The organism is Actinosynnema sp. NPDC020468, assembly GCF_040642015.1.
In the GTDB taxonomy this organism is placed as follows: domain Bacteria; phylum Actinomycetota; class Actinomycetes; order Mycobacteriales; family Pseudonocardiaceae; genus Actinosynnema.
Genome location: NZ_JBFAEO010000034.1, coordinates 1 through 57,671, shown reverse-complemented (window position 1 = coordinate 57,671; position 57,671 = coordinate 1). Strand labels below are relative to the sequence as shown.

Genomic DNA, 57,671 nt, shown 5'->3' with positions numbered 1-57,671 from the left:
CGCGGGTGCTCGGCTACTCGGACAACCAGACCCGCGGCGATTCCAGCCGGCACGAGACGATCCTCGGCCGCGGCGTGCCCGCCCGGTACACCGAGATGCTGCGCCGGCACGGCGTCTTCGAGCGCCTGTACGCCACCGACGAGCCGGTGTCGGTCGACCTCACCATGCTGCCGGACCTCGACGTGCCGCGGATCGCGATCCGGATCGCGCGCGGCCAGTACGTGGTCGGCTCGATCTGGGTGGCCACCGCGACGCCGGTCGCCGAGGTCGACGTGTCCGTGCTGCGCGCCGCGGCGGTGCGCGCGGGCGAGTTGATCGACAGCGGCACCCAGGACCAGGACCGGCGGCGGCGGTCGGTCGCGGCGCTGGTCGGCGACGACGAGACCGAGGCGGCGCGCAGCGCGCGGGAACTCGACCTCGACGGCGACCCGGTCCAGCTGCTGGTGGTGGAACTGGTGCGACCGGTGGGCGGCGGGCCGGAGCTGTCCTCCCGCGACATCGACAAGTACGCCGACGTGCTGCACCTGCAACTCGCCGGGGTGAGCAGCCGGGCCATCGCGGCCGCCGTCGGCAGCCAGGTGGTGGGCGTGCTGCCGGTAGACGCGGTCGACGCCGGCCCGCGCCGCGCGCTGGCCGCCGCCGAGCGGTTCGCGCGCACCCCGAACGCCGGCGCGCCGGTGCACGTCGTGGTGGTCTCGGCGGGTCGGGGTGCCGCCGGAGTGCGGACGGCGTGGGCGGACGCGGCCAAGGCGCACGCGGTGCTGGCGCGCAACCCGAGCACCGCGACGAGCACCGCCGTGCTGCGCTACGAGGACGCCTACTTCGACATCCTGCTCCAGGACGTCGCGGGCTCGTTCACGGGCGGTGGACCGGCGATCTCCACGCCGGTGTCCCGATTGCTGGCCCACGACGACGAGCACCACACCGACTTCGCCCAGTCGCTCGTCGTGTACCTGCGCGAGTTCGGCTCGGTGCACGACGCGGCCAGGGCGCTGCACGTCCACGCGAACACGCTGCGGTACCGGTTGCGCCGGCTGTCCGACCTGTGCGGCATCGACCTGGCCGACCACGACGCGCGGTTCAAGGCGATGCTCGAACTGCGCATCCGGGGTCTGCTGGGTTAGGCCGGTCGTCCGATCCCACCAACCTCCGGTCGGGTTTCCGTCTGCCGGACCGAAGACGGTCTCCGCGTCCGCCCCGCAGGATGGGGACCATGACGGATCTCCTCGCGAACGCCGACCCGGTGCCGCTCGCGCAGGCCGACGACGACGCGCGTGCCGCCGAGGCCAGGGCGGGCGTCGTCGTCCGGCGCCTGGACGCGCTGGACGACCTGCACGCCGTCCACGCGCTGTACCGGTCGATCTGGCGACCGGACGACGAGCACGCCGCGATCACGGTGGAAGTCCTGCGCGCGCTGACCAAGGCGGGCAACCACGTGGCCGGCGCCTACGCGGGCGACGACCTCGTCGGCATGACGGTGGCGCTCAACGGGACCCCGGACAGCGGGCACGTGCACAGCCACATCGCGGGCGTCGCGCCGTCCGGCCAGGGCCGCGGCATCGGGCTCGCGCTCAAGCTGCGCCAACGGGTCTGGGGCCTGGAGCACGGCGTCCGGTCGATCGGCTGGACGTTCGACCCGCTCGTGCGCCGCAACGCCCACTTCAACCTGGCGAAGCTGGGCGCGCTGCCCGTCGAGTACCTGACCGACTTCTACGGCCCGATGTCCGACGGCATCAACGGCGAGGACGCCACCGACCGGCTGCTGGTCTCGTGGCGGCTGGACCGGCCGCTGCCCGCGCCGGGCGCCGCGCCCGAGCCCGACGGCCGGCCGGCGCTGGTGCACCACCCCGAGGGCGACGTGCCGCTGGTGACCGAGTCGACCGCCGCGCGGGTGGCCGTGCCGACGCCCGCCGACATCGAGGCGCTGCGCGGCGCCTCGCCGGTGGCCGCGTCCGCGTGGCGGCTCGCGGTCCGCTCGACCCTGGCGCACGAGCTGGCCGCGGGCTCCGCCGTCGTCGGCTTCGACCGCGCGGGCCACTACCTGATTTCCCGGAAGGACAACGCATGAGGCTCGAAGGCGTCGAACTGATCACCGTCACGCTGCCGCTGGTGTCGCCGTTCCGCACGTCGTTCGGCACCCAGACCGAGCGGGAGATCCTGCTGGTGCGCGCGGTGACCGACGTCGGCGAGGGCTGGGGCGAGTGCGCGACGCTGCTCGACCCGCTGTACTCCTCGGAGTACCTGGCGGGCGTGCTGGACGTGTCGCGCCGCTACCTGGTGCCGGCGCTGCGCGACCTGGCGGGCGTGGAGGCGCACCGGGTCGCGCCGACGCTGCGCCGGTTCCAGGGGCACCGGATGGCCAAGGGCGCGCTGGAGATGGCCGTGCTGGACGCCGAACTCCGGCACCGGGGTGTGTCCTTCGGCCGGGAACTGGGCGCGGTGGCCGACAGCGTCGCGTGCGGCGTCTCGGTCGGGATCATGGACAGCGTGCCGCAGCTGCTGGACGCGGTGGCCGACTACGTCGACCAGGGCTACGCGCGGATCAAGCTCAAGATCGAGCCGGGCTGGGACGTCGAGCCGGTCCGCGCGGTGCGCGAGCGCTTCGGCGACGACCTGCTGCTCCAGGTGGACGCGAACACCGCCTACGGCCTCAAGGACGCGCCGCACCTGGCGCGGCTGGACCCGTTCGGTCTGCTGCTGATCGAGCAGCCGCTGCCGGAGGAGGACGTGCGGGGCCACGCCGAGCTCCAACGCCGGATCACGACGCCCGTGTGCCTGGACGAGTCGATCGTGTCCGCCCGGTCCGCGGCCGACGCGATCAGCCTCGGCGCGTGCCAGGTGGTCAACATCAAGCCCGGTCGGGTCGGCGGCTACCTGGAGGCCCGCCGGGTGCACGACGTGTGCGCCGCGCACGACATCCCGGTGTGGTGCGGCGGGATGCTGGAATCGGGGATCGGCCGGGCGGCGAACCTCGCGCTGGCCGCGCTGCCGAACTTCACCCTGCCCGGCGACACGTCCGCCTCCGACCGCTACTACCGCACCGACCTGACCACGCCGTTCACCCTCGACGGCGGCCGCATGGCGGTGCCGACCGGCCCGGGCCTCGGCGTCGAGCCGATCCCGGAGCTGCTCACCGAACTCGCGACCCACCGGGAGTGGATCGCGGTCTAAAACCCCCGGGGCGGGGGGAGCGGGGCGGCACCTGCCACACGCGGTGCCGCCCCATCGCCTCTCAGGCTCCCGGGTCCCAGGCGATGAGCTGCTCGAACACCACCGGGTCGCCGCCGAGTTCGAGCTCGTCCACCGGGACCCGCGAGTAGAACGCCTGGACCAGCTGGGAGGCCGTGCCCCGCAGGGACGCGTCGGACTCGACCTCGTCGGACTCCTCGACGCGGGTGATCCGCGCGCCGTCGGCGGACAGCGCCACCCGCCAGGACCGGCCCTCGGTCGCGGCGTAGTGGATGATCGCGGGCTTGTGCGGCCACGGGCTCGTCGTCGCGACGCAGGTGACCAGGAACTCCTCGACGCCGTCCAGCGCGACCTCCACCGGGAGCGGCCGGGGCGCGCCCTGGGCGAGCTGGGCGTCGTAGGTGTGCACAGCGATCTCCTGGACCTGGTGCCGGGCAACGGCTCCGGCGGTCGGCGGCGACTGCGAGTCGCCCCAGCCGACCCAGCACACGTGGTCCGGACCCACCTCGCGCAACGCGTCCAGCAACCGTCGGGCCGACTCGGTCCACCAGGCCACCAGCTCCGCGCGGTCCCGGGGCAGGGCGGGCGCGTCCTTCGGCTCGACCTTGGCCGGGGGAGCGACCTCCGGACCGGCGGCGACGATCGTGGCCCAGCGCCGCCGTCCGTCGCCCAGGTGCCGCACCAGGTCCAGCAGCGTCCACGCGGGGCAGCTGGGCACCCGCGCGTCCAGGTCGGGCGCGGCGAGGATCTCGGCGCCGAAGGCGGTGGCGCGTTCGTCGATCAGCCGCAGCAGGTCGGGAAACCCCAGGGTGTTGTGCACGGCGCGTGTCTACCACCCGGAACCGGTGGCGGCACAGCGAATTCGGCCCCGGTCGACCCCGCGCGGTCCGCGGCCGAATCGGCCGGTGGACCGGGAAACCGGCTCGCGGGCACCGGAAACGTGCGAATCGGGCTCGGCACGGCCGGCGCACCGGAGTGCCGCGCGGATGTGGGAGCCCCGGTGTGCGGGGGAGGGCCGCCGGGTGGCAACCCTCCCTCCACTGAGGACACTTGTACCGCGGTGCTCAGGCGGTCGGCGCGGAGACCTTGCGGAACAGGCGGTACATGTACAGGTACTCGTCCTCGCCGTCGACCACGCGGGTGAACTCGGTGTCCGCGCCGTTGATCACCGAGACGAACCGGCCCCGACCCGCCGGTCGCACCGGCGTCGGCGGCTCGACCAGCTCGTCCTCGCCGCCGAGGGGCGATTTCCGGGCCATCTTGGCGGACACGCCGCCCTCGTCGTCGCGGAACAGGGTGTACCGCGCCAGGACCGTCTCGTAGACGCCGAGCATCTCGTCCAGCACGGCCGGTTCCGCGTCCCGGTCGACCAGCGGGGTCGGGTACCGCAGGCCCAGCTCCTCGCCCACGAGCGCGAGCAGCTCCTCGACCAGGCCCGCGCCGTCGTCGGAGTTCGTCAGCACGCACACCGCGATGCCCAGCTCGGGGAACGCGTGCAGCTTGGCGTGCTGGCCGATGGTGTGCCCGCCGTGCTGCGCCGCGCGCACCGGACCGTCCGGGCCCGCCCAGTCGGTGAGGATCCAGCCCAGTCCCCACGCGTTGTCCACAGTGGACCGTGCGGTCAGGTCGACCTGGGGCGTGCGCATGGCCCGCGCCGACTCCGCCGACAGCAGCCGCTCGCCGGTCGGCGTCACGCCGTCCCGCAGGTGCGCGGCGGCGAACCGCAGCAGCGCGTCCGCCGAGCCGGTGATCAACCCCGCCGGGCCCACCGAGCGCGGCAGCGTCCAGACCGGCGCGGGCGCGACGGGCCGCTCCGGGTCGGACCGGTCGGGCAGGTGGCCGACGGCGGCGCGGAACAGCAGCGCCTGCGCGGGCCTGGTGACCGCGTGCCGGGTGCCGAGCTTGCCGACGACGTGGGTGGCGACCGCCTCGTCCCACGTCGTGCCGCGCAACACCTCGACGATCCGGCCCGCCAGCACGAAACCCGCGTTGCAGTAGCTCAGCGGGCCGTCCGGCCGGGTGGTGCTGCCGGCCTCGGCCAGCGCCTCGACGTACTTCGCCACGCAGTCGTCGCCGTCGCCGGTGTCGGTGAAGACGTCGCCGTCGATGCCGCTGGTGTGGGTGAGCAGCTGCCGCACGGTGATCGCCTCGGCGTGCCCGGCCTCGGCCAGCGCGAACTCCGGCAGCACGTCCACCACCCTGGTGTCCAGGGTCAGCCTGCCCTCGTCCACCAGTTGCATGACCAGCGTCGTGGTCCACACCTTGGAGATCGAGCCGTACTGGAACAGCGCGTCGGCGGTGACCTCGACGCCGGTGTCCAGGCTGGTCAGGCCCGAGGCCAGCACGCGGACCTCCACGCCGCCCTCGTCGTCCAGCGCCAGCACGCCCACCTGGCAGCCGGGCACCCGGTGCCGCGCCACCGCCGCGTCCAGCCGCTCCTGCCACGCGGCGGTGGCGAGCAGTCCGGCGGGCAACCCCTGTCGGTCGTTCACGCCTGCACTCCCTTTCACTGGTCAGGACTTCCGCCGCGCCGACCACGGCTCCGGCCGGAGCGGGCGGCGCGCGGTGAGGCCCCGGTGGTAGAGGTTGACATCGGTCCGGCCGACCGGCGAGCGCTCGGCCGACGCGACCCGCTTCCCGGCGCGCGGCCGGGGTCGGAGGCGAGGACGAGCCCCGGCGCGGCGTCGACGGTCGCGTCACCGGTGACGGGCGAGGTCCTCGGGGTGGCGGAGGGGAGGGTCATCGCACGTGCTCCTTGAGCCAGTCGAGCAGCCGGCGGCGGTAGTCCAGCCGCTGCGACGGCGGGCCGGTGAGCACGAACAGGTGGGAGGCCCCGGGGTAGAGCACGAGCCGGGTGATCACCTGCGCCTCGCGCAGCCCGGTGAACCACTGCTCGGCCTGGTTGACCGGGCACCGCTGGTCGTCCAGGCCGTGCAGCACCAGCGTGGGCGCGGTGACGTCGTGCACCCGCGCGATCGGGGACGCGGCGTGCAGCGCGGCCAGGTCGGTGGCCGCGCCCTGGCCCATCTCCAGCGCGGAGAAGTAGTGCGCGAGGTCGCTGCTGCCCGACACGCCGGCCAGGTCGGTCACCACGCCGCCCGCGACCGCGGCCGCGAACACGCCGGGGTGGCGCGAGGTGAGGTGGCACGTCGCGTAGCCGCCGTAGCTGTAGCCGGTGACCGCGACCGCGGCCCGGTCCACCAGACCCTCGTCGACCAGGGCGGCCACCGGTTCCAGGAAGTCCCGCGCGTCGGCGCTGCCCCAGCCGCCGACGAGACCGGTGTAGAACTCCTCGCCGTAGCCGTCGCTGCCGCGCGGGTCGAGCAGCAGCACGGACCAGCCGCGCGCGGCCAGGTCGTGGTGGTAGAAGAAGTTCGCGTCGGCCAGCGGCGCCCACGCGTTGTGCGGCCCGCCGTGGATGTCGAGCAGCAGCGGCGTGCGGCCGGTCGTCCCGCACGGGCGCAGCAGCCAGCCGTGCACCGTGGCGCCGTCGGAGATCTCGAAGGCGCGCGGTTCCCAACCGGTCGGCGCGGGACCGGTGGCGAGCGCCGTCCGGTGCGCCTCGGTTCCGGTCGGGTCGAGCACCAGCACCTCGGCGAACGCGTCCACGGCGGCGCGCACCACCACCAGGTGTCCTGAGTGGACGGACACGGCCAGCCCGTCGACGCTCTCGGTCGGCGTGCCGTACCGGTGCCGCGCGGGCGCGCCGGGTGTCGCCCAGTCGACCGAGTACAGGTGGGACATGCCCCGGTCGCGGATCGCGAAGTACAGGGTGCGGCCGTCCGGCGCGAGCCGCGGCAGCGCGCCCGGGTACGCGCCGCCGGACCCGACCAGCACGTTGCGGTCCAGCTCGGGCGCGAGCCGGCGCGCCGGGCCGCCGTCGAGGTCGACCAGCCACAGGGTCGTGTGCCCGATCGCGACGTCCGGCCGGCCGGTGACGACGAGCTTCGCGCCGTCGGGGGTGAACAGCAGCGCCGAGCCCAGGCCGAAGAACCCGGTGTGCACGCGGGTGCGCGTGTGCGGCGCGGCCACGTCGACCACCTCGACCGCGCCGGTGAAGTCGGTGTCCCAGCGGTCGTCGTGCCACGTCGTGTACGCGATCCGGGCGCCGTCGGGCGACCAGGCGACGCCGTCCAGCGCGGGCAGTCCGCCGACGACCACGGTGACCTCGCCGGACCCGACGTCCAGCACCGACAGGTCCAGGACCAGGTCGCCGAACCGGCCGACGCCGTCGGCCTTGTGGAACGCGGTGTTCACCACCAGCGGCGCGGTCGGGTCGGGCACCGCGCCGAGCGTGACGAGCGCGAGCCGCGTGCCGTCGGGCGAGAAGGTCGCGCTCAGCACGCCCAGCGGGAACCGGTCCGCCGGGGTGACCTGGACGGGGTCGCCGCCGTGCGCCGGGATCCGCCACACGTGCGCCGCGCGCAGGAACGACACCGAGCCGTCGGGGAGGAAGCCCGGCGCGGAGTCGGCCGGTCCGGCGGTGAGCCGGGTGGTGCCGTCGGCGGTGGTCGACCACAGCCCGGTGACCGCGCGGTCGGTGTCGCGGTCGAACGTGGTCAGCGCGAAGACGACGCGGGATCCGTCGGGGGAGATCGCCGGCTGGGACGGCACGCGGGCCGACCACAGGTCGTCGATCGTGAACGGGTGTGTCATGGGCGTGTTCCTCGGGGGGCTCTCGCGGGGGTGGACGGGGGTGTGCCCCTCCGCGGCGCGGCGGGGAGAGGTGCCCGCGCGGCCGGGCGGTCCGGCACCCGGTCGACCGGTCCGATCGCGCGCGCGACCGCCGGCGGCACGGAGGAGTCCGGGCCGGACCGACCGGCCACCGGCGCCACCGCGACGAAGCCGCCGACCGCGGCGGAGACGGCGTCGAACGCCCGCTCGCGGCCGCCGCGGACCGGTTCGGCGGCGAGCGTCCCGGGCGGCACGCCGACCACCGGGATCACCGCGACGGCGAACAGCGCCGGGGTGGCGGGCATCCACCACCCCGGCGCGTCGGCCACCGTCGTCTCGATCGGCATGCGGCAATCCTGGGCGTGCGACCCGGATCACTGCGTCGGGCGAACCCACGGAACTCGGTGGCTTCGTTGGTCCGATCCGACAACAGCCGGCCACCCGTTCGGCGGGCGGTGGTCACCCGACGCGGGCGAACAACCGTCCCGCGTACAGGTACTCGCGGCCCTCGTGCACCAGGTGGGCGAACTCGCGGACCGCGCCCGCCCGGTCGAACGCGAACCGGTTCGCCGCGAGCGGGGTGACCGCGCCCGTCATCGGGGCGGCGCCCGCGATCACCGTCTTCTCGGCCAGGCTGATCGTGAGCCCGCCCTCCGGCGTCCGGTCGAGCACGCAGCGCAGCGCCGGCGTCTCGTAGACACCCGCCAACGCGGACAGGTCGGCCTCCGCGGCGTCCGGCCCGGCGGTGGGCTTCGGCGGGGTCAACCCGAACTCGGCGGCGATCTCGGCCTCCAGCTCGTCGGCCAGCGCGGTGCCGCGGTCGGAGTTGGTCAGCACGCACAGCGCGAGGCCGAGGCCGGGGAACGAGTGCGACTCGGCGATCTGGCCGATCGTGCCGCCGTTGTGGTGCACGGCGGTGTCCGCGCCCCAGTCCGACCGCATCCAGCCCAGGCCCCAGCCGGAGGTCGTGGTGGACAGCGCGGACAGGTCGACGTGCTCGCGGCGCATGAGCAGCGCGGACTCCTCGGACAGCACCCGCTCGCCGGTGAGCCCCACGCCGCCGCGCAGGTGGGCGGCCAGGAACGCCAGCAGGTCGGCGGAATCGCCCACCGCGATGCCGGCCGGTCCGATCGAGCGCGGCAGGTGCCACCGGGTGGTCGCGGTCGCCACGCCGGTGTCCGGGTCGGTGTGGTGGCCGACGGCCGCGCGGTGCAGCGGCGCGTCCCGGAACCGGGTGATCACGTGGGTCAGGCCGAGCGGGCGCAGCAGGCGTTCGGCGAGCACGTCGTCCCACACCTGCCCGCGCAGGACCTCGACGATCCGGCCGGCGACCACGAAACCGGAGTTGGCGTAGCTGAACGGGCCGCCGGGCTCGGTGATCGACACCGCGCCGGCCAGCGCGTCGACGTACTTCGCGACGCAGTCGTCGCCGTCGCCGGTGTCGGTGAAGACGTCGCCGTCGATGCCCGCGGTGTGGGTGAGCAGGTGGCGCACGGTGATCCGCTCCGCGTGCCCCGGCACGGCCGTGGCGAACCCGGGCAGCACCTCGGTCACCGGGGTGTCCAGGGTCAGCAGGCCGTCGTCCACCAGTTGCAGCACGAGGGTGGTCGTCCACACCTTGGTGATCGACCCGTAGTGGAACACCGTCCGGGGCGTCACCGGCACGCCGGTCGAGGTGCTCGTGACCCCGCTCCCCAGGACCCGCACGTCGGCGTCGTCGCCGTCCAGCGCCAGCAGTCCCACCTGGACACCCGGCACGCCGTGCTTCGCGGCCAGGGCGTCGATCCGGTGCTGCCAGTCGGGTCCGGTGAGCAGGTCGGCGGGTGCGACGGTCATGGTGGGTTCCTCCTGGGGTCGGCGGGTGCGCACCGTCGAGTCTCGGCGGCGCGACCGCGGTCCGGCATCGGGGGATCGCACCAAATCCGTCGGCCGTACTGGGAGCGCGGCACGAGGCGCCGGGGTTCATCGGTTCCGACCAACCCGACCGGCGGGCCTTGTCGGATGGCACGAGGCGGGGGCCGCGCCGCGCGTGGTGGACTGCGGCCCATGGTGCTGCTGCGTGGAGGCCGGGTGATCGACCCGGGAACGGGTCTGGACGCCGTCGCGGACGTGCTCGTGCGGGACGGGAAGGTGGCGGCCGTCGGGCCGGACCTGTCCCACCCGGACGCGCCGGTGGTGGACGTGACGGGGCTCGTGGTGGGCCCGGGGTTCGTCGACCTGCACAGCCACGTGCACGGCGTCGCCGGTCACCGGTTGCAGGCGTTCGACGGGGTGACCACCGCGCTGGACCTCGAGTCCGGGCTGACGCCGGTGGAACGCGGCTACGCCGAGGCCGCCGCGCAGGGGCGTCCGCTGAACTACGGGTTCTCCGCGTCCTGGGGCGCGGCGCGGGCGGCGGTGCTCGCCGGCGTCGAGCCGGACGCGGACTTCTACTCCGGGCTCCGGGTGCTGGACGACCCGCGGTGGCAACGCTCGTCCACGCCGCGGGAGCTGGACACCTGGCTCGCCCTGCTGGAGCGGGAGATCGGCGCGGGCGCGCTGGGCATCGGCGTGTTGCTGGGCTACGCGCCGCGCACCGACCCGGCCGAGTTCCTCGCGATGGCCGCGCTGTCGGCGCGCGCGAACTCCCCGATGTACACCCACGTGCGGCAGCTGGTCGAGGCGAACCCGGCCACCCCGATCGACGGTTCGGCCGAACTGGTCCGCGCCGCGGCGGAAACCGGCGCCGCGATGCACCACTGCCACGTGAACAGCACGTCGCTGCGGCACGTGGACCGGGTGCTCGGCATGCTCGCGAAGTCCCGTGAGGACGGTGTGCGGGTCAGCGTCGAGTGCTACCCGTACGGCGCGGGCAGCACGGGCGTCGGCGCGTTCTTCCTGGAACCCGAACTCCTGCCCGCGTCCGGGATCGGCCCGACCGACATCGTCATGGTCGGCACCGGCGAACGCGTCGCCGACGAGGCCCGCCTGCGCCACCTGCGCGCCACCGACCCGGGCGCCCTGTGCCTCGTGTCCTTCCTGGACGAGGCGAACCCGGCCGACGAGGCCCTCCTGACCCGCTCCCTGGCGTTCCCGGACGCGATCGTGGCGAGCGACGCGATGCCCCTGGAGTGGCCGGACGGCTCCCACGACAGCCGCGAGTGGCCCCTGCCCCCACACGGCCGCACGCACCCGCGCACGGCCGGCACCTTCGCGAAGTCGTTGCGCCGCATGGTCCGCGAAACGGGAACCTGGACCTGGCCCGAGGCGTTCCGCCGCTGCGCGTACCTCCCGGCCCGGGTCCTGGACCAGGTGGCGCCCGCCGCGACGGCGAAGGGCCACCTGGGCGTGGGCGCGGACGCCGACCTCGTCGTCCTCGACCCGACCACCGTCTCCGACACCGCCACCTACCAGGACCCGACCCGCCCCTCGGTGGGGGTCCACCACCTCCTGGTCGCCGGCACCTTCGTGATCCGCGACCGCGAACTGCGCCAGGACGCCTACCCGGGCCGCCCCCTGCGCGGCGAACCCGCCTGACCCACCACCGGACTCGCGGTGCTGTTCCCACCCGAGGGCCGGTGGCCGCGCTCGCGCCGAACCCCGGCCACCTGAAGCAGGTGGCCGGGGTTCGGGAGGACCGGTCCGCGCTAGACGTCCCAGGCGTGGCCGAACGCGAGCAGCTCGGCGGAGTGCTCCACGCGGTCGACCCAATCCCGCGGCCACGCGGACAGGCCGTGCGCGGCGCCGGCGAACGCTCCCGCCAGGCACGCGATGGAGTCCGAGTCGCCGGACGTGGTCGCGGCTCGGCGCACGGCGGCCACCGGCTCGTCCGGGAACAGCAGGAAGCAGTGCAGCGCGGTCGCGAGGGCCTCCTCGGCGATCCAGCCCGCGCCGGTCGCCAGGCACGGGTCGGTGGCGCGGTCGGCGGGCACCGTCGCCACCACCTCCAGCGCGTGCGCGCACTCGTCCCACCCCCGCGCGATGAACTCCGCCGGGTCGGTCACCCCCGGACGCGCCCACAGCTCGCCCAGCCACTCCTCGCGGTAGGTGGTCCGCTGCTCCGCGCACCGCGCCCGCAACGCCTCCAGCAGGTCACCCGGCCGCATGCCGCGGGCCAACCACAGCGCGGCGAACGCGGTCAGCTCGCTGGCCGCCAACGCGGTCGGGTGGCCGTGGGTGATCGCGGACTGGAGTTGGGCGAGGCCCGCGCGGCGGTCGTCGGACAACCCCGGCACGAGGCCGACCGGCAGGACGCGCATGTTCGCGCCGCAGCCCTTGGACGACGCGCCGGTCGCCTGCGGCCACGGCAGGCCCGCGGCCAGCCGCTCGCACGCGTTCAGACAGGTCATGCCCGGCGCGCGGTTGTTGTCCGGCGCGGCCCACCAGGTGATGAAGTGCCTGCTCAGCGCGTCCACCACGGCCGGGACCGGCGCGTCCGGCGGCAGTTCGGCCAGTGCCCGCGCCACGGCCAGCGTCATCTGGGTGTCGTCGGTGATCAACGCCGGGTCGCCCTCGAGGTCGCCCGGTCCGCCCGGACCCCAGCGCCGCTCGATCTCCGCCACGGTCAGGAACTCGGTGGGCGCGCCCAGCGCGTCACCGCAGGCCAGCCCGATCAACGCACCGCTCGCTCGCGTCACCCGGACAGCCTAGGCGGTCGGCTCGGTCGGGCGGTGCTTGCGGTCGCGGACGAAGACGACCGCGGGCTTGCCCTCGTCGGAGCGCCGCCGGTCGAGGTCGAACCGGGTGGTGGCCTCGATCAGGTTGCTCAGCTTGGTGTGCCCGTAGCTGCGCGGGTCGAAGTCGGGGTGCTGGTTGGTGATGATGTGGCCGACGTGCGCGAGCGACGCCCAGCCGTCGTCGTCGGACGCGGCCTCGACCGCGTCGCGCAGCAGGTCGTTCAGGCCGACGTGCTCCTCCAGCGGCGGCCGGGTGGCGGGCTGCGGCGGGTGCACCTCGGTCGGCACGGGCGCGAGGTTGTCCAGGTAGACGAACTTGTCGCAGGCGGACACGAACGGCGCGGGGGTTTTGCGCTCGCCGAAGCCGTAGACGGTCAGGCCGGACTCGCGCAGCCGCGCGGCGAGCCGGGTGAAGTCGCTGTCGCTGGACACGATGCAGAACCCGTCGAGCCGGTCGGTGTAGAGCAGGTCCATCGCGTCGATGACCATCGCGGCGTCGGTGGCGTTCTTGCCGGTGGTGTAGGCGAACTGCTGGATGGGCTGGATCGACCGCGCGAGCAGCTGTTCCTTCCACCCCTTGAGGTTCTGCCCCGTCCAGTCCCCGTAGGCGCGCTTCACGTGCGCCGTGCCGTACTTCGCCACCTCGGCCAGCAACGCCTGCGCGATGCCGGGCCTGGTGTTGTCCGCGTCGATCAGCACCGCGAGCTTGGCACTGCCACCAGCCATCGTCTCCACCCCTCCAGTACCCCGGCCGGAGGTGGCGCGAGGCCCGTCCGAGCCTAGGCGGCGGGACGGCGGGTCCGCGAGTGCGTCAGTCCCGATCGAGCAGTTCCGCGAGCAGTGCTCGCACCCGCCGGTCGACGTCGTCGCGGATCTCCCGCACCGCCGCCAGGTCGCGACCGGCCGGGTCGGCGAGGTCCCAGTCCAGGTAGCGCTTGCCGGGGAACACCGGGCAGGTGTCGCCGCAACCCATGGTGATCACCACCTCCGCCGCCTCGACGTCCTCTGTGGACAGTCGGACCGGTACTTGCTCAGTGATGTCCAGCCCGAGTTCGGTCATCGCCCGCGCGGCCACCGGGTTGACCTGCCCGGCGGGCTCCGACCCGGCCGAGCGCACCGCGACCCGGCCGAGGGCGTAGTGCCGCAGCAGCGCCGCGGCCATCTGGGAGCGTCCGGCGTTGTGCACGCAGACGAACAGCACTTCGGGTGTCATGGTCGCTCCCGGGTTCGGGGGTGCAGGACGTGGATCAGCACGACGGCCAGTGCCGCGCCGAGGAGTTGCGCCGGCACGTACAGCAGGGCCGAGGCCGGCGACAACCCGGCGAAGGTGTCGCTGAACAGCCGGCCGACGGTGATCGCGGGGTTGGCGAAGCTCGTGGAGCTGGTGAAGAAGTAGGCCGAGCCGATGTACGCGGCCACCGCGCCCGGCACCAGCGCCGCCCGGTCGGACCTGGTCAGCGCGAAGACCACCAGCAGCAGCCCGGCGGTGGCCACCACCTCGGACAGGCCGTGCGCGACGGTGGCCCGCCCGGTGGTGGCGAGGCCGACCGGTGGCAGCTCGAACAGCACGTTCGCCACCACCGCGCCCGCGACGCACCCGGAGGTTTGCGCCGCCGCGTAGGAAAACGCCTCACGCCAGGGGATTCCGCCGAACCAGGCGTCCACAAGGGACACCACCGGGTTCAGGTGCGCGCCGCTGACCGGGCCGAACACCAGGATGATCGCGTACAGCCCGGCACCGGTCGCGACGGCGTTCTCCAGCAGTCGCAGGCCGGCGTCGCCGGGGGAGAGGCGTTGCGCGGCGATGCCCGAGCCGATCACCACCGCCGCGAGCAGCAGGCCGCCCAGGAACTCGGCCAGGAGTCGGCGGCTCATCGCACGGCGGGCGCGAGGCGGTCGACCCGGGCGGCCAGGTCGGCGAACGCGAGGTCGAAGGCCGCGCGGGTGCCGGTCGCGGCGGGGTCCGGCACCGACCAGTGCAGGCGGTCGCCGGGAGGCAGGTCCTCGTGGGCGCTGTCGCACACCGCCACGACCAGGTCGGCCGGCTCCAGCACGTCCGCCACCCGGCTGGTGCCCGCCCGGCCCAGCGAGAGCCCGTGCGCCCGCGCGGTGGTCACGGCCAGCGGGTGCACGCGCGGCGCCGGGTCGGTGCCCGCGCTCGCCGCCGGGACCCGGCTGCGCCGCTTCCACAGCGCGGCGGCCAACTGCGACCGGGCCGAGTTCCGGCTGCACACGAACACCACGCGCGGCGCGTGCCGGGCCGCGGTCGGCACCAGCCCGGCGAGCCCGGCCGGGCGCAGCCTGAGGTAGGTGCGCCGGTGGTCGCCCTCCGATCGCGACCGCTCGACCACGCCCACCCGCTCCAGCGCTTTCACGTGGTGCGCCACCAGGTTCCCGGCCAACCCGAGCGCCTCGCCCACCTCGCCCGGTGACGCGTCGCCGAGCAGCAGCAGTTCCACCAGGGCCAGCCGCGTGGGCTCGCCGAGGGCGGCGTGCAGCCGGGCGCGGGCCACCAGGTCGGGATTCCGGTCAACAGACATTGACTCAATGATGGTTGAGGTACTGCGCGGAAGTCAAACCGCGGTCAGGTGCGTTCGGCCAACTCGCCGAACGGGGTCGCGAAACCGTCCCGCGCCGTGCGCAGCGCCTCGTGCCGGCGGCGGGCCAGGCCGGCGACCGCGAGCACCAGGTACACCCCCGACAGCACGAGGGTCGCGATCCGGTTGCCGTCGGCGGACAGCGTCACGCTCGCTGTGAACTGGGCCGCGAACAGCGCGAACAGCACCACCGCCGCCCGCGCGGACAACCCGAGCGCGGCCAGCAGGCTGACCGCGAACAGCGACTGCGCGGCCGTCAGCAGCAGCTCCAGCCGCTGGTGGCCGTCCAGCGGCAACCCGGCGGAGGTGCCGGCGGACAGCGCGAACACCACCGGCAGCGAGCCGACCAGCAGCGTCCACTGGTTGACCTTGCTGGACAGCAGCGTGCCGAGGGCGTCCGAGGCGCGCAGCCGGGCCGCGTACAGGCAGGCCACGATCAGCTCGGGCGCCTCGCTGGCCAGCGGGGCGACCCACTGCACCAGCAGGAACTCCTCGACTCCCAGGCTGCTCCCGGTGTCCACCAGGTTCGACGCGAAGTGCTCGGCACTGGCCAGGATCACCAGCCCGGCGAACGCGAACAGCCCGAGCACCACCCGCCCGCGCCGCCGCTGCCCGCCGACCCACGCCGACACGCCGTGCAGGTCCGGCTCCTCGACCGGGGCCTTGGCCAGCCGCCACACGTACGCGACGAAGACGGCCGCGAACACCGCCGCGTCCACCAGCGTCAGCGACGTCCGCAGCGGCAGGGTGAGCGAGTACAGCGTGGCCGCGCCCAGGAACACCACCTCGGCGGACATCACCGGCGCCAGCGTCACCCGGCCCGCACCGGCCGACGTGCTCGACGTGCTCGACGGGTTCGACGCGCGGCGGCGGCGCACCGCGAGGCCCGCGACGAGCACCACCAGTGGCCAGCCGAGGCCGACCAGGACCCGGTTCGCGCCGGTCATGTTCGCGAGCGCCAGCGAGCACGGGTCGGGTTGGCCGGGATCGGACGCGCACGTGCCCTTGGCGGCGTACTCCTGACCGGCCTCGAAGGTGAACACCAGGTCGACCGCGTACTCCGGCAGCACCGCGACCATCGCCAGCACCGCGATGGCGAGCCCCGCGCTGACGTCCACCTGCGCCGCCTCGGCCGCCCAGGACAGCAGGAACGCCGCCGCGACGATCGCGATCCCGAACACCGCGGCGGCGACCGGCGCGGGCAGGTCCGGGTGGGGCAGCCCGAGGTAGTCGGCCGCGCCGAGCAGCACGCCGGGCAGCGCCACCGCGCCGGTGAGCGGCAGTCGGACGGGGAACGCGCGAGTCGTCATGGAATCGGGTGTTCCCGACGAACCGGGCGATCAATCCGCGACCCGGCGCCCGTTCGCCCGGTGGTGGACCGGCCGGCGGCCGCCGACACCGCCCGGACCGCGGTCACGGCGGTCACCTCCCGTTCGGGTCGGGACCGCTGTCGCGCCGGGGTTCGGGCGGCCGTGTGGGCGGTGGTCGGGTTCCGCGTCGCCCGGGCCGGGGTCACGATGATCACCTCCCGTTCGGGTCGGGACCACTGTCGCACCGGGGTCCGGGCGCCCGCGTGGGCGACGGCGGTCGGGTTCGGCCTCGATCGGGTGAAGACCGCGGTCGGGGTTCAGCAGTCCGGGGTGCTGCGGAACGAGCAGTCGTCGGGCTGGTTCGCCAGGACGTGCGCGTTGGTCAGCACGATCGACGGCGGGGTGTCGATGTAGTAGCTCGCGCCGACGCCGCCGCCCCTGCCGCGCAGACCCGGGGTCCCCGGTCGGCCGCCGGCGCTGCGGACCTGACCACCGGTGGCCCCGGCGCCGGTCCGGTTCTGCCGGATCGTGGTGCCGTCGACGGTCAGCCTGCGCTTCTTGTCCACGTGGACGCCGCCGCCCTTGCCGCCGTCGCCGCCCGAGCCGCCGTTGCCGTAGGTCAGGTAGTCGGCGTTGCCCCTGCCGCTGTCCGCGCCGGCCGCGCCGTCGCCCGTGGTGTTGTCCGACAGGGTTCCGCCGGACACCGTCACGACCTCCGCGCCACCGCCCTTCACCAGCGCGAGCCCGGCGCCCCGACCGCCGTCACCACCGGGCGCGCCGCTGCCCGCCTGCCCGTTCGGCGTGCCGCCGTCGCCGCCGCGTCCGCCCCGACCGCCGGCACCGGTGCGGTTGCGCCCCGCGTCGCTCGCCGACAGCGCGGTCGGGGTGGAGGCGAACGCCCACCCGCCGCCGTCGCCGCCGTTGCCGCCGGTGTGGACGAACTTGTTGCCCTCGGGTCCGCCCGCACCGCCGGTCAGGCCGTCGCCGCCCCGACCGCCGTTCCCGGCCGGCCCACCGGCGCCGGTCGTGTTGTCGAAAGCGCCGGTGCGGGTCGCGGTCAGCGCGGCCGCGCTGAACACGCCGCCACCCGCGCCGCCGTCGCCGCCCGCGCCGGGTTGACCGCCGTCACCGCCCGCGCCGGTCGGCTTGTCGGCACCTCGGGCACCGTTGCCGCCCGCGCCGCCCCCGCCGGTGTGGTTGTCCCGCACGACGCTGTCCACCAACTCGACGGTGCCGGTGACCGCGAGCCCGCCGCCCACACCGCCGGTGCCGCCGTTCCCGCCCTCCGCGCCGTGCCCGGAGGAGGTCGCCCCGACACCGTCGCCGCCGCGTCCACCGTCGCCGGCGGAGTTGCCGCGCACCACCGACCGGCGCACCCGCAGCACGGCCTCGCCGGAGGTGGCCACCCCGCCGCCGGAGCCGCCCCACCCGCCGGTTTCCCCGGTGTCACCGGGGTTTCCGGGCGCACCGGGCGCGCCGGAGCCGGCCCGGTTGCCGCTCACCTCGACGCGGTCGAGCACGAGGGTGCCCGCGTTCAGGACGCCGCCACCGTCCTCGCCGCTGCCGCCGTGCTCGACGGCGTCGCGGGTGTGCCCGCCGCTGATCGTGAGGCCGGTCAACCCGAGGGCTCCGCCGGCGGCCACCTCGAGCACCCGGAACCGCGGCGCGCGGCGGTCCCGCCCGATCGTCGTGCCCTGGCCGACCAGCTCGACGTCGCCGGTGATCACGGGCAACCCGTTGGCGCCCAGGGGTGTGGTGAGCGAATACCCGCATTTCGGCGCGAGCAGCAGCCGCACGCGCGCCTTGGCCGCGTTCGCCGCCGTGATCGCCTTGACCAGGGCGGGTGTGTCGCAGGGGACCTGCTCCTGCGCGTGCGCGGCGGGCGCCACCACCACGCCGACGCCCAGCGCGAGCACCCCGATGACCAGTCCGTCGACCTGCCTGCGCATGCGCGCTCCCCTCGGTTCGCCGTGCGGATGTCCTCCACCCTCGACCATCCGAGCCGGTCGCGGGACCCCCGAAACGGCCGAATTCCATTGAGACGCAAGCAAAAGCGCGAATTCCAACTGGACGTCGTCAGGACGCCGGAGTGGACAGGGCGGCGAGAAGTCGACGGATCGTCGGGTTCCGGTACAGCTCGCGCAACGGCACGCGCGGCAGGTCGGCGGCCTTCATCGCCGCGCCGATCCGCACCGCGACCAGCGAGTTGCCGCCCAGCTCGAAGAAATCGTCGTCCAGGTCGACGGCCGTGCCCAGCACGCCGGACCAGATGGACCGCAGCCGGGTCGCCAGGTCGTCGCCCTCGACGGGCGCGGCCGGAGCGGTCGGCGCGGGCAGGCGGGCGAGGTCGAGCTTTCCGTTGGGGGTCAACGGGAGTTCGGCCAGCGCGGTGACGGTGGCGGGCACCAGGTGTTCGGGCAGGACGGTCACCAGCCGGTTCCGAATCGCGCGCGGGTCGCACGACGCCGGCATCACGTAGGCGGCCAACCGGGCGGTGGCGGGGTCGTCCGGGTCGTCCTGGCGCAGCACCACGGCCGCGGCGCGCACCGCGTCGTCCTCCAGCAGCACGGCCCGGATCTCGTCCGGCTCGATCCGGAACCCGCGCAGCTTCACCTGGTCGTCGACCCGACCCCAGTGCTCCACCTCGCCGTCCGGTCGCAGCCGACCCCGGTCGCCGCTGCGGTACACCACCCCGGTGTCGGTGTGCGGGAACCGCTCGGCGGTCAGCTCCGGCCGGTGCAGGTACCCTTGCGCCACACCGACTCCGCCCACCACGAGCTCGCCCGACACGCCCGGTGGCACGAGCTCGCCCGCCTCGTCCACCACCCGCACCTCCCAGCCGGGCAGCGGTCGGCCGACCGAGCGGGTCGCCGCGAGGGCGTGCGCCCGGGTCACGGTCAGCGCGGTCACGTGCACGGTCGTCTCGGTGATGCCGAAGAGGTTGACCGGGCGGGACCCGGGGTGCCGGTCGAGCCACGGCAGCAGCAGCCGCGCGTCCAGCCGCTCACCGCCGAACACGACCAGCCGCGCGGTCACCCCGGAGTGGTCGACGTCGAGCAGCTGGGTGAACGCGGACGGGGTGTGGCTCAGCACCGAAACCCGTTGTGACACCAGGAGATCCCGGAACCGCTCGGGTTCGCGGGACACCTCGTGCGGCACCACGACCAGCCGGCCGCCGGTCAGCAGGCACCCCCAGATCTCCCACACCGAGAAGTCGAAGGACCCCGAGTGGAACCACGTCCACACGTCGTCGCCGCCCAGCCCGTACTCGTCGCGGGTCGCGTCCAGCAGTGCGATCACGCAGCGGTGCGGCACCACGACGCCCTTGGGCCGACCCGTCGAGCCCGAGGTGTAGATGACGTACGCCGCGTCGTCCGGCGCGGGTGGCGGCCAGGAAGCGGTGCCGGACAACGGTGTCACGCCGTCCTCGGCGGTCACCAGCGCGGCCGGCCCGGCGTCGGCGGCGAGGAAGGCCAGCCGTTCGGCCGGGTAGGCCGGGTCCAGCGGCACGTACACCGCGCCCGCCTTCAGCACGGCCAGCGCGGTCACCACGAACTCCGCCGACCGCGGCAGGCACACCCCGACCCGGTCGCCGCCGACCGCCCCGCGCGCCCGCAACCCGGCGGCCAGCGCGGTCGACCGCGCGTCGAGCTGCGCGTAGGTCAGCGACTCGTCCCCGTCGGTCAGCGCGACGGCGTCCGGCCGGGCCGCGACGACCCGGGCGAACACCCCGGTCACCGTGTCCGGCGGGGTGTCCGGCGCGGGCGTGCGGCCGAGCGCGAGCACCCGGGACCGCTCGGCGGCGTCCCACGGGTCGGAGTCCGGTCGTTCGTGCGCCCGCGCGAGGTGCCGGGTGATCTGCGCGGCGATGGCGTCGGACACGTGCGACCGCGCGTGGTCGCACCGCAGCCGGACCCCGTCGGCGTCGCGGAACACCGAGAACGTCAACGGGAACACCGGCGCGGTGCACGGCGTGTAGCTCCCCGGCAGCCCGACCCCGGTCCACAGCAGCCCGCCGACACCGTCCGGCAGGTCGGGGGAGTAGCGGCGCAGCGTGGTCTCCCACGCCCGCCGCCAACTCGCGCGCGAGCCGAGGTCGACCGCCGGCACCACGTGCACGCCGAAACCGACGCCCTCCGGCAGCCCCCAGTCCACAGTGGACCACGGTCCACCGAGCGGGAGATCCCGCGGCACCACGGGAAGCCCGGCCGCGATCCGGGCCAACGCCTCGGCGTCGTACCGGGACCGGGACGCGACGACCACGAGGTCGACCACGCCGTCGGCGTAGCGCAGCAGCACGCGCCGGAAGTCCGCCGTCGGGTGCGCGAGTTCGGCGGCGCGCCGCCGCTCCGCCCGGGGGTCGTCGGACGCCGCCGGCACGTCGGCGACCCAGCACCCGTCGACGGCCTCCGGCGACCGGATCAGCAGGGTGTGGCACAGCTGCGGCATCGCGGCCTCCGTCCTCATCGGGCGCTGAACCCGCCGTCCACGGTCAGCACCGACCCGGTCACCCGCCGGGACTCGTCGGCCGCCAGGTACACCACCGCCGCGGCCACGTCGGCGGGTTCCACGAGCGCGTTCATCGGCTGGGCCTCGGTGAACGCGCCCTCGTGCTCCTCGTGCGGCACCTCCAGCGAGCGGGCGATCTCGGCGAGCATCCGGCCCTCGGTGAGCCGGTCGTCGCGCACCGAACCCGGGCACACCGCGTTGACCCGCACCTTCATCGGCGCGAAGTCCAGCGCGGCCGCCTTCGTCAGCCCGACGAGCCCGTGCTTCGCGGCCACGTAGCCCGCGAAGTGCCGGTACCCCACCAGACCCGCCGTGGAGGAGATGTTCACGATGCTGCCCGACCGCCGCGCGCACATCGCGCCGCCGACCGCGCGGATCACCCGCCACGCGCCGGACAGGTCCACGTCGAGCATCAGCGACCACTCGTCCTCGTCGATGCCGTGCACGGGTTTCCCGGACGGCGCGGCGATGCCCGCGTTGTTGACCGCCACGTCGACCCGGCCGAACCGCTCCTCGGCGAGGGCCACCGCGGCGCGCACCGACCCTTCGTCCCGCACGTCCGCCACCGCCGTCAGCACGGCCGCGCCGGTCTCCCGGCACAGCGCCGCGGTGTGCTCGAGCTGACCGGGCGTGCCGAGCGGGTACGGCACACCGGGCACGTCCGCGCACACGTCCAGCAGCACCAGGTCCGCACCCTGCTCCGCGCACGCCACCGCGGTCACCCGGCCGAGCCCGCGCGCCGCGCCGGTCACCAGCACCACCTTGTCCCGCAAGCGCATCACAGCACCGTCGACGCGATCAGCCGCACCAGCGCCGGCCCCGTGTCGGTCAGGTACATGTGCCCGCCGGGCAGTTCCACGAGTTCGACGCCCGCGCCCGCGACCGCCGACCAGCCCGCCGCGTCGGCCGGGCTCACCAACTCGTCGTCCTCGCCGCGCAGCACGGTGATCGGCACGTCCAGCGGCTCGACGCCCTCGGGCGCGTAGTCCTCGTGCATCCGCACGTCCGCGCGCAACGCGGGCAGCACCATCTCGCGCATCTCGGGGTCCCGCAACGCCTCGTGCCGGTACCCGGCGAACTCCGCCACCCGCGCCAGGAACTCGTCGTCGGACAACCCGGTCGCGCGCCGCTCCCGACCCCGGTGCGGCTCGGGCGAGCCGCTGACGAACAACCCGACCACCTCGAGGTCCGCGGTGAGCCGCCGGGCCAGCTCGTAGGCCAGCACCGCGCCCAGGCTGTGCCCGAACAACGCGACCCGCGCGCCGGGCTCCAGCGCGCCGCGCAGGTCGGCGGCCAACGCGGTGGTCGCGGTGGGCACGTCGGTGAACGGCTCCTCGTCGATCAGCTCCTCCCGGCCGGGCAGCTGGAGCGGTCGCACGTCGAGCGCGCCGCGCGCGTACCCCTTCCACGGCCGGAAGAACGACGCGCCCGCGCCGGCGAACGGCAGGCACACCAACGTCACGTCCATCCTCGTCCTCTCCTCGCGGTGCTCATCGACTGGTCCGGACCCGGTAGCGCCAGGTCGACAGGACGGCGAACACGGGCAGCAGCACGGCCGCGCACAGCAGCGCGTGCGCCACCGGGTGTTCGGCGGTCCAGCCGTGCTGCGGCGGGAACCCGGCTGGCGCGGCGTTGCCGAACAACGCGCGCAGGGCGTTGGCGAGCGCGGTGACCGGGTTCCACCGGGCCAGGAACGCGAGCGGGCCGGGCAGCGAGGTGGTGGACACGAAACCCGACGACACGAACGTGACCGGGAACAGCCACAGCAGGCCGAGGCTGCCCGCCACCTGCACGTTGGGCGTGATCAGCGCGACGAGCACGCCGATCCACGACACGGTGAACGCGTACAGCAGCACCAGCAGGTAACCCGCGAGGACCGGCAGCACGCCGGTGTGCGGGCGCCACCCCAGCAGCAGACCGCAAACCGTCGTGACCGCGACGCTCGCCAGGCACGTGGTGAGGTCCGAGGTGGTCCGACCGAGCAGCAGCGACACCCGGGCGATCGGCAGCGCGCGGAACCGGTCGACCACGCCCTCCTGGAGGTCGCGGGCCAACCCGATGGTGGTGAACGACGCGGTGAACACGACCGCCTGCGTCATCAGCCCGGCGACCAGGTACTCCCGGTACGCCGGTCCGCCGAGGCTGCCGCCGAACACGTAGCCGATCAGCGCGGCGAACAGCACCGGCTCCAGCAGGCTGGAGGCGAGCGCGGTCGGCGTGCGGCGAAGGTGCAGCAGGTTGCGCCAGGTCAGGTCGGCGCTCTGGCGCAGCACCCGGCCGGGCGCGGTCATCCGGGCCTCCGGCGCGGTCCGGCGGTCAACCCCAGGAACACGTCGTCCAGCGTGGCCCGGCGCAACCCGATCTCCAGCACCTCCACGCCCGCCGCGGTGAGGTTCGCCAGCACCCGGCCCACCGCCGCCTGCCCGTCGGTGACCGCGACCTCGACCCGCCGGGCCCGCCGGTCGACTCGGGGTTCCGCACCCGTCGCCGACGCCGCGGCCCGGGTCGCGGGCTCCACGTGGTGGTCCTCGGCGACGCAGAGCACCACCCGGCTCGTCCCGGCGGCGGCCTTCAACTCGTCCGCGGTGCCGGTCGCGACGACCTCTCCCCGGTCCACCACGGTGATCCGGTCGGCGAGCCGGTCGGCCTCCTCCAGGTACTGGGTCGTCAGCAGCACCGTGGTGCCGCGCGCGGTCAGGTCGGCGACCGCGTCCCAGGTGTCGAGACGGCTCTCCGGGTCCAGCCCGGTGGTCGGCTCGTCCAGCACGACCAGCCGCGGCCCGCCGACGAGCGCCGCCGCCAGGTCGAGCCGGCGGCGCATGCCACCGGAGTAGCCGCCCGCCGGTCGGCGCGCCGCGTCGGTGAGCCGGAACCGGTCCAGCAGGTCGTCGGCGACGATCCGGGCCTCGCGCCGGCCGGCGCCCCGGAGCCGGGCGACGAGCAGCAGGTTCTCCCGGCCGGTGAGCAGGCCGTCGACCATCGAGTTCTGTCCGGTCAGACCGACCGCGGCGCGCACTTCGCCGGGCTCTTCGAGCACATTCCACCCGGCCACCCGGACGCTGCCCGAATCCGGTCGGAGCAACGTGGTGAGAATCCGCACCAACGTGGTCTTACCGGCTCCGTTCGGGCCGAGCAGCGCACACACCCGACCCCGTTCGATCTCCAGGTCTACTCCGTTCAGCGCCGTGATTCCGGCGAACGCCTTGCGCAATTCGCGGACGACGACCACCGGTTCCGCCACGCCCGCCTCCGTCACTCGCCCGGTTCCCCGAGGACGTTCACCCGAAGTTTTCAGTCCTGACGCCTGGCGTCCGCTTCGCCCGTCCTCCGGTCGGCGCAAGCCGCTGACCACCGGCAATGTAGCAGCGGGAGGGCAGGGGCCGGTGGTGTCCCGGATGCCCGATTTCCTCGGTGAATGTGCTCGTAGAACGTGCGCAAGCCAGTTCCCGTGGCTCACCGAAGGCGAATATGTGATCTGCGTCACCCTCGTTGTGCGCTACTCGTGGAGGTACCGTCCGAGTCGGCAGGGAGGTGATCGAACCGTGGTTGCCGCGGCCCTTGAAAGTGCTTTGTGGACTGTTTTCCGGGAACGCCTTTCCGAAGTTCCGGTCAATCCGGCCGTAACGTTCACGACCGACTCGGACGATTCGCCGACCGATGTTTCCCTGAGCTATCCGGAACTCGACCTCCGGTCCGCGCGCACCGCCGCGTGGCTGCGTGGACGGCTCGCGCCGGGCGACCGCGCGCTGGTGCTCTGCCCGACCGCGCCGGAGTTCGCCACGGCGTTCCTCGGCTGCCTGCGCGCCGGTGTCGTCGCGGTGCCCGTGCCGCCGCCCGGCCGGTTCCGGCACGAGCGCCGCCGGGTCACCGGCATCGCCCGGGACGCCGGTGTCCGGGCGCTGCTGACCGACGTGGCCACCGGACCCGCCGTCGCGGCGTGGGCGGCCGAGGAGGGGGTGTCGGCGCCGCGGCACGAGGTCGACGGCCCCGGTCCCGAACCCGGCTCGGACCGCCTCGCGGACGTGCCCGCGCTGCTCCAGTACACCTCCGGCTCCACCGGGCGGCCCAAGGGCGTGGTGGTGACGCAGGCGAACCTGCTGTCCAATGTGGACGCCATCGTGGCGGCGCACGGGATGGGCCGGCACGACCGGTTCGGCGGCTGGATCCCGTTGCACCACGACATGGGCCTGATCGGGCTGCTGCTGCCCGGGATCCTGCGCGGCGCGGGGTACGTCCAGCTGAGCCCGGTGGCGTTCCTGCGCCGGCCGCACCGGTGGCTGCGCCTGCTCGACCGGTACGACCTGCACGCGAGCGCGTCACCGGACTTCGGCTTCGACCTGTGCGCGCGCCGGGTCACCGACGAGCAGCTCACCGACCTCGACCTGTCCCGCGTCCGCGGCGTGGTGAACGGCGCCGAGCCGGTGCGCGCGTCGACCGTCGAGCGGTTCACCGCCCGCTTCGCCCCCGCCGGGTTCCGCGCGGAGGCGATGGTGCCCTCCTACGGCCTGGCCGAGGCGACCCTGATGGCGACCTGCACCCCCGGCCGCCCACCGCGCCGCGTCCCGTTCGACCCCGCGGCCCTGGAACGCGGCGAGCTGCGCCCGGCCGACGGGTCCCGCGAGCTGGTGGGGTGCGGCGCGCGGCGGTCCGGCGAGCTGCTGATCGTCGACCCGACCTCCGGCGCGGAGCGCGAACCCGGCCGGATCGGCGAGATCTGGCTGCGCGGACCGGGTGTCGCGGCCGGCTACTGGCGGGACGAGGTCGCCACGGCCGCGGTGTTCGGCGCGCACACGGTCGACGGCCGCGGGCCGTACCTGCGCACCGGCGACCTGGGCGGTGTGCTCGACGGCGACCTGTTCGTCACGGGGCGGCGCAAGGACGTCCTGGTGCTGCGCGGTCGCACGCTGCACCCGCAGGACGTGGAGGACGAACTGCGCGAGGCGCACCCGGAGCTGGCCGGACTGCACGGCGCGGTGTTCGCGGTGGACGGGGTGGCGGACCTGGTCGTGGTGCACGAGATCCGCGGCCACTGGGGCGCCGAGCGGTTCGCCGCCGTGGCGGCCGGCATCAGGCACACCGTCTCGCGCGAGTTCGGCGTGGTCGCGGGCGTGGTCGCACTGGTCCGGCCGGGCGCGGTCCTTCGCACCACCAGCGGCAAGGTCGAGCGCGCCGCGACCAGGGCCGGGTACCTCGCCGACGAGTTGGACACCCTGCTGCACAGCGCGGCGGTGCCGAGATGACGGCCTCCGCCGTGCCGGCGGGGAGTTCCGAGAGCACGGTGCCCGCGTTACCGAGCGGTGCCGCGATGATCGCTTCGCCGATGCCGCCTCGGCGGCGGGCGGGCGGCGGCGTCCGGTTGGCCGCGTTGCTTTGCGGTGTCGAGAAGATCGCTTCGCCGGCGTCGCCTCGGCGGTGGAACAGGTGCGGTGCCGGAGCGGTTGCGCTGCCGGTCGTTCCCGGGATGATCGCCCGGTCGACGCCGCCTCGGCGGCGCGTGGGCAGCGGTGTCGCCATGGCGTCCCTTCCCGCGTCGTCGGGCGCGGTGGTGGCGTGATGATCAGCCTGGCCGCGGTGGAGCGCGCGTTCGAGGACGACCCCGGCGCGTGGTCGCCCGAGGTGCTCGCCGAGGCCGACGAGCGCGAGGAGTTCCCGGTCGGCGCGGTCGAGGCGTTGGACGCGCTCGGGGTGGCGGCGCACTACGTGCTCGGGCCGGACTGCGACTTCCCCCGCTCGGCCGCGGTGCTGCGCGCCGTGGCACGGCGGGACCTCACGGTCGCCATCGCGCACGGCAAGACGTTCCTCGGTTCCGCGCCGGTGTGGGTGGCGGGCTCCGCCGCGCAGGTCGACGGCTTGGCCGAGCGGGTGCGCGGCGGCGCGTCGGTGTGCTTGGCGCTGAGCGAACCCGAGCACGGCGCGGACCTGCTCGCCGGTGAGGTGACCGCGACGCCGGTCGGGCGCGGGTGGTCCCTCGACGGCGAGAAGTGGCCGATCAACAACGGTACCCGGGGCGACCTCGCGACCGTGCTCGCCCGGACCGACCCGGCGGGCGGCGGACGCGGGTTCGGGGTGTTCCTGGTCGACCGGGCGGGGCTGGCCGACGGCGCGTGGCGGTGCCTGCCCAAGGCGCGGACGCACGGCATCCGGGGCGCGGACATCAGCGGGTTCGCGCTGCGCGACGCGGTCGTGGGGCCGGAGGCGCTGGTCGGCGGGGCGGGCGACGGGGTCGCGGTGGTGCTGAAAGCCTTGCAGATCACCAGGATCGCCTGCACCTCGCTGTCACTGGGCGCGGCCGACCACGCGCTCCGGCTGGCCGTGCGGTTCGTGGCGGGTCGACGGCTCTACGGCCGCACCCTCGCCGACCTGCCGCACGCCCGTCGCACCCTGGGCCGGGTTGTCGCGCGGGTGCTCGCGGCCGAGGCGGTGGCGCTGGTCGCGACCCGGTCGGTGCACGCCTCGCCCGACGAACTCGGCGTCGTCTCGGCGGTGGCCAAGGCGTTCGTGCCGACCACCGTGCAGGACGCGCTGGGCCTGCTGGCCGAACTCCTCGGGTCGCGCGGTTTCCTGGTCGAGCCCGACGGTTTCGCGAAGGTGGAGCGCGACCACCGGGTGGTCGGGATCTTCGACGGCAGCACGGTGGTGAACCGGACCCTCCTGCTCACCCAGCTGCCCCGGCTCGGCCGGCTGCTCGCCCGCCGCCGGTACGACGCCGACGGGGTGCGCGCCGCCGTCGCGGGCGACCTGCCGCCGTTCGACCGCGACCGGCTGACCCTGGTGTCCGCCACCGGGTGCGCCGTCGTGCAGAGCCTGCCGGACGCGGTCGACCGGGTCCGCGCCCACCCGCTCGCCCCGGAGGGTCTGCTCGCGCTGACCGGCCCCCTGCTCGCCGAGGCCGACGCCGTGCGCGACGAGGCGATCGCCTTCACCCCGACCGTCGGCGGGCTCCCCGCCGCCGCCTACCGCCTCGCCGAGCGCTACGAGAACCTGTTCGCCGCCGCCGCGTGCCTGCACCGCTGGCTGGCCCACGTCGACCACGCCGATGGTCCACTGTGGACGGACGCGCGCTGGGTCCGCGGCTGCCTGGCCCACCTGCTCGACCGCCCCGACGACGCGGTGTCCGACGCGCTGGCCCGCGCCGTCCTCGACCACCCGGGCGCGCTGTCGGACGTGACCCGGTGACCGCGCCGGCCCGGGCCGACGCGCTGGCGCGCCTGCTCGGCGCACCGCCGGACGCCGCGGTCCTGGACGCCGACGAGCGCGCCGAGCCGTGGCCCGAGGGCGAGCGGATCCTGGCCGAGTACGGGCTCGGGGCCGAGTTCGTGCCGGTCGCGCACGGCGGTCGGCTGGACCGGTTCGACCACCTGGTCGAGGTGCTGCGCTCGGTCTACCGGCGCGATCCCGCGCTGGGACTGGGGTACGGCGTCGGGTCGTTCATCGCGGCCGCCGCGGTCTGGACCGCGGGCGACGAGCGGCAGACCGCCTCGGCCGCCCGCACCCTGCTGTCCGGCGGGCGGATCGCGGCCGCTTTCCACGAAACCGCGCACGGCAACGACCTGGCCGCCGTCGACTGCGCCGCCACGCCCACCCCGGACGGCCTGCTCCTGCACGGCCGCAAGGAGGTCGTGGCCAACATCGGCCGCGCCGAGGCGCTGGTGGTGTTCGCCCGCACCGACCCGCGGCCGGGTCCGCGCGCGCACTCCCTGTTGCTGCTCGACCGAGCGACCGTGCGCGACGCGACCGACCTGCCGCGGCACGCCACCACCGGCATGCGCGGGGTCCTGTTGGGCGGCTTGGACTTCGACCACGTGCCGGTGCCGGCGGACAGCGTGCTCGGCGGCCTCGGCACCGGCCTGGAAACCGCGCTCAAGGCGTTCCAGGTCACCCGCGCCACCCTGCCCGCGATGGCCACCGGCGTGCTGGACACCGCGCTGCGGATCGCCGTCGACCACCTGTCCACCCGCCGGCTCTACGGCGGCACCGCGCTGGACCTGCCGCACGTGCGGTCGGTGCTGGCCGGGGTGTTCACCGACCTGCTGCGCGCCGAGGTGTTCGCCGCCGTCGCGCTGCGCGCGCTGCACCTCGCGCCCGGCTCGGCCGGCCTGTACTCGGCCGCGGTGAAGATCGCCGTGCCACGACTGCTGCTGGACGCGGTCGACCGGCTCGCCGACCTGCTCGGCGCCCACTTCTACCTGCGCGGCGGCCCGAGCGGCCTGTTCCAGAAGCTGCTGCGCGACCTCGCGCCGGTCGGCTTCGGCCACGTCGCCCGCGCGGCCTGCCAGTCCACCCTGCTCCCGCAACTGCCCCGGCTGGCCGCCCGCGGCTGGACCACGCCGACCCCGGTACCCGACGGCCTGTTCACCCTGGACGGCGACCTGCCGCCGGCCGCGTTCGACCGGTTCACCCTGCACGCGGGCGGGCGGGACCCGCTCGCCGCCGCCGTCGCGGACGAGGACCGGCCCGACCTGGCCGACCTCGCCGCGAGCTGCGCGTCACTGCGCCCGGCCGACCTGGGCGTCACCGCGACACCGGCGCACTACGACCTGACCACCCGCTACGTCCGCCTGCTCGCCCGCACCACGTGGCGGCGCGCCCACCTCGACCACCCGGCCCGGGGTTTCCTCGCCGACCCGGCGTGGTCGCGCGCCGCGCTGCACCGGTCCGACCACCCCCGCGTGCCGCTGCCGGAACCGCTCGCGGAGGCGGTGCTCGGGGAGCTGCTCGAACGCCACCGCGCCGGCCGGTCCTTCGGGCTCACCGCGCGCACCCCCACCGCCCGACCCGACAGCCGCGAGGAGTAGCCCGATGGCCGACGACACCCGAGACGTCCGCGCCTGGTTGGTCGAGCGGGTGGCGACCTACCTGCGTCGCGCGCCCGAGGACGTCGACACCTCGGTCGCGCTCACCGAGTACGGCCTGGACTCGTTGACCGCCCTCGCGCTGTCCGCCGACCTGGAGGACCGCTACGACCTGGAGCTGGACCCGGCGCTCGCGTGGGACCACCCGACGATCGACGCGCTCGCCGCGAAGCTGACCGAGCTGATCGGGGCACGCCCGTGACCCGGCTCCCGCTCACCGCCGCGCAGCGCGACGTCCTGCTGGCCGAACAGCTGCGACCCGGCGGGGCGCTGTTCACCTGCGGTGTGTACTTCGACGTGCCGGACGAGGTCGACGCCGTGCTGCTGGACGCGGCGGTCCGACGCGCGGTCGGCGACACCGAGGCGCTGCGGGTCCGGTTCACGCTCGACCCGCCCGGTCAGGTCGTGGACGACGCGGTCGGGGGCCTGCTCGAGGCGGTCGACGTCGACGGCGAGGCCGCCGCGCGGGCGTTCGTGGCCGCCGACCAGGACGCGCCGCTCGCGGTCACCGACCCGCGGCTGTTCCGGCACGTGCTGCTGCGGCCGGGTCCGGGTCGGGCGTGGCTGTACTTCCGGTACCACCACGCGCTGCTCGACGCGTACGCGTTGTCCTTGCACGGCAAGCGGATCTGGGAGGTGTACACCGCGCTGACGGCGGGGGAGGAGCCGCCGGCCGCCGGGTTCGGCGCGCTCGCCGACGTGCTCGCCGAGGAGGCCGCGTACACCGCGTCACCGCGCCACGAGCGGGATCGCGCGTACTGGCGCGAGGTGTTCGACGAGGAGCCGGTCACCGACCTCGGGTCCGGCGCGACCGGCGTGGCGCGCAGCCTGCCCGGCGCGACCGCGCGCGTGGCCGACGTGCCGCACACCGGCCGCTGGTCCGTGCCGGTGATCGCGGCGATGGCCGCCCACACCCACCGGACCACGGGCGCGACCGACGTCGTGGTGCGGGTGTTCCTGGCCGCCCGGTCGGGTCCGGCCGCGCTGCGCACCCCGTCGATGCAGGTCAACGACGTGCCGCTGCGGTTGCGCGTGCGGCCGTCGGACACCTTCGCGGAGGTGGTCGAGCAGGTCGGGCGGCGGTTGGCGCAGGCGGTGCGGCACCAGCGGTTCCCGGTCGGTCGGCTGCTGCGCGAGGTGTCGGGTCCGGCGGTCAACGTGCTGCCGTTCGCCGCGGACCGGGTGCGTGCCGGTCGGGTCGACGCGCACGTGCACCACCTGGCGTCCGGACCGGTCCGAGACCTGGTGCTCGACGCGAGCGCGACGGCCGACGGCCTGCTGTTCGCGGTCAACGGCCACCCCGGCCGGTTCACCCCGGAAAGCCTGGCCGCCCAACGGGATCGCTACGTCCGGCTGCTCGTCGCCGCGACCCGGGAACCGCACCGCCCGCTCGGCGCGCTCGACCTGCCGACCGCCGCCGAGTGGGCCCGGTTCCGGGAGTGGAACGCGGTGGTGCCGCCGCCGGAGGTCCGGTCGGTGGTCGACGCCGTCCGCGCGCAGGACCCGACCGCCGAGGCCGTCGTGTGCGAGGACGAGCGGATCACCTACGGCGAGCTGCGCACCCGGGCGAACCGGGTGGCGCGCGCGTTGCGCGGGGCCGGCGTCGGGCCGGAGACGCGGGTCGCGGTCGTGCTGCCGCGCTCGGTGGACCTGGTCGTCGCGGTGCTGGCGGTGTTCCAGGCGGGCGGGGTCTACCTGCCGGTGGAGCACGACCTGCCGGCGCGCCGGGTCGAGGCGCTGACCGCCGGTGCCCTCATACTTGATCAGTCCATAATGGACAGTCGGGCGGACGGTGCCGACCTCGACGTGCCGGTGCACGGCGACACCGCCGCGTACGTGATCCACACCTCCGGCTCCACCGGCCGGCCCAAGGGCGTCGTGATCACCCACGCGGGCCTGGCCAACCGCCTGGCGGGCATGCGCGCGGAGCACCGCGTCACCGCCGCCGACCGGGTGCTGCACAAGACGCCCGTCGGGTTCGACGTGTCGGTGTGGGAACTGCTGCTGCCGCTGACCTGTGGCGCGACCCTGGTGGTGGCACGCCCGGACGGCCATCGCGACCCGGCCTACCTGAGCGCGGTGCTGCGCGAGGAGAACGTGACCATCGCGCACTTCGTGCCGTCGATGCTCGCGGCGTTCCTGGCCGACGGCGCGGTCCCGGAGTCGCTGCGCCTGCTGGTGTCCAGCGGCGAGGCGCTCACCCCGGACCTGGTCCGCCGGTTCCGCGCCACGAGCGAGGCCCGGCTGGACAACTACTACGGCCCGACCGAGGCGTCGATCGACGCGACCACCTGGGAGTGCGACGACTCCGGCGCCGTCCCGATCGGCACGCCGGTGGCGGGCGGCGCGGCGTACGTGCTCGACGCCGCCCTCGCCCCGGTCGCGCCCGGCGCGGTGGGCGAGCTGTACCTGGCGGGCGTCCAGCTCGCGCGCGGGTACCCGGACCTGCCCGGCGGCACGGCGGAGCGGTTCGTCGCCGACCCGCACGGACCCGCCGGCACCCGGATGTACCGGACCGGCGACCTCGCGCGCCGCCGGGCGGACGGCGTGCTCGAGTACGCGGGCCGCGCCGACGACCAGGTCAAGATCCACGGGCAGCGGGTCGAGCCGGGCGAGGTCGAGGCCGTGCTCGCCGACCTGCCCGGCGTCGACCGGGCCGTGGTGGTGGCACGTCGGGACGCGGGCTCGACCCGGCTCGTCGGCTACGTCACCGGCACCCCGGAGACCGAGCCGCGCGCCTGGCTCGCCGCCCGGCTGCCCGCGTTCCTGGTGCCCTCCGCGGTGGTGGTGCTGTCCGCGATCCCGGTGACCCGCAACGGGAAGGTCGACCGCCGGGCGCTGCCCGCGCCGACCACCCCGGTGGGCCGCGAGGCCCGCACCGACACCGAACGCGTGCTGCGCGACCTGCTCGCCGACCTGCTCGACCGGCCGACCCTCGGCGTCGAGGACGACCTGTTCGCGGCGGGCGCGGACAGCATCCACGCGATCCGGCTGGTGGGTCGGGCCCGGGCGGCCGGACTGCGGATCGCGGCCCGCGACGTGCTCGACCACCCCACGGTCGCCGCGCTGGCGGGCTTGGCCGACCACGCGCCGGTCGAGGCGGACGACCCGGTCGGCGACCTGCCGGACACCCCGATGGCCCGGTGGTTGGCGGGGTTGGGCGGTCCGACCGACGGGTTCGCCCAGGCCGTGCTGCTGGTCGCCGAACCCGGGACCACCCTCGACGCGCTCACCGCCGCGTGGCAGTCGGTGCTCGACCGGCACGACGTGCTCCGCTTGCGCGGCAAGGAGATCCGGCCGGTCGGCGCGGCCCGCGCCGCGGACTGGGTGACCCGGGCGACCGGTGACGTGCCGACCGAGCGCGAGGCCGCCCGCCGCGCGCTGTCGCCCGCCGCCGGCGTGGTGGGTCGGGTCGTGTGGTTCGACGGCGGCGCGCACCCGGGTCGGCTGCTGCTGGTGCTGCACCACCTGGTGGTCGACGGCGTGTCGTGGCGGGTGCTGCTGCCCGACCTGGCCGAGGCGCTCGCGGCGGTGGCCGAGGACCGGCCGGCCGTGCTGTCGCCCCGGGGCGCCTCGCTGCGCCGGTGGGCGGCGGGCCTCGCCGAGCGCCCGGCGACGTCCGCCACCAGTCCACAGTGGACGTTCGGCGCCCGGCCGCTGGACCCGGCGGTCGACGTGCGCGGCACCGCCCGGTCGGTCACCGTGACGCTGCCCGCCGACCTCACCGACCGGCTGGTCACCGCCGTGCCCGCCGCCCACCGCGCCACCGCCGAGGAGGTGCTGCTGGCCGCGTTCGTGAGCGCCGTCGGCGAGCCCGTCGCGGTCGACGTCGAACGGCACGGGCGCGACCAGGTGCCCGACCTCGACGTCAGCACCACGCTCGGCTGGTTCACCCGGATCGTGCCCGTCGTGCTGGACGTCGCGGACCGGCAGTTGCGGCGCGCCAAGGAGGACCTGCGCCGCGAACCTCCCGCGACCGCGCCCACCGTCGGGTTCACCTACCTGGGCCGGATCGACCCGCCCGCCGGGTGGCGGTTCGCCGACGAGGACCCGGTGGCGCTGCTCACCGACGACGCGCTGCCGTTCGCGCACGCGCTGGAGATCGACGTCCACGTGCGCGCCGGCGTGCTGACCGCGGTGTGGACCTTCCCCGCCGGCATCGCCGACGAGCCGCAGGTGCGCGCGCTCGCCGACCGCTGGGTGGCCGCGCTGGAAGCCCTCGCCCGGGACACCGCGGGCGGGTTGACGCCGTCCGACGTGCCGCTGGTGGCGATCGGCCAGGACGAGCTGGACCGGTTGCCGGGCGCGGTCGACGTGCTGCCGCTCGCGCCGCTCCAGGAGGGTCTGCTGTTCCTGGCCCTGTACGAGGAGGAGGACCCGTACGTCGGCCAGCTCGTGCTGGAGGTCGACGGCGGGTTCGACCCCGACCGGTTGCGCGCCGCCGCGACCGCGCTGCTGACCCGGCACCCGAACCTGCGGGCAGGCTTCCGCAGCCGGTCGCACGGCGCGCCGGTGCAGGTGGTCCCGGCCGCGACCAAGGTCGCGTTCGCGGTGCGGGACGACGAGCCGACCGCGTTCCTGGAGGCCGACCGGGCGCGCGGGTTCAGCGTGATCCGGCCGCCCCTGCTGCGGTTCACCGCGCTCGGGAACCGGCTCGTGATCACCCACCACCACCTGCTGCTGGACGGCTGGTCGCTGCCCCTGCTGGTGCGCGAGCTGTTCGCGCTGCACGACGGCGAGCCGCTGCCGCCCGCGCCGCGCTACCGCGACTACCTGGCCTGGTCGGCCCGCCAGGACCGGTCGCGCTCGGAAGCGTTGTGGCGCACCGAACTCGACGGCGCCACACCCACGATCCTGGCGCCCGTCAAGGGCGAACCCGGCCACGCCGTGCACGAGGTCGTGGTGCCGGCCGAGGTCACCGGACGGCTCACCGCGCTGGCCCGCCGGCACGGGCTGACCCTGAACACCGCGGTGCGGGCGCTGTGGGCGGTCGTGCTCGGCGGCGCGACCGGGCGCGACGACGTGGTGTTCGGCGCCACGGTGTCCGGCCGGCCCGCCGACCTGCCCGGCGTCGAGTCGATGATCGGCCTGTTCATCAACACGCTGCCGGTACGCGCGCGGCTCGACCCGGGGCGGACGTTCGCCGACCTGGCGGCCGACCTGAGCCTGCGGCAGGCGGACCTGGCCGAGCACCACCACGTGGGACTGGCCGACCTGACCCGGGGTGTCGACCTGTTCGACACCGTGCTGGCGTTCGAGAACTACCCGCTGCCCACCGACTCGCGGGTGGTGCACGCCGAGCTGCTCGAGCGCGCGCACTACCCGCTGACCCTGTCCGTGTTCCCGGGAACGGCGCTGCGCCTGCGGTTCGCGCACCTCACCGGCCGGCTCGACGCCGACACCGTCGGCACCCTCGCGACCCGGCTCGTGGACCTCGCGGGCCGGGTCGCCGCCGACCTCGCGGTGCCGCTCGGCGAGCTGGTGTCGCCGGCCGACCGGCTGGTGGTGGACACCGCGCGGCGGGTCGAGGTGCTGCCCGCGCCCGCCGGCACCGCCGAGGAGGACCGGTTGCGGCGGATCGCGGCCGAGGTGCTGGGCGTGCCCGACCTGGCCGCCGACGACGGGTTCTTCGCCCACGGCGGCACGTCGATCCTGATGATCAGGCTGGCGCACCGGGTCCGCGACGAGTTCGGGCTGCGGCTGACGCTGCGCGACGTGTTCGCCGCGCCCACCGCCGCCGGGTTGGCCGCCCGGCTCGCGGCCCTCGCGCCGGACGACGCGGGCGTGGTCGCCGGACCCCGCCCCGACCGGGTGCCGCTGTCGTTCACCCAGGAGCGGATGTGGTTCCTCCAGCGGCTCCAGGGCACCTCCGGCGCGTACAACATCCCGCTCGCGATCCGGTTGACCGGCCCGGTCGAGGAGGGCGCGCTGGCCGCCGCGCTGCGGGACGTGGTCGACCGGCACGAGCCGCTGCGCACCGTGTACCCGGACGACGAGACGGGGCCGCACCAGGTCGTGCTGCCGCCGGGCTCCGGGCCGGAGTTGGCGGTCGTGACCGCCGCCGAACCCGACCTCGCGGAACCGGCGGCCCGGCCGTTCGACCTGACCCGCGACCTGCCGGTGCGCGCGACCCTGTTCCGCACCGGCGGCGACGCGGACGTGCTGCTGCTCGTGGTGCACCACATCGCGACCGACGGCTCCTCGATGCGCCCGCTGGCCGACGACCTGACCGACGCCTACACCGCGCGACTGGCGGGCGCTCCGCCCGACTACCGGCCGCTTCCCGTGCAGTACGCGGACTTCGCGCTGTGGCAGCGCGGCACGCTCACCGCCGAACTCGACCGCCAGGTGGCGTACTGGACCGGGCAGCTCGCCGGTCTGCCGCAGGAGGTCACGTTCCCGACCGACCGACCCCGACCGGCGGCGGCCTCCCACGGTGGCGGTCACGTGCCGTTCGAGGTGCCGCCCGAGCGGTACGCGGCGGTGCTCGACCTGGCGGGCCGCACCGGCACCACGCCGTTCATGGTGCTCCAGGCCGCCGTGGCGGTGCTGCTGACGAGGCTCGGCGCGGGGGAGGACGTGCCGATCGGCGGCGCGGTCGCCAACCGGGCGGACTCGGTGTTGGACCGGGTGGTCGGCGTCTTCATCAACACGCTCGTCTACCGGTTCGACACCTCCGGCGACCCGACGGTCGAGGAGCTCCTGGGTCGGGTCCGGGACACCGGCCTCGCCGCGTACGCCCACCAGGACGTGCCGTTCGAGCGGCTGGTGGAGGAGCTCAAACCCGAGCGCTCCCGGTCCCGGCACGCGTTCTTCCAGGTCATGGTGGCGTGGTTGGACTTCGGTGACGCCGACCTCGACCTGCCGGGCGTCCGGGCGGAGGTCGACCCGGTCACCACCGAGACCGCGAAGTTCGACGCGCACTTCGACTGCGTGGTGGACGGCGACCGGCTGCGCTGCCGGCTGGAGTACGCCACCGACCTGTACGACCGGCGCACCGCCGAGGTGCTGGCCGAGCGGTTCCTGCGCGTGCTGGCGGAGATGACCGCGGCGCCCGGCCGCCGACTGTCCGAAGTGGACGTCCTCTCCGCGCTCGAACGCCGCCGGGTGGTGCACGACTGGAACGCCACGGCGGTCGAGTGGGACGAGCCGTCGATCGTCGCCATGATGGAGGCGCAGGACCCGGCCGGCGTCGCCGTGGTGTTCGAGGACGAGCGGGTGACCTACGGCGAGTTCAACGCCCGGGTCAACCGGCTGGCGCGCGCGCTGCGCCGGCGTGGCGTCGGCCCGGAGTCCCGGATCGCGGTGATGCTGCCCTACTCGGTGGACCTGGTCGTCGCGCTGTGGGCGGTGATCAAGGCGGGCGCGTCCTACGTGCCGGTCGACACGGGCTACCCGCCGGACCGGATCTCCTACCTGCTGGGCGATTCCGGCGCGGTGCTGCTGATGGCGGAGGTCGACGTCGAGGGCTTCGAGCGGATCCCGGTCGACCAGCCCGACGAGTCGGCGGAGAACCTCGGCGTGCGCGCGCACGGCGACAACGGCTCGTACATCATCTACACCTCCGGCTCGACCGGTCGGCCCAAGGGCACCGTGAACACCTACGCCGGCATGGAGAACCGGTTCAACTGGATGCAGCGCGACGTCGGCCTCACCCCGGCCGACCGGGTGCTCCAGGCGACGCCGACCGGGTTCGACGTGTCGGTGTGGGAGGTCTTCTGGACGCTGTCCCGCGGCGCGGCGCTGGTCGTGCCGAAACCCGGCGGGCACCGCGACCCGGTGTACCTGTCCGGGTTGATGCACCGCGAGTCGGTGACCGTGGCGCACCTCGGCGCGACCCGGCTGGCCGCGTTCCTGGCCGAGGCGTCGCTGCCCACGTCGGTGCGCATGGTCGAGTCCGGCGACGAGGTGATGCCCGCCGAGCTGATCCGCCGGTTCCACCGGGACAACCCGGGCGCGGTGCTGACCAACGCCTACGGCCCGACCGAGGCGGCCATCGACGTCACCCGCTGGAGGACACCCGCCGAGCCCGGCACCGTGCTCATCGGCGGTCCGGTCGCGAACACCCGCGCCTACGTGCTGGACGCGCGGCTCGCGCCGGTGCCGCCGGGCGTGCGCGGCGAGCTGTACCTGGGCGGCGCGCAGTTGGCGCGCGAGTACCTGGACCGGCCGGCGCTGACCGCCGAGCGGTTCGTGGCCGATCCGTTCGGCGCGCCCGGCGACCGGCTGTACCGGACCGGCGACCTGGTCCGCTGGCACGACGGCGAGCTGGAGTACTTCGGGCGCGCCGACGACCAGGTGAAGCTGCGCGGTCAGCGGATCGAGCTGGGCGAGATCGAGTCGGTGATGGCCGAGCACCCCGGCGTGGCCCGCGCGGCGGCGGCCGTGCACGACCAGCGGCTGGTCGGCTACCTGGTCGCGGCGCGGCCGGTCGACCACGGCGAACTGCGCGACCGGCTCGCGGCGACGCTGCCCGCGCACATGGTGCCGCCGGTGTTCCTCGAGCTGCCCGCGTTCCCGCAGACCACCAGCGGCAAGCTGGACCGGTCCGCGCTGCCGGTGCCGGACTTCGCGCCGCCGACCGGACGCGCGCCGGCGGACGCGGTCGAGGAAATCCTTTGTGGACTGTTCGCCGAGGTGACCGGGGTGCCCGGGGTGTTCGCGGACGACGACTTCTTCGCGCTGGGCGGGCACTCGCTGTCCGTGGCGCGGCTGGTCAACCGGATCGGCGCGACGTTCGGCGTGGCGATCGAGCTGGCGACCGTCTTCGACCACCCGACGCCCGCCGCCGTCGCGGCCCGACTCGCCTCCGCCGCGCCCCGCCGGGCCGCCGTGACCCGACGGCCGGCCGGCACCCGGGTTCCGCTGACACCGGCCCAGGAAGCGCTGTGGTTCCTGCACCGGCTCGACGGTCCGTCGGCGACCTACAACCTGCCCGTCGCGCTGCGGCTCTCCGGCGCGGTGGACGTGACCGCGCTGGCCGCGGCGCTGGACGACGTCGGCGCCCGGCACGAGGCGTTGCGCACCGCGGTCGCCGAGGACGACCTCGGCGCGTACCAGGTCGTGCTGCCCGCTCCGCCGGCACTGGTCGTCGTGCCGGTGACCGAGGACGAGGTGGCGGCCCGGATCGCGGCCGAGGTGGACACGCCGTTCGACCTGGCCGCCGACGCGCCGATCCGGACCACGCTGTTCGACCTCGGCGCGGGGGAGCACCTGCTGCTCATCGTGCTGCACCACATCGCGGGCGACGCCGCGTCGATGTTCCCGCTGGCCGCCGACTTCACCGCCGCCTACGCGGCCCGGGTCGCGGGCGGGGCACCCGAGTGGGAGCCGCTGCCCGTGCAGTACGCGGATTACGCGGTGTGGCAACGGGATTCGGCCGAACGGCTCGAGGAGGGCGTGGCGCACTGGGCGGCCGTGCTGGCCGGCGCGCCGGAGCAGATCGGGCTGCCCACCGACCGGCCGCGCCCGGCGGTGGCCTCCCACCGGGGCGACACGGTCGGGTTCGCGGTGCCGGCCGAGGTGCACGCGGCGCTGGTCGACCTGGCGCGCACGCACCACGTGACGCTGTTCATGGTGGTGCACGCGGCGTTGGCGACCCTGCTGCACCGGCTCGGCGCGGGCGACGACGTGGTGATCGGCTCGCCGGTGACGAACCGGCCCGACGAGGCGCTGACCCGGCTGGTCGGGTTCTTCGTCAACGGGCTCGCGCTGCGGACCGACCTGTCCGGCGACCCGACGTTCGCTGGGCTGCTGGGTCGGGTGCGCGCGGTGGACCTGGCCGCGTTCGCGCACCAGGACGTGCCGTTCGACCGCGTGGTGGAGGCGGTCAACCCGACCCGCTCGGCGAGCAGGCACCCGCTGTTCCAGGTGCAGCTCAACTGGTCCGACGCCGAGCAGCGGGAGATCCACGACCTGGCCGTCGACCTGCCCGGGGTGACCGGCCGGGTGGTGCCGCTGACGTCCTCGACCGCGAAGTTCGACCTCGCGTTCTTCCTCGACGAGCTGCGCGAGGGCGGCCTGGACGGCCTGGTGGAGTTCGCCACCGACCTGTTCGACCGGGACACCGCGCTCCGCCTGGCGAACCGGCTGGTGGCCGTGCTGACCGCCGTCGCCGCCGCGCCGGACCGCCCGATCGGCGACCTGGACGTGGTCGGCGACGCGGAACGGGCCCAGCTCGCGGCCTGGAACGACACCGCGCGCGAGGTGCCGTCCGGCACGCTGACCGCGTTGGCGCAGGCGCAGGTCGCGCGCACCCCGGACGCGCCGGCCGTCGCGCACGGCGGCACGGCGCTGACCTACCGCGAGCTGGACGACCGCGCGACGCGTCTGGCCCGTCGGTTGGCCGAGCTGGGCGCGGGACCGGAGCGGTTCGTCGCGGTGCTGCTGCCGCCGTCCGAGGCCGTGCCGGTGGCGCTGCTGGCGACGCTGAAGTCCGGCGCCGGCTACCTGCCGCTCGACCTCGGCCACCCCGTCGACCGGCTCGCGTTCATGCTGGCCGACATCGCGCCCGTCGCGGTGATCACCACCCCGGAACTGGCCGACCGGGTCGGGTCGGTGCCCGTGGTGTTCCCGGACGAGGTCGGGTCCGCGACCCCGGTGCCCGCGCGACCCGGCAACGCGGCGTTCGTGATCTTCACCTCCGGCTCGACCGGCAGGCCCAAGGCCGTGGTGGTCGAACACCGGTCGCTGGTCGCCTACCTGGCGTGGGCCGGGCACGAGTACACCGCGCTGGGCGGTCGCGCGCTGGTGCACTCGCCGGTCGCGTTCGACCTCACCGCCACCGCGCTGTGGGGTCCGCTGCTCGCGGGCGGGTGCGTCGAACTGGTCGAGTGGGGCCCGGCCGGTCCGGCGCCGGACACCCGCGTGACCCGGCCCGACTTCGTCAAGGCCACACCCAGCCACCTGCCGCTGCTCGGCGAGGTGCCCGCCGAGTTCTCGCCGCGCGCCCAACTCGTGCTCGGCGGCGAGTCGCTGCCGTCCGACACGCTGGCCGTGTGGCGGGCCGCGCACCCCGGCGCGACCGTGCTCAACGAGTACGGGCCGACCGAAACCACCGTCGGCTGCACGGTGTTCCGGGTGTCGCCGGGCGACGTGGTGCCGCCCGGCGTGGTCACCATCGGCACCCCCGCGTGGAACACCGCGGCGCTCGTGCTCGACCACCGGCTCCGGCTCGCGCCCGTCGGCGTGGTCGGCGAGCTGTACATCGCGGGCCACCTGGTCACCCGCGGCTACCACGGTCGACCCGGGTTGACCGCCGGCCGCTTCGTCGCCGACCCGTTCGGACCGCCCGGCACCCGGATGTACCGGACCGGCGACCTCGCGCGGTGGACCGCCGCCGGACGGCTGGAGTTCGCGGGTCGGGTGGACGACCAGGTGAAGATCCGCGGGTTCCGGATCGAGCCCGGCGAGGTCGAGGCCGTGCTCACCGCCGTACCGGGAGTCGCGCACGCCGCCGTGGTGGTCCGCGAGGACCGGCCGGGCGACCGGCGGCTGGTCGCCTACGTGGTGCCGGAACCGGGTGGACCCGCCGACGTGGACGCGCTGCGGGTGGCCGCCGCGGCCGCGCTGCCGGAGTACTCGGTGCCGTCCGCGTTCGTGGTGCTGGATTCCCTGCCGCGCACCGTCAACGGCAAGCTCGACCGCCGGTCGCTGCCCGCGCCCGAGCTGTCCGGCACCGGCCGACCGCCCGCGCCCGGCGCGGAAACCGCGGTGGCCCAGGCGTTCGCGGACGTGCTGGGGGTGGCCGAGGTCGGCGCGGAGCAGGACTTCTTCCGGCTGGGCGGGCACTCGCTGCTCGCCGTGCGGCTGGTGAACCGGGTGCGCGAGGTGTTCGGCGCCGACCTGTCCGTCCGCGACGTGTTCGAGCACCCGACCGTCGCGGGTGTCACGGGGTTGCTGCGCGACCGCGCGCCGGCCCGCCCGGCCCTGGTCGCCCGCCCGCGCCCGGACCGGGTGCCGCTGTCCGCCGCGCAACGGCGGCTGTGGTTCCTCGACCGGCTCGACGGGCCGTCCGCGAACTACACCGTGCCGGTGGCGCTGCGGCTGACCGGCGACCTGGACGTGGCCGCGCTGCGCGCCGCGTTCGACGACGTGGTGACCCGGCACGAGGTGCTGCGCACCCGGATCGCCGAGGACGACCGGGGACCGCACCAGGTCCTGGCCGACGGACCCGCGCCGTTCGCCGTGGTCGAGTCCGATGTGGACGGTGCGCTGCGCCGGGCGGCCCGCGCGGTGTTCGACCTCGCGGTCGACCTGCCGGTGCGCGCCACGCTGGTCCGGCTCGACGCGCGGGAGCACGTGCTCCTCGTGCTGCTGCACCACATCGCGGGCGACGGCGCGTCGCTGCGCCCGCTCGCGGCCGACCTCGCCACCGCCTACACCGCCCGGCTCGCCGGTCACCCGCCGGCCTGGGCGCCGCTGCCGGTCCAGTACGCGGACTACGCGCTGTGGCGACGGGACCTGCCCGCCGACGACGTGCCGTTCTGGGCCGCCGCGCTGGACGGCGCGCCCGACCGGATCGAGCTGCCCGCCGACCGGCCGCGCCCCGCCGTGCCCTCGCACGGCGGCGACACGCACGCGTTCACCCTGCCCGCCGACCTGCGCGCCGCGGTGGCGGCACTCGGTCGCGACCGGGGCGTCAGCGAGTTCATGGTGCTCCAGGCCGCGCTCGCGGTGCTGCTCGGCCGCTGCGGCGCCGGGCCGGACGTGGTGATCGGCGCGCCCGTCGAGGGGCGGCCCGACCGCGCCTTGGAGAACCTGGTCGGTTTGTTCGCGAACACCCTCGCGCTGCGCGTCGACCTGTCCGGCGACCCGACGTTCGGCGACCTGCTGACCCGGGTCCGAGACGCCGACGTGGCGGCCTACGCGCACGCGGACGTGCCGTTCGAACAGCTCGTGGAGGCGCTGAACCCGACCCGGTCGCGGTCGTGGCACCCGCTGTTCCAGGTGATGCTCGCGGTGAACCCGCCGAGCGCGCCGCCGAGCCTGCCCGGGCTGGTGGCCGAGGTGGTCGACGTGCCGGCGCACCGGGCGAAGTTCGACCTGTCGGTGATCCTCAACGAGACCGCCGACGGCTGGACGGGCGTGGTCGAGTACGCCACCGACCTGTTCGACCACGCCACGGCGGGCGCGCTCGCGGACCGGTTCCACCGGCTGCTCGTGGCCGCCGTCGCCGACCCGGGCCGTCCGGTACGCGACCTGCCGCTGCTCACCGCCGCCGAGCGGCACACCGCGCTGGTGCGCCGCAACGCCACCGCGGTGGACCGGCCGGACCCGCTCGTGGTCGGGTTGGTGGAGGCCCAGGTCGACCGCACACCCGACGCCGTCGCGGTCGAGGCCGACGGGATCGCCCTGTCCTACGCCGAACTCGACCGGTGGGCGAACCGGCTCGCGCACCGGCTGCGGTCCCGGGGCGTCGGGTCCGGTGACGTGGTCGCGGTCGTGCTGCCGCGGTCGGTCGAGTTGGTGGTGGCACTGCTGGGCGTGCTGAAGTCCGGCGCCGCCTACCTGCCGATCGACCACACCGACCCGCCCGCCCGGGTCGCGCTGCTGTCCGCCGACGCGCGCCTCGTGCTCACCGAGGTGCCCGACGCGGACGACGAACCCGACCACCGGCCCGCCGTCGCGGTGCACCCGCGCTCGGCCGCCTACGTGATCCACACCTCGGGCTCCACCGGTCGGCCGAAGGGCGTCGTGGTCGAGCACGCCGCGTTCGCCGACTACCTGCACACCGCCGCCGCGGCCTACCCGGCTGCCGCCGGTGTCGCGCTGGCCCACACCTCGCCCGCGTTCGACATGCCGGTGACCGTGCTGTTCACCCCGCTGACCGTCGGCGGCCGGGTGCGGCTCGGTCCGCTGTCCGGCGCGCCGGACCTGCTCAAGATCACGCCCAGCCACCTGCCGCTGCTCGGCCCGGTGTCCGCGCGCAACCTGGTGATCGGCGGCGAGGCGCTGGACGGCGCGGCGCTCGCGGCGTGGCGGGAGCACAACCCGGACGCGGTGGTGGTCAACGAGTACGGGCCCACCGAGGTGACCGTGGGGTGCGTCGCGCACGTGGTCCGGCCCGGCGAGCCGCTCGCCGCGGGCCCGGTGCCGATCGGCCTCCCGCTGCCGAACGCGCGGGTGTACGTGCTGGACGACGGGCTGAACCCGGCGCCCGACGGCGTATGGGGCGAGCTGTACCTGGCCGGTCGGGGTGTGGCGCGCGGGTACGCGGGTCGGCCTGGGGCGACGGCGGAGCGGTTCGTCGCGGACCTGTTCGCGGCGGGGGAGAGGATGTACCGAACCGGCGACCGCGCCCGCTGGACGTCGACCGGCGTGCTGGAGTTCGGCGGCCGGGTGGACGACCAGCTCAAGGTGCGCGGCTTCCGGGTCGAACCGGGCGAGGTGGAGGCGGCACTGACCGCCCTGCCCGGCGTCCGCCAGGCGGCCGTGGTGGCCCGCGGCCAGACGTTGGTGGCGTACGTGGTGCCCGCCGACCTTCCCGTCCCCGACACCGCGCCACCGCCGCCCGCCCAGCCGGTGCCGACCGGTGACCTGCTCGAGGTTTCCGCCCAGCCTGCGCCGCCCGCGCATTCGGTGCCGGGCGGTAACTTGCTCGGGGTTTCCGCCGAGCCGGGACTGCCCGCGCACCCGGTGTCGGCCGGTGGTGTGCCCGACTTGTCCGACCTCCGCGCCGACCCCGCGCACCCGGTATCGGTCGGTGGTGTGCTCGACCTCCGCGCCGACCGCGCCCTGCCCGCGCATTCGGTGTCGGCTGGTGGTGTGCCCGACCTCCGCGCCGACTCCGCCCTGCCTGCGCATTCGGTGTCGGCCGGCGATTTGTCCGGCGTCCGCGCCGACCGCGCCCTGCCTGCGCATTCGGTGTCGGCCGGCGATTTGTCCGGCGTCCGCGCCGACCGCGCCCAGCCCGCGCATTCGGCGCCGGCCGGTGGTGTGCCCGACCTCCGCGCCGCGCTGGCGCTCGCGCTGCCCGCCCACCTGGTGCCCTCGGCGGTGGTGGTGTTGGCGGAGATCCCGTTGACCCGCAACGGGAAGCTGGATCGCGCCGCCCTGCCCGCGCCGACCGCGCCGACCGTCGGCCGTGCCCCGGCCGACCCCGTGGCGGAGCTGCTGTGCGTGCTGTTCGCCGAGGTGCTCGACCTGCCGGCGGTCGGACCGGACGACGACTTCTTCGCGCTGGGCGGTCACTCCCTGCTCGCGACCGCGCTGGTGAACCGGATCCGCGCGACCACCGGCGCGGACCTGCCGCTGAGCCGGGTGTTCGACACGCCGACCGCCGCCGGCCTCGTCGCCGCCGTCACCGGAGCCGACCGCGCCGAACCCTTCCGCCGGCTGCCCCGCCCGGAGCGCGCGCCGCTGTCGTTCGCCCAGGAACGCCTGTGGTTCCTGCACGGCCTGGACGGTCCGTCGGACACCTACAACGTGCCGGTGGCCCTGCGGCTGACCGGCGACGTCGACGTCCCCGCCCTGACCGCCGCGCTCGCGGACGTGGTGGCGCGCCACGACACCCTGCGCACGGTCTACGCCGACGGCCCGGAAGGCGCGCACCAGGTCGTGCTGCCGGTCGCGGACCTGCCGGACCTGGTCGTCGGGTCCGTCGCCGAGGTGCTGGAGCACCGGTTCGACCTGGCCGCGGCACCGCCCTTCCGCGCCGGATTGGTGCCCGGTGCCGGGGAATCGGTGCTGGTGCTGGTCGTCCACCACATCGCGGCCGACGCGGTGTCGATGGCGACGCTCGCCCACGACCTGTCCACCGCCTACGCGGCACGGGTGTCCGGGCGGGCGCCCGAGTTCGCGTCGGTCGCCGTGCGCTACGCCGACCACGCCCTGTGGCAGCGGCACGTGCTGGGCTCCGACCGCGACCCGGACAGCAGGCTCTCCCGGCAGCTCGCGCACTGGACCGACCTCCTGGCCGACGCGCCCGTCGAACTCGCGCTGCCCACCGACCGGCCGCGCCCCGCCGTGGCGACGCACCGGGGTGACACCGTCGAGTTCCCGGTGCCCGCCGACCTGCGCGCCGCGCTGACCGCGGTGGCCCGGGAGCACGGCGCGACCCTGTTCATGGTGCTGCACGCGGCGTTCGCGGTCCTGCTGGCCAAGCACGGCGCGGGTGACGACGTGGTGCTGGGCGCGCCGGTCGCCGGGCGGACCGACGCGGCGACCCACGACGTGGTGGGCCTGTTCGTCAACACGCTCGCGCTGCGGACGAACCTGGCAGGCGACCCGACGTTCGCCGGGCTGCTGGCCCGGGTCCGGGCGACCGACCTCGACGCCTACGCGCACCAGGACGTGCCGTTCGAACGGCTCGTCGAGGCGCTGAACCCGGAGCGCTCCACCGCGCGGCAACCGGTCGTGCAGGCCACCGTCGGCCTGGACAACACCGGCTCGGCCGCGCTGCCGGAGTTGCCCGGACTCGCCGTGACCGCGTACCCGGTGCGCGCGCCGGCCGCCAAGTTCGACCTGTCGCTGAACTTCGCCGAGCACGCCGACGGGTTGGCGGGCGCGCTCACCTTCGCCACCGACCTGTTCGACCGCGGCACCGCCGAGGCGCTCGCGGCCAGGCTCGTCCGCCTGCTGACCACCGTCGCGGCCGACCCGCACCTGCCGTTGAGCCGGCTCGACGTGCTGTCCGCCGACGAACGCCGCCGGGTGCTCCACGACTGGCAGGGCGACCCGCGCGAGCTGCCGACCGACACCGTCACCGCCCTGTTCGCCGCGCGCGTCGCCACCGACCCGGACGCGGTCGCGGTGGTCGCCGACCGCACCCTCACCTACGCCGACCTGGACGACCGGTCCCGAAGGCTCGCCGCCCGACTGCGCGCGCTGGGCGTCGGACCCGAGTCGGCGGTGGCACTGCGCGTCGACCGGTCGGCCGACCTGGTGGTCGCGACCCTCGCCGTGCTGCGCGCGGGCGGGTACTACGTGCCGCTGGACGTCCGGCACCCGGAGCCCGTGCTGCGCCGGATCCTGGCCGACACCGGCGCGGTCGCGGTCGTCACCGACGACGGGGTCGACCACGGGCTGCCCGCCGTGCGCGCCGACGAGCCGCTGCCACCCACGACCGAGCCCGACGCGCCCGGCCACCCCGACCGGCTGGCGTACGTCATGTACACCTCGGGGTCCACCGGCACGCCCAAGGGCATCGCGGTGACCCACCGGGACGTCGTGGCGCTGGCCACCGACCCGGTGTGGCGCGGCGGGGCGCACGAGCGGGTGCTGCTGCGCTCGCCGCACGCCTTCGACGCCTCCACCTACGAACTGTGGACTCCGTTGCTCACCGGCGGTCGGGTGGTCGTCGCGCCACCGGGTGAGCTGGACACCGCCGTGCTGCGCCGGGTGCTGGTGGACGGGAAGGTGACGGCGGTCTTCCTGACCACCGCGCTGTTCACCGTGCTGGCGGAGGAGGACCCGGCCGTGCTGGCCGGCGTGCGCGAGGTGTGGACGGGCGGGGAACTCGCCTCGCCGGCCGCGTTCCGCCGCGCGCTCAAGGCCGGTGTGGCGCCAGTGCACGTCTACGGCCCGACCGAGACGACCACGTTCGCCACCGCGCGGCGGATCACCGCGAAACCGAACGGTCCGGTGCCGATCGGCAGGCCGCTGAGCGGTCGACGGGCGCACGTGCTGGACGCCGCGCTGAACCCGGTGCCGCCGGGCGCGGTGGGCGAGCTGTACCTGGCGGGCGCGGGCGTGGCGCGCGGGTACCTCGGGTTGCCGGGCGCCACCGCGGAGCGGTTCGTCGCCGACCCGTTCACTGCCGGCCGGATGTACCGGACCGGTGACCTGGTGCGGCACGACGACTCCGGGCAGCTGGTGTTCGTCGGCCGGGCCGACGCGCAGGTCAAGATCCGCGGGTTCCGGATCGAGCCGGGCGAGGTCGAGGCCGCGCTGACCGCCGACCCGGACGTCCGGCAGGCCGCCGTCGTGGTCCGCGAGGACGCCGGGGGAGAGCGGGTGCTGCTGGCCTACGCGGTGCCGCGGGAGGGTCGGCGGCTGGACCGGGACCGGGTGCGCGCGCGGCTGGAGTTCTCGCTGCCGCACTACGCGGTGCCGTCCGGGCTGGTGGTGCTCGACCGGCTGCCGACCACGCCCAACGGCAAGCTCGACCACCGGGCCCTGCCCGCGCCCACCGCCGACGCCGGTCGCGGTCGCGGTCCGCGTTCGCCGCGCGAGGAGGTGTTGGCCCGGCTGTTCGTGGAGGTGCTGGGCGTGCCGTCGGTGTCGGTGGACGACGACTTCTTCGCGCTGGGCGGCCATTCCCTGCGGGTGACCCGGCTGGTGAGCCGGGTGCGCGCGGTGCTGGGCGTGGAACTGCCGGCGCGCGACGTGTTCGAGGCGCGCACGGTCGCGGGGTTGGCGGCCAGGCTGGACCGCTTCGGCGCGGCCCGACCCGGCGTGGTCGCCCGACCGCTTCCCGACCGGGTGCCGCTGTCCTCCGCGCAACGCCGGCTGTGGTTCCTGCACCGCCTCGAGGGACCGTCGCCGACCTACACGATCCCGCTCGCCCTGCGGCTGACCGGTGTGCTGGACGTCGACGCGCTGGTGGGCGCGCTGCGCGACGTGGTCGACCGGCACGACAGCCTGCGCACCGTCGTGGTCGAGGACGACCGGGGACCGCACCAGGTCGTGCGGCCCGCGCCGACCGACCTGGTCCGGGTGGTCGACACGACCGCGCCGGCCGAGCTGATCGCGGCCGAGGTCGCCCGGCCGTTCGACCTCGCCGAGGAACTCCCGGTGCGGGCCGTGGTGGCGCGGGTCGGCGAGCGGGAGACCGTGCTGCTGGTGCTGCTGCACCACATCGCGGGCGACGCCGAGTCGCTGCGGGTGCTGGCGGCGGACCTGGCGACGGCCTACCGGGCGCGGCTGTTCGGTGACACTCCACAGTGGACGGACCTGCCGGTCCGGTACGCGGACTACGCGCGGTGGCAGGAGGAGGTGCTCGGCGAGGTCGAGGACCCGGAGAGCTTCGGCGGTCGGCAGGCTGCGCACTGGCGCGAGGTGCTCGCCGGGTTGCCCGAGGAACTGGCGCTGCCCGTCGACCGACCGCGTTCCACGACCACCGGCGAGGGCGCGGCCGTGCCGCTGGAGTTCGACGCGGCGGCGCACCGGCGGCTCGCCGAGGTCGCGGAACGCCATGCCACCACCGTGTTCATGGTGCTCCAGGCCGGTGTCGCGGCGCTGCTGACGGCGCTCGGCGCGGGCGTCGACATCCCCGTCGGCACGCCGGTCGCGGGCCGGGTGGACGACGCGGTGGACGGCGTGGTCGGCCTGTTCCTCAACACCCTGGTGCTGCGCGCCGACACCTCGGGCGACCCGACGTTCGCCGAGGTGCTGGCCCGGGTCCGGGCGGTCGACCTGGACGCCTACGCGCACCAGGAAACGCCGTTCGAGTGGCTGGTGGAGGCGGTCAACCCGGGTCGCGCGCCGGGCAGGCACCCGCTGTTCCAGGTCGCGCTGTCGTTCCGCAACAACGCCGAGGCCGCGTTCGCGCTGCCCGGCCTGACCGTCGAACCGGTCGCGGCCGAGTTGCCGGCGGCCAAGTTCGACCTGTCGTTCAGCCTCACCGAGCGGTTCGCCGACGGCGGTCCGGCGGGCGTCGTGGGCGAACTCCAGTACGCCACCGCGCTGTTCGACCGGGTCACCGCCGAGGGGATCGCGGCCCGGCTGCTCCGGTTGCTGGACCAGGCCACCCGGGACCCGGGCACCCGGATCGGCGACCTCGACGTGCTGCTGCCCGGCGAGGGCCGACTGGTCGAGGCCGCCGGGCCGATCCGCGTCGACACCCTGCCGGAGTTGGTCGAACGGGCCGTCGCCCGGCACCCGGAGGCGATCGCGGTGGTCGACGGGACCACCGAGGTGACCTACCGCGAGTTCAACCGGCGGGCGAACCGGTTGGCGCACCGGCTGATCCGGGCCGGCGTCGGACCGGAGGTCGTGGTGGCGCTGGTGCTGCCGAGATCACTGGACCTGCTGGTGGCCGCGCACGCGGTGGTCAAGGCGGGCGGCGCGTACCTGCCGGTCGACGTGGCGGACCCGAGGGTCGCGGACCTGGTCGCGGTCGCCCGGCTCGCGGTCACCGACCGGCCGCGCCTGCTGCCCGCCGACTTGCCGTGGGTGTCCGCCGACGCGCCCGACGACCTGCCCGACACCAACCCGACCGACGCCGACCGCACCGCGCCGCTCGACCCGAGGCACCCGGTGTGCGTGATCTTCACCTCGGGTTCGACCGGCCGGCCCAAGGGCGTGGTGGCGCAACACGATTCGGTCGTCAACCACCTCGGCTGGCTCCAGGACACCTACCGGCTGACCCCCGAGGACCGGGTGCTGCACAAGACGCCCGTCGGGTTCACCGTGGCGGTGTGGGAGTTCTTCTGGCCGCTGCTGACCGGCGCGCGCACCGTCGTGGTCGAGCCCGGCGGGCACCGCGACGTCGAGCACCTGGCCGCGCTGATCGCCCACCACCGGATCACGGCGGTGCACTTCGTGCCGTCGGTGCTCGCCGTGCTGCTGTCCACAGTGGACACAGTGCCGCTCGAGAGCCTGCGGCACGTGTTCGTCGGCGGCGAGGCGCTCACCCACGAGCTGCACGACCGGTTCACCGCCGCGTTCGGCTTCCCGGTGGGCTACAAGTACGGCTCCACCGAGTTGACCTGCGACGCGACCGCGTGGCGGCCGGGCGGGTCGGACGGCCGGGCGCTGGTGCCGCTGGGCGAGCCGATCCACCGCGCCAGGGTGTACGTGCTGGACGCCCGACTGCGCCCGGTGCCACCGGGTGTCGTCGGCGAGCTGTACGTGGCGGGCACGCCCGTCGCGCGCGGCTACGTCGACGCGCCCGCGCCCACCGCCGAGCGGTTCGTGGCCGACCCGTTCACCCCCGGCGGCCGGATGTACCGGACCGGCGACCTCGCCCGGCTCGACCGGACCGGGGTGCCGCACTTCGCCGGCCGGGCCGACCAGCAGCTCAAGGTGCGCGGCGTGCGGGTGGAACCCGGCGAGGTGGAGGCCGCGCTGGCCGCCGTGCCCGGTGTCGACGGCGCGGCGGTCGCGTTGCGCGGCGACGTCCTGGTCGGGTACGTCACCGGTGAGGTCGACCCGGTCGCGGTCCGCCGCCGGCTCGTCGCGACCCTGCCCGCGCACCTGGTGCCCAACGCGGTCGTGGTGCTGCCCGCGTTCCCGACGACCACCACCGGCAAGCTCGACCGGGCCGCGCTGCCCGCGCCGACCACCCCTGCCGGTCGGGCGCCCGCCACCGACGACGAACGCGCGCTGTGCCGGCTGTTCGCCGAGGTGCTCGGGCACGACGAGGTGGGCGTGGACGACGACTTCTTCGCGCTGGGCGGCCATTCCCTGGCCGCGACCCGGCTCGTCGGCCGGGTGCGCGCCGAGCTGGGCTGGGCGCCGACCGTGCGCGCGTTGTTCGACACGCCGACCCCCGCCGGCCTCGCCGAACGCCGGGCCGCGGGCGACCCGTTGGCACCGCTGCTCCCGCTGCGCGCCGGAAGGGGCACGCCGGTGTTCTGCCTGCACCCGCTCGGTGGCCTGAGCTGGGTGTACGCCGGGTTCGGCCGGCACCTGGGCGAGTGGCCGGTCTACGGCGTCCAGGCGGTCGGGCTGGACGGCGTCACCGCGCGACCCGACGACCTCGGCGCGATGGCCGCGCACTACCGCGACCTGATCCGCTCGGTCCGACCGCACGGCCCGTACCGGTTGGTGGGCTGGTCGTTCGGCGGACTCGTCGCGCACGAACTGGCCGTGCGGTTGCAGGAGGCGGGGGAGGAGGTCGAACTCCTCGCGCTGCTCGACACCTACCCGCGCGACCCCGGCGCGCCCGAGCGCCCGGAGGCCGAACTGCTGGCCGGCGTGACACCACCCGCCGAGCTGGCCGGGCTCGACCACCGGCGGCTCGTCGCGGCGCGTGAGGTGTTCGTCGGCAACAGCGCGCTGGCCGGCCGGCACGTGCCGGGCCTGTTCGAGGGCGACCTGGTGTTCTGCCGGGCCACCCGGCTCGACCCCGGCGAGTCGCCGCGCAACCCGGAGCTGTGGCGTCCGCACGTCACCGGGCGGATCGAGGTCCACCCGGTCGACGCGACGCACAACGGCATGCTCGCGGACCGACCCGCGGCCGTCATCGGCCGGCTGCTCACCAGCCGGTTGCACCGTCAGGAGAGGAAGACGTCGTGACCAACCCCTTCGAGAACCCGGATGGCGTGTACCTGGTGCTGGTCAACGACGAGGGGCAGCACTCGCTGTGGCCCGAGTTCGTCGTGGTGCCCGCCGGCTGGGCCACCGCGTTCGGACCGAACGACCGGGCCGCCTGCCTGGCCTACGTCGAGCGCGAGTGGACCGACCTGCGCCCGAAGAGCCTGATCGAGGCGATGGGCGAATGACCACCGCGCTGACCGCGCCGAGCACCACCGACCTGACCGCGTTCGGCCTGCTGGCGGGTTCCCTGGTGGCCGGCGCGACCACCGGGGTGGACGACCCGGAGTGGACCGGCGCGGCGCGCTCGTCGTGGGAGGACGCGCCCGGCGCGCTGCGAAGACTCGTGCGCGAGTTCCGCCGCGACTCCGGACCCGACGGCCGGCTGCTGATTCCCGGGCTGCCGCTGGGCGTGCTGCCGGACACCCCGATGGTCCGCGGCTCGGTGCAGCGCGAACCCGCGCTGCCCGCCGCGTTCCTCTCGTTGGTGGCACACGGTTTCGGCGACCCGGCCGCGTTCGCCGCGGAGAAGTCCGGCGCGCTGGTGCAGGACGTGGTGCCGGTGCCCGGCCTCGAGCACGTGCAGGGCAACACCGGGTCGGTCGAGCTGACCTTCCACACCGAGAACGCGTTCCACCGGCACCGGCCGGACTTCGTGCTGCTGCTGTGCCTGCGACCCGACCACGACGAGGTCGCCGAACTGCGCACGTGCTGCGTGCGGCGGGTGCTGCCGGAGCTGACCCCGCGCACCCGCGACGCGCTGTTCCGGCCGCAGTTCCTGACCGCCGCGCCGCCGTCGTTCGGCGACTCCGGCGGCGGACTGGCGCACGCCGTGCTCAGCGGCGACCCGCTCGACCCCGACCTGTGCTACGACCAGGCGGCCACCGGTTCGGCCACCGACGAGGGCCGGGCGGCGCTCGCCGAACTGTCCACTGTGGTCGATCGGGTGCACGACGGGCTGCGGCTGCGCGCGGGCGACCTCGCGGTGCTGGACAACCGGGTCGCGCTGCACGGCCGCTCGTCGTTCACCCCGCGCTACGACGGACGGGATCGTTGGCTGCAAAGGATGTTCTCGTTCGCCGACCTGCGCCGGTCGCGCGACCACCGGGTGGCGGACGGGAGCGTGCTGGTCCGATGAGGCCCGGGGACCTCGACCTCGCCGACCCCGTGCTGCACGCCGAGCACGACCTGGCGGAGGTGTGGCGGGAACTGCGCGCGACCGCGCCGGTGTGGTGGCACCGGGAGGTCGACGGGCGACCCGGCTTCTGGGTGGTGAGCACGCACGCCGAGGCGACCGCGGTGTACCTGGACGCCACCCGGTTCGGCTCGGCGCGCGGCAACGTGCTGGCGTCGCTGCTGGCGGGCGGTGACTCGGCGGGCGGCGTGATGGCCGCGGTCACCGACGGGCGGCGGCACCGCGACCTGCGCCGGGTGCTGATGGAGGCGTTCTCGCCGCGCGCGCTCGCGGGCGTGGTGGACCGGGTGGCCGGGCACGCGCGGCGCCTGGTGGCCGACGCGGTGGGCGCCGGCGGGTGCGACTTCGCCGAGGACGTGGCCGCGCACCTGCCGCTGACCGCGATCTGCGACCTGCTGGGCGTGCCGGAGGAGGACCGGCCGGTGCTGCTCGCGGCGACCAGGACCGCGCTGAGCTCGGACACCGCCGAGCAGTCGCCGATCGACGCGTGGGAGGCGCGCAACGTCATCCTGGGCCACTTCGAGCGGTTGGCCGCCGACCGGCGCGCGCGGCCGGGTTCCGACGCGGTGAGCGTGCTGGTGGCGGGTTCGGTCGACGGCGTGCCGCTGACCACCGACGAGGTGGTGGCCAACTGCTACAGCCTGGTGCTGGGCGGCGACGAGACGGCCCGGCTGGCGGTGATCGGCGCGGTGCGGGCGTTCGTCGAGCACCCGGACCAGTGGCGGGCGTGGCGGGACGGCGACGTGGCCGTCGGCACCGCGGTGGACGAGGTGCTGCGCTGGACCACGCCCGCGATCCACTTCGGACGGACGGCGACGGTCGACACCACCTTGGGGGGCAAGGAGATCGACGCCGGCGACATCGTCACGGTGTGGAACTCCTCGGCCAACCGGGACGAGGCGGTGTTCGACCGGCCCGAGGTGTTCGACCTGGCCCGCACCCCGAACCGGCACCTGTCGCTCGGGCACGGTCCGCACTACTGCGTCGGCGCCCACCTCGGCCGGGCCGAGATCGGGGCGATGCTGACCGCGTTGCGGGAGCACGTCGTCGACATCGAGCCGACCGGCCCGCCGCTGCCGATCTACTCGACCATGCTCAGCGGGTTCCGCAGCCTGCCGGTGCGGCTGATCCCGCGTCGGTGAGCTCGATTACTTCAGTGCAGACGAAACTCAACCGTCGTCTCGCGCGGAAAAGCGATCGGCCCGCCGGGACGGTGTTCGGTAGCGTCGGCCGGCATGACCCAGGTGGACGAACAGGGCCGACCCACACCGCCGGACCGGGGCGGCGAGGTGGAGACGCTGCTCGGGTTCCTCGACTTCCAGCGGGCGACGCTGGAGTGGAAGTGCGCCGGGCTGGACGCGGACGGCCTGCGGGCCACGGTGGGGGTGTCCACGATGACGCTCGGCGGGATGCTCAAGCACCTGGCCTACGTCGAGGACTCCTGGTGCTCGCGGTGGTTGCACGACCACGCCCCGGTGCCGCCGTGGGACGCGGTCGACTGGGCCGCCGACCCCGACTGGGACTGGCACTCCGCCGACCGGGACTCGCCCGAGGAACTGCTGGCGCTGTGGCGGCGGTTCGTCGCGCGGTCCCGCGAGCTGGTCGCGGAGGCGCTGGCGGCACGGGGCTTGGACGGGCTCGCGCTGCGGACCGGCCGGAACGGCGAGTCGCCGAGCCTGCGCTGGATCCTGTTCCACCTGGTCGAGGAGTACGCCCGCCACGTGGGCCACGCGGACCTGATCCGGGAGTCGGTGGACGGGTCGACCGGCGAGTAGCGGCCGGCACCGGCCGACCGCCACTCGGACCGGGCACTAGCAGGCGAGCACCGGCGCGGCGTTCTGGCCGCCGGAGTGCACCTGCGCCAGGCCGACACCGGCCAGGCCGAGCACGCCCTGGGTGGTGGCGCGGGTGGCGGTGGCCGGGTCGAAGCCGGTCGCCTGGTAGGCGATCGCACCCCGGTCCGCCACCGCGCCGGCGCAGCCGACCTGGAGGTTCTTCAGCAGCGCCCGCGCCTTGAGGGCCGGGCCGACCCGGCCGCCCGCGAGCAGCGCCTGACCGGCGAGACCGGTGCTGTTGGCGTTGGACGTGCCGGCGCCGAACCCGCCGTCCGGGTGCTGCACGCCGACCAGCCACGTCAAGCCCTGCCAGGCCTTCAGCGGCTTGCCGGTGGCCTGGAGCGCCTGGGTGGCGAGCGCGGTGGCGTCGACGTCGCTGACGCACGGCGTCACGCCGAAGAAGATCGGGTAGCCGCCGTCGGCGCACTGGGTGCCGGCGAGGAACGCGACGGCCGAGGCGGGCGCGCCGGACGGTGCGCGGTCCAGCGCGAGCAGCGCGAGGGACTGGGTGAAGGCGTTGCTGTAGTCGCCGTAGGCCGACACGTCGGAGAACCGGCCGGACGGGGTGAGCAGCGCGAGCAGCGAGGCGCGCAGGTCGACGCCGCCGAACGACGCCGGGTCGCGACCGGCGACCTCGGCGGCGAGGAGCAGCTTCGCGTGCCCACCCGCGTAGGACTCGCCGTCGGAGCCCACGTACCCGGCGGTGATGTCGGGTCGGGCGAGCCACGCCACGGCGCGGTCGAGGTTGTCGTCCGCGGTGCGGGCCGCCGCGAACGCGAGCACCGCGTCGACGGTCAGGCCCTGGTCGGGGTACTTGACCCCGCCGTACTCGGATTCGAAGCGCTCGCCGTCCACGAGTTGGCGTGCGAGCCACCCGGCCGCGGCGTCGGCGCGGTCGTGCGTCGACGGGGTCGACGCGGTGGCGGGGGGTGCGACGAGCAGGCCGCAGAGCAGTGCGGCGGCAAACAGCGTGAAACGTCTCAAGGGGTACCTTTCCCGCGGGCCACGACAGGAATTTCGGGTCGCGCGCGGTGCGGGTGGTCGGGCTCGCCGCGCTGGGCGGCACACCGTTGCGGGTCAGCGCCGGAGTCGCACCGGACTTCCCCCGCCCCGCGCGATCTTCGGTCGGACCGGCACAGCATGCCGGCTGCGCCTCGCGGATCAAGCCGCCATCCGGTGGGTGGGTGGCGTCCGCCGTTGTGACCAACGCCCGGTGGACGGGGTTTCACCAGTTCACAGAGGTGCTCACGATCCGGGACGGTGCGGGCGCGGCGGCCGAGTTGCCGCGTTCGGCGAACATCGCAGGTCGGTGGTGCGGTCGGAAAAATTATCGGTGGTTTGTCCGCTTCACTTAACAGACGGTGAGTGGTCATCAACGCGGTGTATACCCAGACTGGATGACCGCTGTCTGCCACGTCGCGCCATGGTGCGGGAAGACGGCCTGGGCACCGCGCGTCCCGGCCGCCGCGCGGATCCGTCCGCGTCCCTGTGCAGCGCAACCGAGAGGCAGATCGATGAAGACTGCTCGTCGGATCGGCCGTGTCGCGATGGTCGGCATGGCCCTGGGCCTGGTACTCGGCGGAGGGCACGACGCCTTCGCCGCGCCGCCCTCCCACGACCCGCCGCCGGTGGAGGCCCAGATCATCGGCGGTCACAACGCGACGGAGACCTACTCGTTCCACGCCGGCATGAGCAACGGCTGCGGCGGCAGCCTGGTCGCGCCGCAGTGGATCGTCACCGCCACGCACTGCGGCAGCGCGTCCTCGGCCCGGATCGGGTCGACCAGCCGCAGCTCCGGCGGCGAGGTCAGGTCCGTTGACCGCACGGTCAACCGCTCCGGCACCGACCTCACCCTGATGCACCTGTCCACGGCGTCGACCCAGACGCCGGTCAAGATGGCGACGGCGAACCCGGCGCCCGGCGGCCCGGTGCGGCTGATCGGGTTCGGCTGCACGAGCTGGCCCTCGTGCTCCAACCCGTCGACGCTCCAGGAGATCGACCTGACCGTGCTGGCGTCCAGCCGGTGCTCGGCGGGCGGCGGCACGGCCACCGACCTGTGCGTGTCGGGCGACCGGACGCACTCGGCGTGCCACGGCGACTCGGGCGGCCCGGCGATCGTCGGCTCCCGGGGCAACTGGACGCTGGTCGGCGAAACCCACGGTCCCGGTGACAACGGCGGCGAGTGCGCCACCACGACCCTGTACACCGGCATCGCGGCGAACGTCGCGTGGATCAACCAGCAGACCGGCGGCTCGACCCCGCCGACCGACGGCAAGTTCGAGAACGCGGACAACGTCGACATCCCCGACAAGGGCGCCGCGGTCACCAGTTCGATCGCGGTGACCGGCCGCACCGGCAACGCGCCCGCCGCGTTGAAGGTGACCGTCGACATCAAGCACACCTACCGGGGCGACCTGGTGGTGGACCTGGTGGCGCCGGACGGCACGGCGTACCGGCTGAAGAACTCCTCGGCCAACGACTCGGCCGACAACATCGCCACGACCTACACCGTCGACGCCTCCTCCGAGGCGGCCAACGGCACGTGGCAGCTGAAGGTCCAGGACGTGGAGGCCAACGACACCGGCTACATCGACTCCTGGAACCTCCAGTTCTGAGGCCGACTGCTCGACTCGTCCGGTGTCGACGTGCCGGTCG

32 protein-coding genes and 1 riboswitch (1 of these 33 running past the window's edge) are annotated in these 57,671 nt (G+C 75.1%); of the genes, 14 read left to right on the top strand and 18 right to left on the bottom strand.

Annotated elements, in window-relative coordinates; all coding sequences use genetic code 11:
- From AB0G50_RS23535 to menC, 3 genes are all read left to right on the top strand, one after another.
- A protein-coding gene (locus tag AB0G50_RS23535; RefSeq protein WP_360112183.1) for a helix-turn-helix domain-containing protein crosses the window boundary here: on the top strand, positions 1-1,124 show its 3' portion. It extends 502 nt beyond the left edge of the window; only the last 1,124 of its 1,626 coding nucleotides appear in the window; the start codon falls outside the window, past its left edge; it ends in the stop codon at positions 1,122-1,124.
- An 89-nt stretch (positions 1,125-1,213) separates the two neighbouring features.
- Positions 1,214-2,068 (top strand): GNAT family N-acetyltransferase, encoded by an 855-nt coding sequence (locus AB0G50_RS23530; protein WP_360112181.1) that lies wholly within the window; start codon positions 1,214-1,216, stop codon positions 2,066-2,068.
- On the top strand, positions 2,065-3,171 hold the full coding sequence (gene menC / locus AB0G50_RS23525) for an o-succinylbenzoate synthase (RefSeq protein ID WP_360112179.1): 1,107 nt from the start codon (positions 2,065-2,067) through the stop codon (positions 3,169-3,171). The genes AB0G50_RS23530 and menC overlap by 4 nt, the downstream gene beginning before the upstream one ends.
- Before the next feature lie 61 nt (positions 3,172-3,232).
- Here the strand turns inward: menC and AB0G50_RS23520 are convergent, their stop codons facing one another.
- From AB0G50_RS23520 to AB0G50_RS23500, 5 genes are all read right to left on the bottom strand, one after another.
- Positions 3,233-4,009: a maleylpyruvate isomerase family mycothiol-dependent enzyme gene (locus AB0G50_RS23520; protein WP_360112177.1), complete on the bottom strand. Its 777-nt coding sequence runs from the start codon at positions 4,007-4,009 to the stop codon at positions 3,233-3,235.
- Positions 4,010-4,253: 244 nt separating this feature from the next.
- Positions 4,254-5,681 (bottom strand): serine hydrolase domain-containing protein, encoded by a 1,428-nt coding sequence (locus AB0G50_RS23515; RefSeq protein WP_360112175.1) that lies wholly within the window; start codon positions 5,679-5,681, stop codon positions 4,254-4,256.
- Positions 5,682-5,928: 247 nt separating this feature from the next.
- On the bottom strand, positions 5,929-7,845 hold the full coding sequence (locus AB0G50_RS23510; protein ID WP_360112174.1) for a S9 family peptidase: 1,917 nt from the start codon (positions 7,843-7,845) through the stop codon (positions 5,929-5,931).
- Positions 7,842-8,210: a hypothetical protein gene (locus tag AB0G50_RS23505; protein ID WP_360112172.1), complete on the bottom strand. Its 369-nt coding sequence runs from the start codon at positions 8,208-8,210 to the stop codon at positions 7,842-7,844. Before AB0G50_RS23505 ends, AB0G50_RS23510 begins: the two co-directional genes overlap by 4 nt.
- A gap of 112 nt (positions 8,211-8,322) precedes the next feature.
- Positions 8,323-9,699, bottom strand: coding sequence for a serine hydrolase domain-containing protein (locus AB0G50_RS23500; RefSeq protein ID WP_360112170.1), 1,377 nt, complete (start codon positions 9,697-9,699; stop codon positions 8,323-8,325).
- A 210-nt stretch (positions 9,700-9,909) separates the two neighbouring features.
- On the opposite strand from AB0G50_RS23500, the gene AB0G50_RS23495 reads away from it, so the two are divergent.
- Complete coding sequence (locus AB0G50_RS23495) at positions 9,910-11,379, top strand: amidohydrolase family protein (protein ID WP_360112168.1); 1,470 nt, start codon at positions 9,910-9,912, stop codon at positions 11,377-11,379.
- A gap of 110 nt (positions 11,380-11,489) precedes the next feature.
- Here the strand turns inward: AB0G50_RS23495 and AB0G50_RS23490 are convergent, their stop codons facing one another.
- The 12 genes from AB0G50_RS23490 to AB0G50_RS23435 all read right to left on the bottom strand — a co-directional run bounded on the left by AB0G50_RS23490 (position 11,490) and on the right by AB0G50_RS23435 (position 24,175).
- Positions 11,490-12,479 carry an ADP-ribosylglycohydrolase family protein gene (locus AB0G50_RS23490; protein ID WP_360112166.1) on the bottom strand — a complete coding sequence of 330 codons (990 nt, stop codon included), beginning with the start codon at positions 12,477-12,479 and terminating at the stop codon, positions 11,490-11,492.
- A gap of 9 nt (positions 12,480-12,488) precedes the next feature.
- Positions 12,489-13,244 (bottom strand): NYN domain-containing protein, encoded by a 756-nt coding sequence (locus AB0G50_RS23485; protein WP_360112164.1) that lies wholly within the window; start codon positions 13,242-13,244, stop codon positions 12,489-12,491.
- Positions 13,245-13,329: 85 nt separating this feature from the next.
- Positions 13,330-13,731 (bottom strand): arsenate reductase ArsC, encoded by a 402-nt coding sequence (locus tag AB0G50_RS23480; protein WP_360112162.1) that lies wholly within the window; start codon positions 13,729-13,731, stop codon positions 13,330-13,332.
- Positions 13,728-14,393, bottom strand: a complete 666-nt coding sequence (locus AB0G50_RS23475) for an MIP/aquaporin family protein (protein ID WP_360112160.1) — start codon at positions 14,391-14,393, stop codon at positions 13,728-13,730. Before AB0G50_RS23475 ends, AB0G50_RS23480 begins: the two co-directional genes overlap by 4 nt.
- On the bottom strand, positions 14,390-15,058 hold the full coding sequence (locus AB0G50_RS23470) for an ArsR family transcriptional regulator (protein WP_360112158.1): 669 nt from the start codon (positions 15,056-15,058) through the stop codon (positions 14,390-14,392). The genes AB0G50_RS23475 and AB0G50_RS23470 overlap by 4 nt, the downstream gene beginning before the upstream one ends.
- A gap of 44 nt (positions 15,059-15,102) precedes the next feature.
- The gene (locus AB0G50_RS23465; protein ID WP_360112156.1) at positions 15,103-16,425 is read right to left on the bottom strand and encodes a sodium:proton exchanger; all 1,323 of its coding nucleotides are present in this window, start codon (positions 16,423-16,425) and stop codon (positions 15,103-15,105) included.
- 317 nt (positions 16,426-16,742) lie between these two features.
- Positions 16,743-18,374, bottom strand: coding sequence for a hypothetical protein (locus AB0G50_RS23460; RefSeq protein ID WP_360112154.1), 1,632 nt, complete (start codon positions 18,372-18,374; stop codon positions 16,743-16,745).
- 127 nt (positions 18,375-18,501) lie between these two features.
- On the bottom strand, positions 18,502-20,892 hold the full coding sequence (locus tag AB0G50_RS23455) for a non-ribosomal peptide synthetase (RefSeq protein WP_360112152.1): 2,391 nt from the start codon (positions 20,890-20,892) through the stop codon (positions 18,502-18,504).
- Positions 20,889-21,713 carry an SDR family oxidoreductase gene (locus AB0G50_RS23450; RefSeq protein WP_360112150.1) on the bottom strand — a complete coding sequence of 275 codons (825 nt, stop codon included), beginning with the start codon at positions 21,711-21,713 and terminating at the stop codon, positions 20,889-20,891. The genes AB0G50_RS23455 and AB0G50_RS23450 overlap by 4 nt, the downstream gene beginning before the upstream one ends.
- Positions 21,713-22,402, bottom strand: a complete 690-nt coding sequence (locus AB0G50_RS23445) for an alpha/beta fold hydrolase (RefSeq protein WP_360112148.1) — start codon at positions 22,400-22,402, stop codon at positions 21,713-21,715. The genes AB0G50_RS23450 and AB0G50_RS23445 overlap by 1 nt, the downstream gene beginning before the upstream one ends.
- A gap of 22 nt (positions 22,403-22,424) precedes the next feature.
- Complete coding sequence (locus tag AB0G50_RS23440; RefSeq protein ID WP_360112146.1) at positions 22,425-23,225, bottom strand: ABC transporter permease; 801 nt, start codon at positions 23,223-23,225, stop codon at positions 22,425-22,427.
- Positions 23,222-24,175, bottom strand: coding sequence for an ATP-binding cassette domain-containing protein (locus AB0G50_RS23435; protein WP_360112144.1), 954 nt, complete (start codon positions 24,173-24,175; stop codon positions 23,222-23,224). The genes AB0G50_RS23440 and AB0G50_RS23435 overlap by 4 nt, the downstream gene beginning before the upstream one ends.
- Positions 24,176-24,503: 328 nt before the next feature.
- Between AB0G50_RS23435 and AB0G50_RS23430 the strand changes: the two genes are divergently transcribed.
- From AB0G50_RS23430 to AB0G50_RS23390, 9 genes are all read left to right on the top strand, one after another.
- A complete protein-coding gene (locus AB0G50_RS23430; protein WP_360112142.1) occupies positions 24,504-26,174 on the top strand; it encodes a fatty acyl-AMP ligase in 1,671 nt (556 codons plus the stop codon).
- Between the two features lie 313 nt (positions 26,175-26,487).
- Positions 26,488-28,110 (top strand): acyl-CoA dehydrogenase family protein, encoded by a 1,623-nt coding sequence (locus AB0G50_RS23425; protein WP_360112140.1) that lies wholly within the window; start codon positions 26,488-26,490, stop codon positions 28,108-28,110.
- Entirely contained in the window at positions 28,107-29,729 is a 1,623-nt protein-coding gene (locus AB0G50_RS23420) for an acyl-CoA dehydrogenase family protein (protein WP_360112138.1), read from the top strand. Before AB0G50_RS23425 ends, AB0G50_RS23420 begins: the two co-directional genes overlap by 4 nt.
- A gap of 4 nt (positions 29,730-29,733) precedes the next feature.
- Positions 29,734-29,988, top strand: coding sequence for an acyl carrier protein (locus AB0G50_RS23415; RefSeq protein ID WP_360112136.1), 255 nt, complete (start codon positions 29,734-29,736; stop codon positions 29,986-29,988).
- Positions 29,985-51,968 carry a non-ribosomal peptide synthase/polyketide synthase gene (locus tag AB0G50_RS23410; RefSeq protein ID WP_360112134.1) on the top strand — a complete coding sequence of 7,328 codons (21,984 nt, stop codon included), beginning with the start codon at positions 29,985-29,987 and terminating at the stop codon, positions 51,966-51,968. The genes AB0G50_RS23415 and AB0G50_RS23410 overlap by 4 nt, the downstream gene beginning before the upstream one ends.
- On the top strand, positions 51,965-52,174 hold the full coding sequence (locus AB0G50_RS23405) for an MbtH family protein (RefSeq protein WP_360112132.1): 210 nt from the start codon (positions 51,965-51,967) through the stop codon (positions 52,172-52,174). The genes AB0G50_RS23410 and AB0G50_RS23405 overlap by 4 nt, the downstream gene beginning before the upstream one ends.
- The gene (locus tag AB0G50_RS23400) at positions 52,171-53,124 is read left to right on the top strand and encodes a TauD/TfdA family dioxygenase (RefSeq protein ID WP_360112130.1); all 954 of its coding nucleotides are present in this window, start codon (positions 52,171-52,173) and stop codon (positions 53,122-53,124) included. The genes AB0G50_RS23405 and AB0G50_RS23400 overlap by 4 nt, the downstream gene beginning before the upstream one ends.
- Positions 53,121-54,323, top strand: a complete 1,203-nt coding sequence (locus AB0G50_RS23395; protein ID WP_360112128.1) for a cytochrome P450 — start codon at positions 53,121-53,123, stop codon at positions 54,321-54,323. Before AB0G50_RS23400 ends, AB0G50_RS23395 begins: the two co-directional genes overlap by 4 nt.
- A gap of 93 nt (positions 54,324-54,416) precedes the next feature.
- Entirely contained in the window at positions 54,417-54,956 is a 540-nt protein-coding gene (locus tag AB0G50_RS23390; RefSeq protein ID WP_360112126.1) for a DinB family protein, read from the top strand.
- 36 nt (positions 54,957-54,992) lie between these two features.
- On the opposite strand, the gene AB0G50_RS23385 is transcribed toward AB0G50_RS23390, so the two are convergent.
- Positions 54,993-56,000, bottom strand: coding sequence for a prenyltransferase/squalene oxidase repeat-containing protein (locus tag AB0G50_RS23385; RefSeq protein ID WP_360112124.1), 1,008 nt, complete (start codon positions 55,998-56,000; stop codon positions 54,993-54,995).
- Positions 56,001-56,051: 51 nt separating this feature from the next.
- A riboswitch (cobalamin riboswitch) is annotated at positions 56,052-56,122 on the bottom strand.
- A gap of 408 nt (positions 56,123-56,530) precedes the next feature.
- Between AB0G50_RS23385 and AB0G50_RS23380 the strand changes: the two genes are divergently transcribed.
- The gene (locus tag AB0G50_RS23380) at positions 56,531-57,631 is read left to right on the top strand and encodes a trypsin-like serine protease (RefSeq protein ID WP_360112122.1); all 1,101 of its coding nucleotides are present in this window, start codon (positions 56,531-56,533) and stop codon (positions 57,629-57,631) included.
- The last annotated feature ends 40 nt before the right edge of the window (positions 57,632-57,671 follow it).

Coding starts and splice junctions, on each gene's coding strand:
- AB0G50_RS23530 (WP_360112181.1), top strand. CDS start 1,214: ATGACGGATCTCCTCGCGAACGCCGACCCGGTGCCGCTCGCGCAGGCC.
- menC (WP_360112179.1), top strand. CDS start 2,065: ATGAGGCTCGAAGGCGTCGAACTGATCACCGTCACGCTGCCGCTGGTG.
- AB0G50_RS23510 (WP_360112174.1), bottom strand. CDS start 7,845: ATGACACACCCGTTCACGATCGACGACCTGTGGTCGGCCCGCGTGCCG.
- AB0G50_RS23505 (WP_360112172.1), bottom strand. CDS start 8,210: ATGCCGATCGAGACGACGGTGGCCGACGCGCCGGGGTGGTGGATGCCC.
- AB0G50_RS23500 (WP_360112170.1), bottom strand. CDS start 9,699: ATGACCGTCGCACCCGCCGACCTGCTCACCGGACCCGACTGGCAGCAC.
- AB0G50_RS23495 (WP_360112168.1), top strand. CDS start 9,910: ATGGTGCTGCTGCGTGGAGGCCGGGTGATCGACCCGGGAACGGGTCTG.
- AB0G50_RS23485 (WP_360112164.1), bottom strand. CDS start 13,244: ATGGCTGGTGGCAGTGCCAAGCTCGCGGTGCTGATCGACGCGGACAAC.
- AB0G50_RS23480 (WP_360112162.1), bottom strand. CDS start 13,731: ATGACACCCGAAGTGCTGTTCGTCTGCGTGCACAACGCCGGACGCTCC.
- AB0G50_RS23475 (WP_360112160.1), bottom strand. CDS start 14,393: ATGAGCCGCCGACTCCTGGCCGAGTTCCTGGGCGGCCTGCTGCTCGCG.
- AB0G50_RS23470 (WP_360112158.1), bottom strand. CDS start 15,058: ATGTCTGTTGACCGGAATCCCGACCTGGTGGCCCGCGCCCGGCTGCAC.
- AB0G50_RS23465 (WP_360112156.1), bottom strand. CDS start 16,425: ATGACGACTCGCGCGTTCCCCGTCCGACTGCCGCTCACCGGCGCGGTG.
- AB0G50_RS23460 (WP_360112154.1), bottom strand. CDS start 18,374: ATGCGCAGGCAGGTCGACGGACTGGTCATCGGGGTGCTCGCGCTGGGC.
- AB0G50_RS23455 (WP_360112152.1), bottom strand. CDS start 20,892: ATGAGGACGGAGGCCGCGATGCCGCAGCTGTGCCACACCCTGCTGATC.
- AB0G50_RS23450 (WP_360112150.1), bottom strand. CDS start 21,713: ATGCGCTTGCGGGACAAGGTGGTGCTGGTGACCGGCGCGGCGCGCGGG.
- AB0G50_RS23445 (WP_360112148.1), bottom strand. CDS start 22,402: ATGGACGTGACGTTGGTGTGCCTGCCGTTCGCCGGCGCGGGCGCGTCG.
- AB0G50_RS23440 (WP_360112146.1), bottom strand. CDS start 23,225: ATGACCGCGCCCGGCCGGGTGCTGCGCCAGAGCGCCGACCTGACCTGG.
- AB0G50_RS23425 (WP_360112140.1), top strand. CDS start 26,488: ATGATCAGCCTGGCCGCGGTGGAGCGCGCGTTCGAGGACGACCCCGGC.
- AB0G50_RS23415 (WP_360112136.1), top strand. CDS start 29,734: ATGGCCGACGACACCCGAGACGTCCGCGCCTGGTTGGTCGAGCGGGTG.
- AB0G50_RS23400 (WP_360112130.1), top strand. CDS start 52,171: ATGACCACCGCGCTGACCGCGCCGAGCACCACCGACCTGACCGCGTTC.
- AB0G50_RS23395 (WP_360112128.1), top strand. CDS start 53,121: ATGAGGCCCGGGGACCTCGACCTCGCCGACCCCGTGCTGCACGCCGAG.
- AB0G50_RS23390 (WP_360112126.1), top strand. CDS start 54,417: ATGACCCAGGTGGACGAACAGGGCCGACCCACACCGCCGGACCGGGGC.
- AB0G50_RS23380 (WP_360112122.1), top strand. CDS start 56,531: ATGAAGACTGCTCGTCGGATCGGCCGTGTCGCGATGGTCGGCATGGCC.